At 48.8% G+C, this 57,671-nt stretch carries 56 protein-coding genes and 1 tRNA gene (1 of these 57 running past the window's edge); 35 read left to right on the top strand and 22 right to left on the bottom strand.

Going from position 1 to position 57,671, the window contains the following annotated elements; translation table 11 throughout:
- Together O9X78_RS10855 and O9X78_RS10850 are read left to right on the top strand one after the other, a co-directional pair.
- Nucleotides 1-792: the 3' portion of a 3-oxoacyl-ACP reductase gene (locus tag O9X78_RS10855; protein WP_269619705.1), read on the top strand. 594 nt of this gene lie to the left of the window's left edge; the window shows 792 of its 1,386 coding nt (coding positions 595-1,386); the start codon falls outside the window, past its left edge; it ends in the stop codon at nt 790-792.
- Between the two features lie 123 nt (nt 793-915).
- Complete coding sequence (locus tag O9X78_RS10850; RefSeq protein WP_269619704.1) at nt 916-1,815, top strand: DNA ligase; 900 nt, start codon at nt 916-918, stop codon at nt 1,813-1,815.
- Between the two features lie 13 nt (nt 1,816-1,828).
- Here the strand turns inward: O9X78_RS10850 and O9X78_RS10845 are convergent, their stop codons facing one another.
- A complete protein-coding gene (locus O9X78_RS10845) occupies nt 1,829-2,881 on the bottom strand; it encodes an AraC family transcriptional regulator (RefSeq protein WP_269619703.1) in 1,053 nt (350 codons plus the stop codon).
- Between the two features lie 172 nt (nt 2,882-3,053).
- Between O9X78_RS10845 and O9X78_RS10840 the strand changes: the two genes are divergently transcribed.
- Nucleotides 3,054-3,923, top strand: coding sequence for a MaoC family dehydratase (locus O9X78_RS10840; protein ID WP_269619702.1), 870 nt, complete (start codon nt 3,054-3,056; stop codon nt 3,921-3,923).
- A gap of 33 nt (nt 3,924-3,956) precedes the next feature.
- Here O9X78_RS10840 and O9X78_RS10835 read toward each other — a convergent pair whose 3' ends face one another.
- The 4 genes from O9X78_RS10835 to sthA all read right to left on the bottom strand — a co-directional run bounded on the left by O9X78_RS10835 (nt 3,957) and on the right by sthA (nt 7,837).
- A complete protein-coding gene (locus O9X78_RS10835; RefSeq protein WP_269619701.1) occupies nt 3,957-4,880 on the bottom strand; it encodes an NAD-dependent epimerase/dehydratase family protein in 924 nt (307 codons plus the stop codon).
- Between the two features lie 157 nt (nt 4,881-5,037).
- Nucleotides 5,038-5,814 carry a DUF3014 domain-containing protein gene (locus O9X78_RS10830; RefSeq protein ID WP_269619700.1) on the bottom strand — a complete coding sequence of 259 codons (777 nt, stop codon included), beginning with the start codon at nt 5,812-5,814 and terminating at the stop codon, nt 5,038-5,040.
- A 242-nt stretch (nt 5,815-6,056) separates the two neighbouring features.
- Complete coding sequence (locus tag O9X78_RS10825; RefSeq protein WP_269619699.1) at nt 6,057-6,239, bottom strand: hypothetical protein; 183 nt, start codon at nt 6,237-6,239, stop codon at nt 6,057-6,059.
- Nucleotides 6,240-6,445: 206 nt separating this feature from the next.
- Nucleotides 6,446-7,837: a Si-specific NAD(P)(+) transhydrogenase gene (gene sthA, locus O9X78_RS10820; protein WP_269619698.1), complete on the bottom strand. Its 1,392-nt coding sequence runs from the start codon at nt 7,835-7,837 to the stop codon at nt 6,446-6,448.
- A gap of 168 nt (nt 7,838-8,005) precedes the next feature.
- Here sthA and O9X78_RS10815 point away from each other — a divergent pair, with 168 nt between their 5' ends.
- The 5 genes from O9X78_RS10815 (at nt 8,006) to O9X78_RS10795 (ending at nt 12,366) form a co-directional block, all read left to right on the top strand.
- Entirely contained in the window at nt 8,006-8,629 is a 624-nt protein-coding gene (locus O9X78_RS10815; RefSeq protein WP_269619697.1) for a class I SAM-dependent methyltransferase, read from the top strand.
- 92 nt (nt 8,630-8,721) lie between these two features.
- Nucleotides 8,722-9,252: a phosphatase PAP2 family protein gene (locus tag O9X78_RS10810; protein ID WP_269619696.1), complete on the top strand. Its 531-nt coding sequence runs from the start codon at nt 8,722-8,724 to the stop codon at nt 9,250-9,252.
- Between the two features lie 122 nt (nt 9,253-9,374).
- Nucleotides 9,375-10,436 (top strand): MJ1255/VC2487 family glycosyltransferase, encoded by a 1,062-nt coding sequence (locus O9X78_RS10805; RefSeq protein WP_269619695.1) that lies wholly within the window; start codon nt 9,375-9,377, stop codon nt 10,434-10,436.
- Nucleotides 10,437-10,444: 8 nt separating this feature from the next.
- Nucleotides 10,445-11,575: a DUF2817 domain-containing protein gene (locus tag O9X78_RS10800; protein WP_269619694.1), complete on the top strand. Its 1,131-nt coding sequence runs from the start codon at nt 10,445-10,447 to the stop codon at nt 11,573-11,575.
- Nucleotides 11,572-12,366 carry an alpha/beta fold hydrolase gene (locus tag O9X78_RS10795; RefSeq protein ID WP_269619693.1) on the top strand — a complete coding sequence of 265 codons (795 nt, stop codon included), beginning with the start codon at nt 11,572-11,574 and terminating at the stop codon, nt 12,364-12,366. Before O9X78_RS10800 ends, O9X78_RS10795 begins: the two co-directional genes overlap by 4 nt.
- Before the next feature lie 181 nt (nt 12,367-12,547).
- Here O9X78_RS10795 and olsF read toward each other — a convergent pair whose 3' ends face one another.
- Both olsF and O9X78_RS10785 read right to left on the bottom strand, forming a co-directional pair.
- Entirely contained in the window at nt 12,548-14,287 is a 1,740-nt protein-coding gene (gene olsF, locus O9X78_RS10790) for a bifunctional ornithine lipid synthase OlsF (protein ID WP_269619692.1), read from the bottom strand.
- 18 nt (nt 14,288-14,305) lie between these two features.
- Nucleotides 14,306-15,130, bottom strand: coding sequence for a UDP-2,3-diacylglucosamine diphosphatase (locus tag O9X78_RS10785; protein WP_269619691.1), 825 nt, complete (start codon nt 15,128-15,130; stop codon nt 14,306-14,308).
- A gap of 192 nt (nt 15,131-15,322) precedes the next feature.
- Between O9X78_RS10785 and O9X78_RS10780 the strand changes: the two genes are divergently transcribed.
- On the top strand, nt 15,323-15,799 hold the full coding sequence (locus O9X78_RS10780) for a hypothetical protein (protein ID WP_269619690.1): 477 nt from the start codon (nt 15,323-15,325) through the stop codon (nt 15,797-15,799).
- Nucleotides 15,800-15,825: 26 nt separating this feature from the next.
- Here O9X78_RS10780 and O9X78_RS10775 read toward each other — a convergent pair whose 3' ends face one another.
- From O9X78_RS10775 to O9X78_RS10745, 7 genes are all read right to left on the bottom strand, one after another.
- Entirely contained in the window at nt 15,826-17,148 is a 1,323-nt protein-coding gene (locus O9X78_RS10775; protein ID WP_269619689.1) for a cobyrinic acid a,c-diamide synthase CobB, read from the bottom strand.
- Between the two features lie 121 nt (nt 17,149-17,269).
- Nucleotides 17,270-17,695 (bottom strand): response regulator, encoded by a 426-nt coding sequence (locus O9X78_RS10770; RefSeq protein ID WP_269619688.1) that lies wholly within the window; start codon nt 17,693-17,695, stop codon nt 17,270-17,272.
- Nucleotides 17,688-19,682, bottom strand: a complete 1,995-nt coding sequence (locus tag O9X78_RS10765) for a sensor histidine kinase (protein ID WP_269619687.1) — start codon at nt 19,680-19,682, stop codon at nt 17,688-17,690. Before O9X78_RS10765 ends, O9X78_RS10770 begins: the two co-directional genes overlap by 8 nt.
- Nucleotides 19,683-19,871: 189 nt before the next feature.
- Entirely contained in the window at nt 19,872-20,567 is a 696-nt protein-coding gene (locus tag O9X78_RS10760) for a phosphoglycolate phosphatase (RefSeq protein ID WP_269619686.1), read from the bottom strand.
- Nucleotides 20,564-21,232: a ribulose-phosphate 3-epimerase gene (gene rpe / locus O9X78_RS10755; protein ID WP_269619685.1), complete on the bottom strand. Its 669-nt coding sequence runs from the start codon at nt 21,230-21,232 to the stop codon at nt 20,564-20,566. The genes O9X78_RS10760 and rpe overlap by 4 nt, the downstream gene beginning before the upstream one ends.
- Nucleotides 21,233-21,332: 100 nt before the next feature.
- Complete coding sequence (murU, locus tag O9X78_RS10750; protein ID WP_435056057.1) at nt 21,333-22,025, bottom strand: N-acetylmuramate alpha-1-phosphate uridylyltransferase MurU; 693 nt, start codon at nt 22,023-22,025, stop codon at nt 21,333-21,335.
- Between the two features lie 5 nt (nt 22,026-22,030).
- Nucleotides 22,031-23,065: an aminoglycoside phosphotransferase family protein gene (locus tag O9X78_RS10745; RefSeq protein ID WP_269619683.1), complete on the bottom strand. Its 1,035-nt coding sequence runs from the start codon at nt 23,063-23,065 to the stop codon at nt 22,031-22,033.
- A 212-nt stretch (nt 23,066-23,277) separates the two neighbouring features.
- Between O9X78_RS10745 and O9X78_RS10740 the strand changes: the two genes are divergently transcribed.
- The 7 genes from O9X78_RS10740 to O9X78_RS10710 all read left to right on the top strand — a co-directional run bounded on the left by O9X78_RS10740 (nt 23,278) and on the right by O9X78_RS10710 (nt 31,096).
- Nucleotides 23,278-25,617 (top strand): LPS-assembly protein LptD, encoded by a 2,340-nt coding sequence (locus tag O9X78_RS10740; RefSeq protein WP_269619682.1) that lies wholly within the window; start codon nt 23,278-23,280, stop codon nt 25,615-25,617.
- Nucleotides 25,595-26,875: a peptidylprolyl isomerase gene (locus tag O9X78_RS10735; RefSeq protein WP_269619681.1), complete on the top strand. Its 1,281-nt coding sequence runs from the start codon at nt 25,595-25,597 to the stop codon at nt 26,873-26,875. Before O9X78_RS10740 ends, O9X78_RS10735 begins: the two co-directional genes overlap by 23 nt.
- Nucleotides 26,875-27,870 (top strand): 4-hydroxythreonine-4-phosphate dehydrogenase PdxA, encoded by a 996-nt coding sequence (gene pdxA / locus O9X78_RS10730; RefSeq protein ID WP_269619680.1) that lies wholly within the window; start codon nt 26,875-26,877, stop codon nt 27,868-27,870. Before O9X78_RS10735 ends, pdxA begins: the two co-directional genes overlap by 1 nt.
- Nucleotides 27,870-28,667 (top strand): 16S rRNA (adenine(1518)-N(6)/adenine(1519)-N(6))-dimethyltransferase RsmA, encoded by a 798-nt coding sequence (gene rsmA / locus O9X78_RS10725; RefSeq protein ID WP_269619679.1) that lies wholly within the window; start codon nt 27,870-27,872, stop codon nt 28,665-28,667. The genes pdxA and rsmA overlap by 1 nt, the downstream gene beginning before the upstream one ends.
- 15 nt (nt 28,668-28,682) lie before the next feature.
- Nucleotides 28,683-29,060, top strand: coding sequence for a Co2+/Mg2+ efflux protein ApaG (gene apaG, locus O9X78_RS10720; protein ID WP_269619678.1), 378 nt, complete (start codon nt 28,683-28,685; stop codon nt 29,058-29,060).
- 11 nt (nt 29,061-29,071) lie between these two features.
- Entirely contained in the window at nt 29,072-29,884 is an 813-nt protein-coding gene (locus O9X78_RS10715) for a symmetrical bis(5'-nucleosyl)-tetraphosphatase (RefSeq protein ID WP_269619677.1), read from the top strand.
- Between the two features lie 114 nt (nt 29,885-29,998).
- Nucleotides 29,999-31,096, top strand: coding sequence for a tRNA nucleotidyltransferase/poly(A) polymerase-related protein (locus tag O9X78_RS10710; RefSeq protein WP_269619676.1), 1,098 nt, complete (start codon nt 29,999-30,001; stop codon nt 31,094-31,096).
- Here the strand turns inward: O9X78_RS10710 and folK are convergent.
- The 3 genes from folK to tsaD are packed head-to-tail and all read right to left on the bottom strand — an operon-like array spanning nt 31,093 to nt 33,014.
- Nucleotides 31,093-31,602: a 2-amino-4-hydroxy-6-hydroxymethyldihydropteridine diphosphokinase gene (folK, locus tag O9X78_RS10705; RefSeq protein WP_269619675.1), complete on the bottom strand. Its 510-nt coding sequence runs from the start codon at nt 31,600-31,602 to the stop codon at nt 31,093-31,095. The genes O9X78_RS10710 and folK overlap by 4 nt on opposite strands.
- Before the next feature lie 2 nt (nt 31,603-31,604).
- Nucleotides 31,605-31,958 carry a dihydroneopterin aldolase gene (gene folB / locus O9X78_RS10700; protein ID WP_269619674.1) on the bottom strand — a complete coding sequence of 118 codons (354 nt, stop codon included), beginning with the start codon at nt 31,956-31,958 and terminating at the stop codon, nt 31,605-31,607.
- Nucleotides 31,959-31,988: 30 nt separating this feature from the next.
- On the bottom strand, nt 31,989-33,014 hold the full coding sequence (tsaD, locus tag O9X78_RS10695; protein ID WP_269619673.1) for a tRNA (adenosine(37)-N6)-threonylcarbamoyltransferase complex transferase subunit TsaD: 1,026 nt from the start codon (nt 33,012-33,014) through the stop codon (nt 31,989-31,991).
- A gap of 186 nt (nt 33,015-33,200) precedes the next feature.
- Between tsaD and rpsU the strand changes: the two genes are divergently transcribed.
- From rpsU to O9X78_RS10670, 5 genes are all read left to right on the top strand, one after another.
- Complete coding sequence (gene rpsU, locus O9X78_RS10690) at nt 33,201-33,416, top strand: 30S ribosomal protein S21 (RefSeq protein ID WP_103682796.1); 216 nt, start codon at nt 33,201-33,203, stop codon at nt 33,414-33,416.
- A gap of 79 nt (nt 33,417-33,495) precedes the next feature.
- Nucleotides 33,496-33,948 (top strand): GatB/YqeY domain-containing protein, encoded by a 453-nt coding sequence (locus O9X78_RS10685; RefSeq protein ID WP_269619672.1) that lies wholly within the window; start codon nt 33,496-33,498, stop codon nt 33,946-33,948.
- A gap of 79 nt (nt 33,949-34,027) precedes the next feature.
- Nucleotides 34,028-35,890 carry a DNA primase gene (gene dnaG, locus O9X78_RS10680; RefSeq protein WP_269619671.1) on the top strand — a complete coding sequence of 621 codons (1,863 nt, stop codon included), beginning with the start codon at nt 34,028-34,030 and terminating at the stop codon, nt 35,888-35,890.
- Between the two features lie 182 nt (nt 35,891-36,072).
- Complete coding sequence (rpoD, locus tag O9X78_RS10675) at nt 36,073-37,860, top strand: RNA polymerase sigma factor RpoD (protein ID WP_269619670.1); 1,788 nt, start codon at nt 36,073-36,075, stop codon at nt 37,858-37,860.
- Nucleotides 37,861-37,937: 77 nt separating this feature from the next.
- Nucleotides 37,938-38,480, top strand: a complete 543-nt coding sequence (locus tag O9X78_RS10670) for a hypothetical protein (protein ID WP_269619669.1) — start codon at nt 37,938-37,940, stop codon at nt 38,478-38,480.
- A gap of 15 nt (nt 38,481-38,495) precedes the next feature.
- On the opposite strand, the gene O9X78_RS10665 is transcribed toward O9X78_RS10670, so the two are convergent.
- The 3 genes from O9X78_RS10665 to O9X78_RS10655 are packed head-to-tail and all read right to left on the bottom strand — an operon-like array spanning nt 38,496 to nt 42,955.
- A complete protein-coding gene (locus O9X78_RS10665) occupies nt 38,496-40,697 on the bottom strand; it encodes an ATP-binding protein (protein ID WP_269619668.1) in 2,202 nt (733 codons plus the stop codon).
- Nucleotides 40,694-41,065, bottom strand: a complete 372-nt coding sequence (locus O9X78_RS10660; RefSeq protein ID WP_269619667.1) for a response regulator — start codon at nt 41,063-41,065, stop codon at nt 40,694-40,696. Before O9X78_RS10660 ends, O9X78_RS10665 begins: the two co-directional genes overlap by 4 nt.
- 15 nt (nt 41,066-41,080) lie before the next feature.
- Nucleotides 41,081-42,955: a response regulator gene (locus O9X78_RS10655; protein WP_269619666.1), complete on the bottom strand. Its 1,875-nt coding sequence runs from the start codon at nt 42,953-42,955 to the stop codon at nt 41,081-41,083.
- 298 nt (nt 42,956-43,253) lie between these two features.
- Between O9X78_RS10655 and O9X78_RS10650 the strand changes: the two genes are divergently transcribed.
- The 3 genes from O9X78_RS10650 (at nt 43,254) to O9X78_RS10640 (ending at nt 44,326) form a co-directional block, all read left to right on the top strand.
- Nucleotides 43,254-43,330: transfer RNA gene (locus O9X78_RS10650), tRNA-Ile, on the top strand.
- Nucleotides 43,331-43,577: 247 nt separating this feature from the next.
- A complete protein-coding gene (locus tag O9X78_RS10645) occupies nt 43,578-43,865 on the top strand; it encodes a cytochrome C oxidase subunit IV family protein (protein WP_269619665.1) in 288 nt (95 codons plus the stop codon).
- Nucleotides 43,866-43,939: 74 nt separating this feature from the next.
- Nucleotides 43,940-44,326 (top strand): cytochrome c oxidase subunit 3 family protein, encoded by a 387-nt coding sequence (locus O9X78_RS10640; protein ID WP_269619664.1) that lies wholly within the window; start codon nt 43,940-43,942, stop codon nt 44,324-44,326.
- A gap of 69 nt (nt 44,327-44,395) precedes the next feature.
- Here the strand turns inward: O9X78_RS10640 and O9X78_RS10635 are convergent, their stop codons facing one another.
- Nucleotides 44,396-45,439: an MDR family NADP-dependent oxidoreductase gene (locus tag O9X78_RS10635; RefSeq protein WP_269619663.1), complete on the bottom strand. Its 1,044-nt coding sequence runs from the start codon at nt 45,437-45,439 to the stop codon at nt 44,396-44,398.
- A 70-nt stretch (nt 45,440-45,509) separates the two neighbouring features.
- On the opposite strand from O9X78_RS10635, the gene O9X78_RS10630 reads away from it, so the two are divergent.
- Complete coding sequence (locus tag O9X78_RS10630; RefSeq protein ID WP_269619662.1) at nt 45,510-46,481, top strand: IS481 family transposase; 972 nt, start codon at nt 45,510-45,512, stop codon at nt 46,479-46,481.
- 816 nt (nt 46,482-47,297) lie between these two features.
- On the opposite strand, the gene O9X78_RS10625 is transcribed toward O9X78_RS10630, so the two are convergent.
- On the bottom strand, nt 47,298-48,707 hold the full coding sequence (locus O9X78_RS10625; protein WP_269619661.1) for an MFS transporter: 1,410 nt from the start codon (nt 48,705-48,707) through the stop codon (nt 47,298-47,300).
- Nucleotides 48,708-48,773: 66 nt separating this feature from the next.
- On the opposite strand from O9X78_RS10625, the gene cyoA reads away from it, so the two are divergent.
- From cyoA to O9X78_RS10575, 10 genes are all read left to right on the top strand, one after another.
- Nucleotides 48,774-49,736, top strand: coding sequence for a ubiquinol oxidase subunit II (gene cyoA / locus O9X78_RS10620; protein ID WP_269619660.1), 963 nt, complete (start codon nt 48,774-48,776; stop codon nt 49,734-49,736).
- 78 nt (nt 49,737-49,814) lie between these two features.
- Nucleotides 49,815-51,821 carry a cytochrome o ubiquinol oxidase subunit I gene (cyoB, locus tag O9X78_RS10615; RefSeq protein WP_269619658.1) on the top strand — a complete coding sequence of 669 codons (2,007 nt, stop codon included), beginning with the start codon at nt 49,815-49,817 and terminating at the stop codon, nt 51,819-51,821.
- A 1-nt stretch (nt 51,822) separates the two neighbouring features.
- Entirely contained in the window at nt 51,823-52,449 is a 627-nt protein-coding gene (gene cyoC, locus O9X78_RS10610; protein ID WP_269619657.1) for a cytochrome o ubiquinol oxidase subunit III, read from the top strand.
- Nucleotides 52,446-52,814: a cytochrome o ubiquinol oxidase subunit IV gene (cyoD, locus tag O9X78_RS10605; protein ID WP_269619656.1), complete on the top strand. Its 369-nt coding sequence runs from the start codon at nt 52,446-52,448 to the stop codon at nt 52,812-52,814. The genes cyoC and cyoD overlap by 4 nt, the downstream gene beginning before the upstream one ends.
- A gap of 6 nt (nt 52,815-52,820) precedes the next feature.
- Entirely contained in the window at nt 52,821-53,567 is a 747-nt protein-coding gene (locus O9X78_RS10600; RefSeq protein ID WP_269619655.1) for an SURF1 family protein, read from the top strand.
- A 73-nt stretch (nt 53,568-53,640) separates the two neighbouring features.
- A complete protein-coding gene (locus O9X78_RS10595; RefSeq protein WP_269619654.1) occupies nt 53,641-54,948 on the top strand; it encodes an ATP-binding protein in 1,308 nt (435 codons plus the stop codon).
- A 4-nt stretch (nt 54,949-54,952) separates the two neighbouring features.
- Nucleotides 54,953-55,504, top strand: a complete 552-nt coding sequence (locus tag O9X78_RS10590; RefSeq protein ID WP_269619653.1) for a response regulator transcription factor — start codon at nt 54,953-54,955, stop codon at nt 55,502-55,504.
- A gap of 169 nt (nt 55,505-55,673) precedes the next feature.
- Nucleotides 55,674-56,843 carry a sensor histidine kinase gene (locus O9X78_RS10585; protein WP_269619652.1) on the top strand — a complete coding sequence of 390 codons (1,170 nt, stop codon included), beginning with the start codon at nt 55,674-55,676 and terminating at the stop codon, nt 56,841-56,843.
- Complete coding sequence (locus tag O9X78_RS10580) at nt 56,843-57,247, top strand: response regulator (protein ID WP_269619651.1); 405 nt, start codon at nt 56,843-56,845, stop codon at nt 57,245-57,247. The genes O9X78_RS10585 and O9X78_RS10580 overlap by 1 nt, the downstream gene beginning before the upstream one ends.
- Nucleotides 57,231-57,548 carry an Hpt domain-containing protein gene (locus O9X78_RS10575; protein WP_269619650.1) on the top strand — a complete coding sequence of 106 codons (318 nt, stop codon included), beginning with the start codon at nt 57,231-57,233 and terminating at the stop codon, nt 57,546-57,548. The genes O9X78_RS10580 and O9X78_RS10575 overlap by 17 nt, the downstream gene beginning before the upstream one ends.
- The last annotated feature ends 123 nt before the right edge of the window (nt 57,549-57,671 follow it).

The raw sequence follows: 57,671 nt of genomic DNA, 5'->3' as shown, positions 1-57,671 counted from the left end.
CAGGTTATCAAAGTACGCGCTGCCGACACAGCCACTGTCGCGGACTGGCACAAACCACTAGCTGGTAAAATAGCCCTCGTGACGGGAGCATCACGTGGCATTGGCGAAGCTATCGCCGATACCTTAGCTCGCGATGGCGCCACCGTAGTGGGTGTTGATGTTGCCCCAATGGAAGCTGACCTAAGCAAAGTAATGGCGCGTCTAAACGGCAAAGCTGTTATTGCGGACATTACCAGCGCGGATGCACCCGCTGTTATTGCTAAAGCACTCAGCGAGCTTGGTGGTGCAGACATTATCGTTCACAACGCCGGTGTTACCCGCGACAAAACCATCGCTAATATGAGCGAGCAGCAGTGGCAGATGACGTTGGATATTAACTTAGCAGCGGCGCAGCGCATTACCGCAGAACTACTAAAAACAAACACGATCAATGAAGGCGGCAGCATCATTGGCGTTTCATCTATGAATGGTATCGGTGGTCAACGAGGACAAACCAACTACGCCGCGTCTAAAGCTGGTGTAATTGGCTATGTTGATTTCATGGCGCAATCAAAAGAGTTGGCGAAGAAAAACATCACCGTGAACGCCGTTGCCCCCGGCTTTATCGAAACCGCCATGACAGCTGCCATTCCCTTGTTTACACGTATGTTTGGTCGCCGCCTCAACTCACTATCACAAGGTGGTTTACCGGTGGATGTGGCAGAGACTATTTCCTTCTTTGGCAACCCTGCGTCGCGCGGCGTGAGTGGTAATACCGTGAGAGTATGCGGTCAGTCTTGGTTTGGCGCATAACGCAAGCCTATAGATCATCCGCTTAAAAAAGCCTCGCCGACATCGGCGGGGCTTTTTTTATTCTGCCACCGCGCAAGACTATGTATGATAACTAGGCACTCATTGAATCAAGGAGGATTCACGATGCCCCGCTATGACTTGCACAACGCATGCCTCAGCCCCTCGACTAATAGAAAAAGAAAAAGCATTTTTCTGCTCTTACTTTTATTAGTTAGTACATCCCCACAAGCCATCCTCGCAGATCCGAATCCAACACCAGCACTGATGTTGGCCAATATTTATCATCCGGATATTCCATTAACAGAATATTGGGTAAGCGAGAAGTTTGATGGTGTTCGCGCTTATTGGAACGGTAAACAATTAGTTTCTCGACTGGGAAATATTTATCACGCGCCAGATTGGTTTATTGCGGATTTCCCCAGCACGCCATTAGATGGTGAATTGTGGCTAGGTCGGCAGCGCTTTGATGAACTTTCTGGCGCCGTGCGCAAAAACCTGCCCGTCGACTCTGAGTGGAAGGCGATACGCTTTATGGTGTTCGACTTACCGACGGCGCAGGGAGAGTTCGATCAGCGCCTAGCGACACTTAGAAATCTCATTGCAAATAACGCATCGCCTTACGTAATCTTGGTTGAACAACAAAAGTTTCGCGACGAAGCATCGCTAATGCAGTACCTCGACGCAGTCATTGCCAAGGGTGGCGAAGGCCTGATGCTACATTTAGGCAGCGCACCCTACCGATCTAACCGCAGCGATGATTTGCTGAAGCTAAAACGCTATCAAGATGCCGAGGCAAAGGTGATCAAACACATCGAGGGCAAAGGGAAATATACAGGGATGCTTGGCGCTATCTTGGTGGAAACCGGCGAGGGACTGAGATTCAAAATTGGCAGTGGTTTTTCAGATGCGGATCGCAATAATCCACCGCCTATTGGCTCGCTGATCACTTACAAATATTACGGCCTCAGCGGCAATGGCATACCGCGATTCGCGAGCTTTCTGCGAATTAGAAACGACAACTAAGCCAGCACACTAATTATTCGCTTTCGCTGGCCTGTGCCGCCTTCTTTTGCTGGCGATATTCTATGGGAGTAAGTTCAGTCCAGCGTTTAAACGCGCGGTAAAAGGTACTGGGTTCAGAAAAACCAGTTAGGTAGACCACATCGGCAATACTTTCATCTGTACGAGCCAGCAAGCGCTTAGCCAGCACGCAGCGATAGTCTGCCAATACTTGATTAAAACTGGTTCCAGCTTCGGTTAAGCGCGCTCGTAAAATTCGCTCGTTCATCTTCAAGCGTGCCGCGACATTTTCAAGACTGGGCTGCCCGAGCTCCAACATCTCCGCAATAATTTGCCGAACATCGCCGACCACGTCTTGGCGCGATAAACGCTCCAATTGCTTACTGGCGAGTTTTTCATGCAGTTTTAGCAAATCGGGTTCAGCATGTGTGGAAGGTGTTGCAAGAATAGAGGTAGCAAAGACAAGCGCCGATTCAGAGCTGTTGAAATGAACCGGGCAACCAAATACTTTTTCGTATTCAGCAACATCGCCTACCGCCGAATGGGTCAAATGCACCGCATCGGCAATAAAGGCACCATCGGTGACCGCTTGAAAATAACGTATTAAGAAACGCGCGAAACATTCATTGCGATGCCGAAAGCTTGGATCATCGTCACCGGCAAATTCCAACACCATCCGCGACTGCTGCTCGCCAGTTTGCAATTCAAATTGCATCGCGTCGGTCACTAAACGCTGATAATTTTGTGAACGCTTTAAGCCCTCACCAAAATTTGGACTACTGAGGAACAAATATTCCAATACCTGACCGCGATAAACTTGCACCGCATCGGCCAAATGCAAACCAATATTTTGATCACCGCTGACTTCTTCAAGTACTCGCCAAAACTGCAATTGGGCGGTATGAGGAAAGCGCGCACTGCGATCCTGTAAAAGGGTAGGCGAAATCCTGCATTCACTCACGATGCGGTCAACATCCAAACCCATACTTTGCATGGCCGGATAGACCAGCTGGATCAGGAAACTGGAATCACTAAGATCGGAAAAATTTTTAGAATTTGATGCTGTCATTCAAGCTGGTATCTGTTGTACAAAATATCAACACTGGCAAGCATTGACCGAACTGCCGTAAACGACACTGAGGCTGGGCAAATTCTTAATGCCGCGTGTTTCATTATACTCTATGGTTTGTATACATATGTAGCAAACCACTGCGCCACGCTCAGTATGGAGATAGAGTCGAATGACCGCAAGCAATGAGTTAACGCTAAAAACGTTGCCAAGCACGCCCCCCATGTTACTACAGGCCGCCATAACACGGAAAAAGCCCGGTAAAACACCGCGCTTTCCCGCTCAAATTCTAGAAGTCGCCAATATTCGCACCAATAGCAGCCAACTACGTCGCTACAATCAAGCCTGCGGTTTCAGTGACGATAACGCAGCGCTTTCCGTTAGCTTTCTACATGTACAGGCCTTCCGCTTGCACATGAAGATGATGCTGAGCAAAGACTTTCCGCTAGCCCCTATGGGCTGCGTACATCTGAGCAATACCATTATTCAACACCGCCCTGTACTCACGAATGAAGTCATACGACTACGTTGCAGCATTGCCGACAACAAAGTCACTGACAAGGGCTATGAGTTCACCTTTCACTGCGAGGCTTTTTGCGGTGATGAGCTAGTTTGGGAAGACGACAGCCGCTACCTTTCTCGGGCTAAGACAGGTGTTGCAAGCGCGCCCAAAGGCGAGCGTGCCGAGCCTAGGCGCTATGCCAATACTCGTGACATCGATATAAGTCGCAGCGATGCCCGCAAATACGCCCGCGCCTCTGGCGATTTCAATCCCATTCATTTACACGACATTAGTGCCAAAATACTCGGCTTTAAACGTATGGTGATCCACGGCATGTGGAGCAAGGCCGCGTGCTTGGCTGCATTGAGTGGCGATATAGCGGGCACGGCCTATCGCTGTCATGTTGAGTTTAAAACACCGATTTTTTTACCTGCACGGGTTCGCCTAGAATATGAGGCAGTGGGCAGCAATCTCGACTTTGAATTGCGGAACAAAAGCGGCGTTAAACCCCATTTGATCGGTAGCATTCAGCCGCTATAAAATAGCGGCTAATCTACTAAAGAGCGGTAATAGCTAGCGCAGCAATTGCGGCGAGAGATTTTCCACCATGGCGCGAATGCCTTCGCGCCAGTCCATTCGGGTTTCACCAATTAAGTCGTGCATCCGTGTGGTATCAATAGACAGACTTCCAAACGCGGTCGACTTCTCTCTAAAGTTAGGCGCAAAGCCAGTGAGCTCGGTTAAGTACGCACACCACTCTTCAATACTGACCGCCTGCGAACCACCAAAATTAGTCGTGGTTACCTCGGTACTTGCTGCGCCCAATAAATACGGAATTTTTTCGATATAATCATCAGCATGCAGTAAGTTGTAGCTATTTGGCCCCTCTGGATGAATATCTATCGCCATATTTTCTTTCATCATTAACAGATGAAAATACGGCCAGCCGCCGTTGTTGCCATAGGGCACGCTTAGACGTGCGATAGTGGTGGGAATGCCAAACTGATGCGCAGCAAATTTACACACTGTTTCAGCGGCTATTTTCGCAATGCTATACGTCGGAAACATGGACCGGTGATTGTCACCTAGTGGGTCAGTTTCTTTGCGCGGTGAATGTCCCGCGTATTCGTATACCGCGGTTGATGAAAAATGCACAAAGGCCTTTGCACTGCGGCAGCGGGCCATTAAGTTACCGACACCTTCGCCATTGGCGGCGAGGTCATAATCGAAATTTCCCGATTTCACTACGGCCAAATTCAACACATAATCGAAATCATCGGGGCAGGCATCAAGGCTGCGTTTATCAGCCAAATCTGCACGAATCACCCTAATGCCTCGTTGTTCAAGCGCGTCTTTGTCACTGTCTTTACTAAAACGCGCCAAGGCGGTCACATTGGCAATTTTACTGAGCGCATCAACAATGGGGGCGGCCACCTGTCCGGTTGGACCGGTTATAAGAATATTGGCGTCATTTAGATCAACGGGGGTTACGGGCATTGTATTCACCTGTCTTCATCGAATTATTATCGGACGATTATGTAGCGCCTTTACCGGCAGGCATTATCGCCAGCAAGAAAGCACTAAAGACAGAAGTGTAGCGAAGGGGAAGACAATTATCGCCATTCAAACGGATGGCGATAATAGAGGGGCCAAATCAGAGGAAACTTTCTAACTCGCGCAACCAATCTTGCAGCTTTTTCATGTTCTCTGGCCCAAGACGCCACATCCACTTGCTTAGCGGGTCAGCATTTTCTAAAACCGGATCAACATATTCGTAGAGTACTTTAGGCCGCTTTAGTGCAGCGTCGACGGGAATTGGCTCTACCATCAGCAAGTGCTCAATCATCGTCCTCAACTGATTATCGAAGGACTGGGGATTGCCTAATTCGTTATACGTGCCTTCTAAAAACGGTGACCATTTCTTGTAATAAATGGCGACGTTCTTTGGCTCGATAGAGGTCACAGTGCTTACCATGCCATTCCAACGCGCGTAATTACCTGGGTCGTTTACAAAACCAGTCTCAGTCTCCACTGCCAAAAAGGGTTCTTTGTTATAAACGATGGGCAAATGCTTGGTTGGAAAGCGGTATGTGGCCAATTGATCAACTACCGATACCCATTTACGTATCTGTTCAGCAGGCTGCAACCAAGCTGCCAAGGGCTTAGACAGCGTGCCGGATGCGTCACGCAGCTGCTCGTCACTGCCATCAATGGCCGCTGGTGGCGCAGGCACTTTGGCAGCCTTCTCGCTGTAGTCTGCTTCAGATTCAACAGCAAGAGTCTCTTTAACCATTTTTTTAGCCGCAGAATCGTCGACTGTCTCGACAACCGCGTCGTTATAGTCACTGTTAGCCGAGCGATCTAAGACATACCAGACAAACCCAGCAATCCCGACAATCACTACCACCGCAGACAAGGCTTTCCAATTCATTACTCAATCCCGTTTTAATTATGATGCAGGTGTGTTCTCTGCTGTCGTCCATAGCGTGCAGAGATGTTTACCCTAACGCCAGCAGCTAATACATGCAAATAGTGCCGACATGTTATAACCGCCACTCAGAATCAGCAATACAGACTGCCACAAGACGCGAGTAAGAAGGGAAATAAATGAGAAAACGCCACAGAACGTGGCGTTGGCATGAATATATCGCAACTTACTGCGATATAACGCCCCTATAGATCAAAGTCGTCCAGTAAATCCAACTCATCCATCAGGCGCTTGCGCTCAAGGCGCTCTTCGATTTTCCGACGAATACTGCTATCGCCCCCCCCCATAAGACGCCGCTCCTCAAAATCTGCGGCCGCGTCATCATCAAGGATATCGTCGATATCATCATCGGCTAGGTCATTTGCCATTACTTGCCCACTCCAGTACATCGTAGATACAGAATGAACCCCTCGGCTAACCGTGGTTGTTCAGGGCACTATTTATGATGATCTCGAATTTCTGTCAATAAAAATTTATACGTATACTGAAAATAATTTAATGACCTCCGGGACTTCCGCACCTAACTCAGACCTTACTTTAGCGACAGAACCCCCGTAAACCGTCATGGATAGTGCTATAAACGATTCAAACCGTTGAGTGCAGCCGTTCGGTAGGCCTCCGCCATGGTTGGGTAATTAAATGTTGTGGTGACAAAGTAGCGCAGGGTATTGCCGCCGTTTTTCTGCTTCATAATGGCCTGACCGATATGAATAATTTCCGCTGCCTCGGCACCAAAACAGTGAATGCCGAAAATTTCCAGAGTCTCGGGATGAAATAGCAACTTAAGCATGCCGACGGTTTCGCCACTTATTTGGCCTCTAGCGGTGTCTTTAAAGAAGGCACGCCCTACTTCGTAGGGAATCTTTGCCTCTGTCAGTTCGCGCTCTGTCTGCCCTATCGAGCTGATTTCCGGCAGGGTATAAATTCCTGTGGGTACATCGTCAACAAAGCGACAGTGATCTTTACCACGCGCTGACGCCGCGGCCGAACGACCTTGGTCATAGGCAGCGCTCGCCAAACTAGGCCAGCCAATGACGTCACCCGCCGCAAAAATACCCGGCACCGAAGTTTGATAGTGTTCATCGACCACTAGTTGGCCCCGATGATCGGTTTCCAAACCAATATTATCTAAACCCAGCTGGTCGGTATTCCCGCTGCGGCCATTACACCAAAGCAATGCGTCGGCGTGTATACGCTTACCGGATTCGAGCACAACTTCTACACCCTTATCCGTCGCCAAAACGGATTTATAAACTTCGCGATGTCGAATCATCACACCCATATTGCGGAGCTGATAACTCAATGCATCGGAAATTTCGTCGTCCAAAAACTCCAGCAGGCGATCACGGCTGTTAATCAGTTCAATTTTGATTCCGATGCCAGAGAAAATTGACGCGTACTCACAGCCAATGACGCCTGCACCGTAGACAATGATTTTACCTGGGGTATTGGTCATCTTAAGAATCGTGTCGCTGTCATAAACACGGGGATGAGCAAAATCAATATTCGCTGGGCGGTATGGGCGTGAGCCAGTAGCAATCACGACACTAGTCGCGGTGAGGGATTCAACTTGGCCTTCTCCAGACACAACTTCAACCGTGTTTTTATCTACAAAACGCCCCTGACCAAATATCAATTTAATTTGGTTGCGGTAGTAAAAGCGGCTGCGCATATCCACCTGCCGAGCAATAACCTCGTTGGCATGACTAAGTAGTCGTGGATAAGTCAGTGTGCGCGGATCGCCAATATCTCGAAACGCCGGAGTATTATTGTAGCGGATGGCCTGCCGCACCATGTGTCGCAGCGCTTTTGAGGGAATCGTACCCTGATGCGTACACGCTCCGCCTACGGAGTCCTGCGCCTCTACGACCGCTACGCGATGGCCGTGCTTCATTGCATTCAGGGCCGCACTTTCACCCGCCGGGCCGCTTCCCAATACCAAAACATCGTAATCAAATTTTGTCACAAATACCGTCCCTTAAATCAATAAAACAATAGCGCCGCCCCACTAGCTTACACCTCAATTCATGATGGTTATGGTAATACTTTATTTTCACAATTAAGATCGCCATTTTAACTATTTCTACAACGCACATTCACAAACTAACCGTTCAAATTTCAGCAGGAATTTCCAATGCCTAGTTCAGCAGCTAAGCACGTTCGAGACTATTTTGGTGTGCGCACACTGCTCGCTGCACACCCGGATATGCGGCGCCTAAAACGCGCCACCAACGCTACCCATTTGCACGGTAACAAGCTCTGGGGCAGCGCCTATCTGCTCATCGACTACCTGCAAGATAACCCCCTGCCTAACAACTGCAAAGTGCTAGATTTAGGCTGCGGATGGGGACTAGCGAGCATATATTGCGCCAAGGCTCTTCGCGCCGAAGTGACGGCAATGGATGCCGACCCCGCTGTATTTTCCTATTTGTCGCTACTTGCCGAACACAATGACGTCGAGATAAGTACGCGCACAGCGCGCTTTGACGAATTAAGTACCGACGAATTAGGCCAATACGATGCCATCATTGCCAGCGACATCTGCTTTTGGGACGAGATGAGTAAAGAGGTCTTCGATTTAATTGAGCGCGCGGTTGATGCCGGCGTTAAAAAAATCATTATTGCTGATCCGCACCGCCCGCCATTCCTAGCAGTAGCTGAAGCCTGTATTGATGACTACTTTGCTGAGCTCACGCCCCGAGAGGTCATCACCAGCCGCCATCATCGCGGCAGTATATTGTTGATTGAAAACGCCTAGGAAAAACACCGCACACTGTCTTTAAACTGCAACGTAGTCGTCACATTACTGAAAACACATCAGCGTATGGTTTCCAATATGAGGATAAAACTATGCGCTTAATACAGTCGATAAATCAGTTCGATGTGCGAATGTTTCTGGCCTGCGTTAATACGCGTCACCAGCAACAATTGTCTCGTGTAGCCCGCAGTGTATCAAAAACCGGCGATGGCTACGCCCAACTAGGCCTCCCCCTTTGTGTTTACATAATGGGAGCAAGCCAAGGCCTAGCCTATTTCACTGCGGTTATCCTGAGCTTTGCGGCGTGGTTGCCGACCTATTGGGTGTTAAAAAACACCTGCCGTAGAAAACGTCCACCACAGGCCATACCCGCCTTCAGTGCGGCCATTATTGCCTCTGACGAATTCAGCTTTCCCTCTGGACACACCGCCGCCGCGTTTTTACTAGCGACCATGACGGTACTGTTCTTTGGCGCGGTCGGCATCCCCCTGTTTTTGTGGGCCATCGCCGTGGGCGCATCGCGGATTATTCTCGGCGTGCATTTCCCCACCGATACGCTCGCCGGCGCTAGTTTGGGCATGGGCATCGCCTACCTTGGACACTCTATTGTCTCGGCAGCCTAAGCTCACCTCGCTCGCCCATATCGTCGATCACGACGATACCCCCAGTCCATTATTCACCCCAGCCACGAAGCCGCGATTTACTGCGATATTGGCTGGCTTAATGTCAAGGTACGAGAATTTATATGAAACTGCTTTATGGCGTGCAGGGAACCGGTAACGGGCATATATCTAGGGCCCGCATGATGGCCATGCATTTCGCCGAAAAAAATATTGATGTCCAATTTCTATTTTCTGGCCGTGCGCCAGAGCAGTATTTTGATATGGACGTTTTCGGCGACTACCAGCTCCGTGCCGGACTGAGTTTCGCGACGGACAAAGGCAGCATCAGTGCGATTAAAACCCTAGCCCAAGTAAAACCGTTTACATTTATTCACGATGTTCGCGCCCTCGATCTTAGTCACTATGACGCCGTGGTTACCGATTTTGAACCCGTCACTGCGTGGGCTGGCCGCCTGCAAAAAAAGCCGGTGATCGGCGTAGGCCACCAATACGCCTTCGGTTACCCAGACGTTCCGCAAAGTGGTGTCGACCTACGTAATCGTCTAATAATGAAGTTCTTTGCGCCCGCTCAGTATCGCCTCGGATTACATTGGGATCACTTCAATGCGAATATCGCGCCGCCGATAATCAATCCAGACGAAATCCGCCAGCCCTGCACCACTCCACCGCATATCGTGGTCTACTTGCCCTTTGAAGATCAGGAGCAGGTCAGCGAGGCCTTAGCGACATTCCCACAGCAAAAATTCATTCAGTACGCGCCTCAATTACAACGTGAGGAGCGTGGCAATGTTCTGCGCCAAGCAACCAGCTTACACAGCTTTAAACACGATCTTTGCCACGCCAAGGGCGTTATTTGCAATGCCGGCTTTGAGTTGATCAGTGAATGTCTGCACATGGGTATTCCCGCGCTGGCAAAACCCGTCGCGGGTCAATCCGAGCAATTAGGCAACGCCGCGGCACTTCAACAACTCGGTGTCGCCACAGTAATGCATGATTTTTCATCGACAAATATCGAAAAGTGGCTAACCGACATTCCGGCACAACAGCCTTGTCACTACCCTGATGTTGCCGCAGCTATTTGCGACTGGCTGCTGCGGGGAGAATGGCATGACAGCGCCAAATTGGTGTCTGATCTCTGGGAGCAAACCGGTCGCCCCGCTAACACTATGGCGGCGACAGGCTAAAACAAAAAATGACCTATCATGAACAGCTCCGTACTCAGGAGACGCCAGAACTCGCGGAAGCCGAGCTGCAAGGCCCTGAGCTACCAGACTTCACAACTGTCATGGACGTCTGCCGTGGGCGGCTTCGCCACCGCTTGTCTGAACTTATCTCGATGGAGCAGTTGTGTCGTCAGGCGGGAGAGTTAATTTCCACCCGCACGGAGGCCCTTATCGAAGTGAACGAATTCACTTTGCCACTTATCTCACTAACCATTGGCAATCCTGACACCGCAAAACACTGCCTATTGCTTACCGCTGGCATTCACGGTGTAGAGCGTATCGGCACCCAAGTTCTACTTGCCTGGTTAGAAACAGTTATCGAGCGCTGCCGCTGGGATACACGCTGGCGCGCGCAATTCGAACATGACATCGCCATCGTCGCCGTGCCCATCGTCAATCCAGGCGGCATGTTGCTAGATTCCCGCTGCAATCCGAATGGCATTGATCTCAATCGTCATGCCCCCATCGACGCGGAAGACAAGGTGCCATTTCTCGTTGGCGGCCAGCGCATCTCAAAATCTATTCCATGGTATAGAGGAAAACGTGACGCCGATTTTGAAAATGAGTTTGTCGCTCTTCAAAACATTATCGGCCGCTACTGTCAGGTTGGGCGCCCCAGTATCCTTGTTGATTTCCATTCGGGCTTTGGTTTTCAAGACCACCTATGGATTCCCTATGCCTACCGCCGCCAGCCCATAGACGATATCGGCAGTTACGTCGCATTAAAATTACTATGGGAACGAAACTTCCCTCATCACAATTATGTTTTTGGCCCACAGTCCATGCACTACCTTAGTCACGGCGATATCTGGGATTACTTTCATCGAGAATGCCGAGCGGAAGGGATTACCCTTCTGCCGCTAACCCTCGAAATGGGCTCTTGGCTGTGGGTAAAAAAACATCCCCAACAGCTATTCAGTTTTGCAGGACTATTCAACCCCACCGTGCCCCACCGCCATGCCCGTGTATTACGTGGGCACCTTCTCCTGATAGACTTCCTGCTAGCCGCAGCAAGAAATATCAATCATTGGCAACCGAAAGGTGAACAGGAGCGGGAAATGCAACAAATGGCGCAAAGCCTCTGGTATCGGCAACTATGACGACAATGAACTCGGAAGGCGGAAGGCCTGAGATTGAACACTGGGTATTTCTTCGCGGACTCAGCCGCGAACACGCGCACTGGGGTGACTTTATCCAGCGCTGTGAAGCCGAACTCGGCTGGCAATGTTACTGCATAGATTTACCGGGATTCGGCAGTGAGCATCAGCGAACGTCCCCCACGTCTATTCCAGACGTTCGCCGCGACGTTCAACAACGGTTACCCGCAGAGATCATTGCCAGCAAGAAACCCTTCGGCATCGTCGCCTTGTCATTAGGCGGCATGGTAACCCTAGACTGGCTAGCGAGCTCTCCGCACGATATCGCCAAAGCCATATTCATTAGCACCAGTAGTGCAGATTGCGGACTGTTTAAACGTCTAAAGCCCAGCGCTATACCTGCCACTTTGCGCGCTTTGTTTTCCCTGTCAGTCAGGCAACAGGAAAGCGCAGCACTCGGCATGGTAAGCAATAACAATAGCAGGCATAGCGAATTACTTGAGCAGTGGTGCAATATTCGCGAACGTCGTCCCGTCAGAAAAAGAAATGTTATATACCAACTGATCGCGGCATCGCGCTTTCACTCGCCGCCAGCGGATAGTCTGATTAACACTAAGTGCCATGTCATTAGCAGCCGCGCAGACCGTATGGTTTCGTATCAGTGCAGCGAGTATTTAGCGAGCAAGTATCACTGGCCACTCACCTTGCATGACACAGCGGGACATGATTTGCCGATAGATGATGCGGATTGGGTAATAAAGAGCTTAGCAAGTGCCACTCAGGCAAATCGATAGCAGGGCATTTCAAACTGCGCGATTACTGCGCCCCGTCTTTGTGCTTCTATTGCGGTGCTCAACCAAGTCCAGGCCCACGCATTAGAACTTAACGAGTTCTAGACACCGTCTCCAAAATTAAAAAAGGGGTAATACTCTTGGTAGTACCCCTTCACTTTTTCCACCACGCCCCAAGTAGTTTCTAAGCCGCTTTTGACTCACTACCGCCTGCAGACTCTTCGCCGAGATAACGCTTGCGCCGCGCTGGCTTCATCTTATCCAGATCTACCAACACTAAGCCGTCTATACAGTCAGCAAAGTCAGGGTCTACGTTAAAGGCCGTAAAGCTCACGCCACCCTCGTCACACAGCTCCGTGTATTGCTTGTACAAGGTCGGCACTGAACACCCCATTTCTGCCAATTGTTCTTTAAGAACCGCAAACTCCGCGCGATAATCTTGACCAGAAAACAGCGTTTCTGTTAACTCACTTTTATAGGGACTGTTTGCAACGGCCCAGGGCTGGCTTACCGGAAAGTGACTTTGGTAGAACTGAATTATTAGGTCTTTAGCGCCGCGAGGTAAGCTGTCGCTGAGACTTACCGGCCCAAATAAGTAGCGGACCTCGGGGTGGCGACGCAGATAGGTACCCAAACCCTGCCAGAGGTAATCTAAACCATTACGCCCCCAGTAGCGCGGCTGAATGAAGCTACGTCCCAACTCTGCACCGCATTCAAAATACTCTTCTGCGTAGGGAATTTGGTATTCAAATAACGACTCACTGTAGAGCGTTTGTCCGTCGCCTAAATCGTTAACACGCTTTAAACGATAGGCCCCAACCAACTCCAATTGATTTTCATCCCAGAGCACAATGTGATCGTAATATGCATCAAAAGCATCTACATCACGACGGCGACCGGTACCTTCACCAACAGCCCTAAAGCTAACTTCGCGCAATCGACCGATTTCACGCATTACTGTGCAATCGCCGTTGTACTGATAACAGTAGATTTCCATACCATCTCTAGTACTGCCAAGATGGTCGCACTGACGAATAGCGCGGCGCAGTTCCTGACGATCCTCTGGGTGAGCAACGGCTTGCGCTACCGGCATAAAGCATGGCTCACCGCCGCGCTTACGACGACCCAATTTATAAATATGCTTTTTAAACAGACGAACTTTTGCCGGTGCAGTTAGCGGCAGCTTTTCGTAAACATCCGCCTCAATGGCTGGGCCAATAGTAACCCGCACGGTACGGTTACTCTGTTTAAACATCTCACGAATAAGCCATAGCGTTGATAGTGGTTTGGCCAGTAAGGACAGCGCATAGAAAAAAACCGAGTTACGGGCATTAATATGCACTGGCAAAATAGGTGCTTTAGCTTTCGTCGCGAACTTAATAAACCCGTTGCGCCAGCGGCCGTCGCGAATACCTGCAGGACTAAAACGAGACACTTCGCCGGCTGGAAATATGATAACGGCACCTTCATTACTCAGATGACTGTGTATCGCCTGCAGGTTTTCTTTACGATTGCGCTTACCACTCATATTGTCTACCGGCAGTAGCAATGAACGCAGGGGTTTGATGGCATAAAGTAACTCATTAGCAATAACTTTAACGTCACTTCGCACTTCAGAAACAAGCTTCAACAACGCTAGGCCATCAAGGCTGCCAATAGGGTGGTTTGAAATAATCACCACTCGACCACTCACCGGAATGCGTTCTTTATCAAGTGCGCTAACCGCGTAGCCAAAGTCGAAATAGTCCAAGCCTTTCTCTACAAAATCCAGACCTTGAACATAGGGGTAGTCGTTCTCGAACTGCTTAAATTCTGCTTCGTGAAACAAGTACTTCAGCAAAGCTGACAAGGTTCGCTTTAGCCTAGGATTGCCCTTGGAAATTTTTGGAAACTGCTCATCAATTACGGAATCTACTGAAATCATGACATTTACTCCTGATTATTATCCGGCGCGACGCAGTGGGAGAACGTCTGCCTTAGCTGGGCCGCCATTGCCAGCCATGCTTTGCAACAAGGTTTGGTGCTCGGTCCATTGCACTAGCTCTAAATTTCCGTCATGGGTTTCACCTAATAAAGTACAGTTCTCAATCCAGTCGCCATCATTGCAATACACCAAGCCTTTAATTTTCTTTAGGGCTGGCTGGTGAATATGTCCGCAAATCACACCATCTAATCCGCGTCGCGAGGCTTCCTTTACTGCCGCTTCTTCAAACACGGTGATTACCTGCCTAGCATTTGGAATTCGCTGTTTGATATACGTCGCCAAAGACCAGTAATTACGACCAAAGCGACGGCGAAAAAAGTTAGCCCAACGATTCAAGAACAACAAAAAATCATAGGCTGCGTCGCCGATCAGGTTTTCCCATTTACTTAAGCGGATATGTTCGTCTAGGCAGTCGCCATGAAACATGAGTAGACGCTTACCCTTCACCGTGGTGTGAATTGCCTCTCGCTTAATTTCGATTGGACCGAGGATATGCCCTACATAGTCACGTAGTGGCTCGTCGTGGTTACCGGGGATATAAACAACGCGAGTACCTGCACTAGCTTTGGCGAATAGCGCCCTCACAACATCGTAGTGGGCTGCGGGCCAGAAGAATGTTCGCTTTAAAGCCCAAAGATCGACAACATCACCAACGAGATACAGCGTCTCGCATTCCACGCTGTTCAAAAAGTCGAGAAGATAGTCAGCACGGCAATCTTTAAAGCCAAGATGAATATCAGATAACCAAATTGTTTTATATCTATTCCTTGTTTCCACGTTCATGCATCCTCTTTATGCATTTGTGGCAAGGTTAGGACTTTAAAGTGACAAACAGAGGGCTATTTGAAGACAGATTTATGACAATTTAATTGAAATCACCTTCCAAATATCGCGTATTAATCTATGATTCAGAATACTAAGGATATGATCCTGCCGTGACAGGCAAACCACTAAACATCACTGTAGGAAAAAATAATGAATACCACTAAAAAACTAGCAATCGGCATGGCCTTAGGTATCACAATTGCGGGCACTGTTATTGCAGCAGACATTTCTGGTACGAGGGAAGACGATCTGCAGAAGCAAATCATTCAGCTCCGCAAGGAAATCAACGAACTGAAGAGCATAGTGCAAAAGGAGCCTGACGGGAGCTTGCGAATACCATCAGACATGCAAGTCGATCGCGGTATATCAACAACAAGCATTCAAAATATTAGCACCAATTTAGATATATCCTCGCGACGAGATCTCAACATCGAAACGAGTAAAAAAATGCTCATAGATGCAGGCGACGAACTTACTCTAAAAAGCGGTAAGGCATTTATCACCCTGAAAAAGAATGGCAACATCACAATCTCCGGTGCCGTTTTGGATATTAGAGGTTCTTCCGACGTGAAAATAAAAGGGGCCTCAGACACCACTATAAAAGGCAGTAAAGTGCAGCAGAACTAGCCTAGCTTTATAGGGATCTACTCATCTCATTCGAAGCTAGTGCCGCTATTAGTGCCGCCCCTAAAAAGCGAACCGATGGCAACAGGGTTAGAGGGGAAAAATAGATGTAAGTACGACGCCGTCAGTCCTCTACTGCGATAAATAGCTTCGCCGGGTGCGGTATGACGTTGGCGGCGTCCATAAGCTATAGGCAAGGAGGTATTTTCGGTCGCCGAACGATGGTGTGAATGCCCACGTAGCTCGCCCTCCGGCAGCTCCGCGTACTGCATACCTTGGCATCCGCCCCGCTCACGCATTACGGCTTCACCGGTTAATAAACCCAACATCCCATGGCTGTGTCCCTCAAGATCTTTAATATTTTCTAAGCAATACATAAAGCCACCGCACTCAGCCAAGATCACTTTATTTGCCAGATAAAAATCGCGAACCTGCGAGCGCATCTTACTATTTTCTACCAACGCTTTTACATGCAATTCTGGATAACCACCGGGCAGCCACAAGGCATCCACATCCGGTAATTGCGTATCATGAAGCGGAGAGAAATAGCGCAACTCTGCCCCCATATTTGCAAGCAACTCTAGATTAGCGGCATAGATAAAACTGAACGCTTCGTCACGCGCGACCCCTATTCTTAAACCACGAAGGCAAGGCGGAACAAGCGGCAATTCGCGAGGGCTAAATTCAACTAACGCAGGTAATTCAGCCAGGGCACTATATTCAATCATATTCGCCGCAGCATTAAAGCGTGCCTCCAACATGTCACTGACTTCACTAGCTTGAACTAAACCCAGATGTCGCTCTGGCAGACTAATAGCTGGATCACGACTTATGGCGGCCAGCAATGGCAAATCGTCGGGAAGTGCATCAGCAATAAGCTGCCTATGCCTATCAGATGCGCAATTATTGGCAATTAAACCCGCTACGCAAACATCGCTCCTATAATTTGCGAGCCCCGTGGCAAGTGCCGCCGTCGTCTGCGCCATACCCTTAACATCCATAACCAAAGCAATTGGAATATTAAATGTAGTTGCCAAATCGGCGCTAGAGGGTTCGCCATCAAACATGCCCATTGCGCCTTCAACCAAGATCAAATCAGCAGTTTGGGCAGCGGTATAAAACTGATAGCGGCAATAATCCTCGCCAGCCATCCATAAGTCTAACTGTACTACGGGATTGCCAGAAGCCTGTTCTAGAATCTGTGGATCAAGATAATCGGGGCCCATTTTAAAGATACGAACATCGCGACCGCGCAAGCGATGAAAACGCGCTATAGCTGCGGTAATAGTGGTTTTACCCTGACCAGAGGAAGGCGCGGCTAGAAACAATGCCGGACAAAAAATACTACTCATAACAAGAATGCACTAAACCTTAGTCGATTATATCAGCGTATTAAAATGGAAAGCGGCAGGAATAGCACTGTTTTCATCTAATATAGGGCACATTACCTAGCGATTGTATACTGATCACATACTAGGATTGGCTGCGCACACTGCCGGGATAATACTCGGCTAACACTCTATCTAACTTTTCCAGTGTGAGCGGCTTGCAGGAAAATGACTTAACATCGCATATACCACCTGCTTCCATTTCATCGTCAGGATTGAGCGATGTTGTCAGCATAACAACAACCACCCCCGCTTTTTGCTCATCTGGCAAGAGCTTGTATCGTTCTAAAAACTCCCAGCCGTTCATAACGGGCATATTGAGATCTAAAAATACTAATCCCGGCTGCGGGTATTTTCCGTCTTGCGCAGTAGACAAATATGTTATTGCTTCAAGACCATTCATAACTTCAATTATTTCTTCTGCAAAACCATACTTCTCGATAATCAGACGACTTATATAGTTGGTCGCCTTGCAATCATCGACGAGCATAACTTGTTGTATCTTATTCATCAGCACCATCTCTCAAGCTAAAATAGAACTCGGAACCTTCTCCAGGCGTCGATTCCAGCCAAATTAGGCCTTTATGCATTTCCACTATTTTTTTACAATGTGCCAACCCAATTCCTGCGCCTTCAAAATCATCTCGATTATTCAAGCGCTGAAATATCTTAAAGATTTTACTAAAATACTCACTTTTAATACCTACGCCATTGTCACGCACACAAAAAATCCACTCATCATTGCCACGCTTAGCACTAATCTCAACAACAGGGGATATGCCTTTGCGCGAAAATTTAATACTATTAGAGATCAAATTTTGAAATAACAAACGAATTTCCGTGCGTTTCCCAATAACTTTCGGCAGATCAGAGTACAGAATATCGGCATGCCGTTCTTCAATGCTCACCTGTAAATCTTCACATACAACATCGATCAGTTGCTGGCAGTCAATTTCTTCGGCAACTGATCCTTCTCCCAAACGACTATAGTCCAACAAGCCTTTGACTAGTTCCCGCATCCGCGAGGTTGACTCTTGAATAAATGCATAAAATACTTTTACTTGTTCATCTTGCTGCTCCGGCTTATGTTCAATAAGCAAATCAACAAAACTTGTTACGGTGCGCAGCGGCTCTTGCAAATCATGCGAAGCAATATAAGCAAACTGTTCCAGTTCCTGATTTAATAGCATTAATTTATGATTATTGCTCTCTAGCTCCGCCTGTGCCTCCTCTCTTACGACAATCTCAGCATTAAGTATCTTTTGTCGACGCGACAGTTCGGAAAGAAAGTTATCAAACACACGCGCAAGATCACCCACTTCACCTCGAGAATTAAGTGGCAGATCCTCCTTAGTAGTCTCTAAACCTCGACTAGCTAAGGCATTACGCATCCTAACGATGGGGCTGGCTATACTACTTGAAACAAAAATTGCAAGAACAAAAGCAATTACTCCGACCACAATCAAAAACAAATAGATCTTATTCAGTAGTACGGATTTTAACTTGAGCGCCGATGAAAAATCATAATTGGCCGCAACGATCAAGCGATCAGCAATATTACCGGGGTTATACTCTATGGCACTTAAAAAATAGATACGCTGATCGTCACCTGAACCAATGCTACCAAACTTAAACTTTTCTTTTTTTTCAGCAAGCAAGGTATTTGCTAGGGGAAAGTCGGCAACAATATTGGCGCTTCGCCCATATTCAAATTGAAAGCGTTTATTCTCGTTAGTATGAAAAATGTATTCGCCATCGCTATTTGCTATAAAAATCTTAACATCGTCCCCAGCCAAGTCTTGAAATTCTTCAAAATTTTCTTGGAGATTCTGATTAAACACCATGACGCCAAACACATCGCCGCTACTCGAATATAGCGGGATTGAGGCACGAATAACCGCTTCTTTGGGTATAGATATCTCCCCATACTCCCGATTAAGTTCTATATCTGAGAGATAGACAGATCCTTCGGGCATTCCTATCGCTGCATGAAAATAGAAGCTATTGTATTTATTCTGCAGCTCAGCGTCCTGAACCACGCGAATACCACCTCCCGCTCCGTACCGATCAACACGTAACCATTCACTACCATCGGCTAATATCAAGCGAATCTGCGTGTATCTATTTTCGAAATGCATAATTTCGGCAAAAATAGTTTCTAATTGTCGCTTCCACGCGGACACGCTTACACCCTCATCGGAATGAGCGCCCCCTATTACACCCGTTTTAAGAATCGCCTTTATCGGCGCGGTACGCGATACGATACGGATATCATTTATGAGATTATCAATGTCTGCAGTAAACTTAATTGATTGCAATTCTGAGATTTGAGTGAGTTTTTGCTCGGCGGCCAACAATAACTGGTCGTCAAGCTGCCGCATTATGATTGAGATAACCGCGATATTACTTGCAATAATAAGTAGCACTACGGGAAACAGTATTTGACGCGCAATACTTCCCCTACCGCCAATACCCAATGTATGCGATTTACTCAGCATCAGACCTTCTTAATGAGAACAATAATTCCAGTTAATAACTATAGAAGGCAATACGAGCAATAGCCATTGCAATAATCGAGAAGCCGATAGGTGAAACTCCTCATAGCAGAAAATCGACAATAGCGAAAAACGATTATTAATTTCGACGTTTAGGCGAGAGTATTTGTAAACAGAATATTTGCAGAGTTACTAGGGGACAATAAAATCCATGAAGTGGTCAACCAATAAATCCGGATTCTCATCAGCTACCGGCGCGCCGTGATTATAGCCATAACTTACACAGGCCACAGGCATACCAGCGGCTCTTGCCGCCCTGATATCGTTTACAGAATCACCAACCATAACGGTATTCGCCACCTCCACACCGAGCTGTTCACATGCTAGCAGCAGGGGCGCCGGATCTGGTTTACGAACGCTGAGCGTATCTCCGCCAACCAACACTGGCATATACACTTGCATACCAAAATGAGCCAAGATTGGCTCGCTGAAACGCGCAGGCTTATTAGTGACACACGCCATTTTTATGCCCCGCTCGTGCCAGTCTGACAGTGCCTCAAGGACACCATGATACAATACTGTTTGCTCGCAGGTTTGCTCGCCATAGTGCGTAAAGAAAACCGCTAGCAATTGATCAGTCAGCGCCGCATCTACAGATTTTTCTGGAATTTCTAAGGCAAACGCCAAGGCTCGCTGTACTAATTTTCTCGCACCATTCCCAACCCAAGATCGGGTACGCGCAATCCCTGCCGGTAAATAATTTAGTTGCTCTAGACTTGCATCAAGCGCAGCAGCTAAGTCCGGCACACTATCAATTAACGTGCCGTCTAAATCGAATAAAATCGCTTTTAGCTCACGACCGCCGAGCAGGTTTTGCAGCCTTGTCATACGCCAGCCAACTCACTGCGCATCTTTTCAATAACATCGGCGTAATCACCACCGTTGAAAATTGCCGACCCCGCAACAAAGGTATCTGCGCCCGCAGCGGCTACGTCGGCAATATTTTTAGCAGAAATCCCGCCATCAACTTCTAAGCGGATGTCTCGACCCGAGGCATCGATTATTGCCCGCACTTCTTTTATTTTATCGATAGTGGATGGAATAAAGCTCTGACCACCGAAACCTGGATTAACCGACATTAATAAAACCATGTCGAGCTTGTCCATGACGTATTTCAATACATCGGGGCCGACTGCGGGGTTCAATACTAAACCTGCTTTACAACCGGCATCGCGAATCATCTGTAATGAGCGATCCACATGGGTGGAGGCATCTGGGTGAAAGGTGATGATGCTCGCACCAGCTTCAGCAAAATCACCAATCATACGGTCAACCGGCGAAACCATTAAATGCACGTCTATCGGTGCCTTAACGCCGTGCTTACGCAGGGCTTTGCAGACCATCGGCCCTATAGTGAGGTTCGGTACGTAGTGATTATCCATCACATCAAAATGCACAATGTCGGCGCCCGCTTCTAGCACCGCGTCAACTTCCGCGCCCAAACAAGCAAAATTTGCCGACAATATTGAGGGGGCTATCCAGTAATTTGCCATAGTGATGTCCGATTAATTTGATCTTTAAATTTTGCCCAGTGTCGATGAACACAAGACAATGAAATTGCGACCCGCATTTTACGGCAATATGCCGCTATATTCAGCTACCAGTCTTTATACTTAAAAATTCATGCAATGCCGCTAAGCGCTCTGGAGTGCCGATATCCCACCAATGACCTTCGTACAATTCACCGGATAAAGAGCGTTTGCTAATAGCGTTAAGCATAACCGGCTTCAAGGCGCGCTTTCCCGCGCTGAAATGACTAAACACCGAGGGCCGCCAAACACTGATGCCAGAAAATGTATAACTTTCAGCGACTGAATGACCGTCTTTTTCGGCCAGCAAGCCATCGCTGGCCAACACAAAATCACCGTGAGGGTTATGCGCCGGATTTTTGATCATCACTAAATGACCGGCATCAGGCTTACAGCTAATGAGATTTTTAAAATCAAAATCCGTCCAAATATCGCCATTAATCAATAGAAATGGCTCATCACTTAAATTGCCCTCACAGAGAAATGGCAGCGCCTGAACAATACCGCCGCAGGTTTCCAAGGGCTGATCTTCTCTGGAAACGACGATATTTACGCCGAAGCGATGACCATCCCCCAGATAAGCTTCTAGCTGCTCAGCCAGCCAAGAGCAGTTCACAATCAGATCGGTAATACCCGCGGCGACAAGCTTTTCAATATGATAGTCAATTAATGTTTTGCCGCCAGCGCGCAACAATGGCTTTGGCGTATGGTCAGTCAAAGGACGCATACGGGTGCCTAAGCCAGCCGCCAGAATCATCGCTTTCACCGATCGAGATCCTTGTACCAGGACTGCTTTACGATAATAGGCATTAGTTTTTCTTCAAACCAAGCACAGAAATCAACAAACTCAGGGTATTGGCTTGCGACATCTAGCGTGTAGGCAATGACCAAGGGCAAGTCAGCCAAATAGCCAGATTTGCCGTCTCGGAGATGTAAGCGCGCAAAAATGCCCAGCACTTTTATATGTCGCTGCAAACCCATCCAGTCGACGTCTTGCAGAAACGCAGCTTCGCTAAGCGTGGGGAGAAGCCCAGCCCGCATTGCCATTTGTCGATAAACACCAATCCAATCGTCAACCTGTTCTGGCGACCAGCTGACATAACAATCGCGCACCAAGGAAACCAAATCGTAGGTGATGGGACCAAGCACGGCATCTTGAAAATCAATCATGCCTAAACGTTCGTCAACCAACACCATTAAGTTGCGGCTATGGAAGTCGCGATGCACCACTACCTGCGTTTGCTGCAGCGCCCTCTCGCTTAGGAGTTCAAAAACGCCATCGAGCAAGCCTCGCTCCTCAGGACTTAATTGATACTTTAACAATCCCTCAACAAACCACTCGGGAAATAGCGCCATTTCTGTGAGCAAACGGGCACTATCGTAATGTGGCAGTGTGTGGGCATCCTGCGGGATAGCCTGCATGGCGAGCAAAGCGCGAAAGGCTTGGCGATAGTAATGGTCCGCTGCAGCACTGTTAACTAGCAGAGGACAGAGCAATTGATCGCCGAAGTCTTCTTGCAGTAAAAAACCTCGGCGTTCGTCCCACGCCAGCAGCTTGGGTACTCTCGCGCCATGGCGATACAAAAGATCCTGAACCGTCGAAAAAGCGAGATTATCTTCTTTTTCTGGCGGGGCATGAACCGCAATGACGCTGCCACCGGTGGCTAATGGCAGACGATAATAGTGTCGAAAACTGGCATCTCCCGATACCACATCTAACTGCTTTGCCGCTTCATCGGCGGATAAAGACAATTGCTGCAAGCACCAGCCATGTAGCTCGCTTAAAATCTGATCCATATATTATTCCGTTGAAGACCTACAGTAGTGCATTTTTTGATCGCATTTTCGCCTTTTATGCACTCAGACGGGCATCCTAGCAGAGAATGCTTTATTATCCACCTTCGCCAATCCGGGCTCCATAGTCAGAATAAAATCACTTACCGATGCCAGTGTTTCGCCGACTCCTTTTATCACTGCTCACCGCCACATCCGGCCTGGTGTTTGCGCAGGTGGATACCTCCGCAGATTGCGGCAGTACCGACGCATCGGCGCTCAAAACTGACACCAGTGATTTGCCCGCGTATTTCCAACATTGGCACTGGGTGCCGAACTCCCATTTAAGCGAAGCCTCGAAATGCGGCTTAAGCCCAGGTTGCCAAGGCCGATTTATTGAGCCCGTACGAGACTGGGATGGCGCCGACCAAACCCCGCTGCGCGCTCCGCTTAACGTATCTGCGGACACCATCGAGTCAGTGGGCGCAAAAGCGACAATGACCGGTGATGTTCAGCTTCGCAAAGGTGATCTCAGTCTTGATGCGGGCTATGCCCAATACAATCGCAGCAATAGCACCGTTATGTTGCGGGACAATGTGGTTTTACGTCAGCCAGGTATCATGTTGCGCGGTCAATTCGCCCAAATTGACACAAATAAAGGACTGGGAGAGTTACAGCAAGCAGAAATTCTGAGCTTCGACACCGGCGCTCGCGGTACCGCTGGCCGTATCGCACGCCCAGACTACAGTCGCTTTGAACTCGAAGAAGCAAGCTACACCCAATGCACGCCGGACAACGAAACGTGGTCGATGCACGCGGACAGTATCGTGCTGGATTACAATAGCGGTCGCGGTGTAGCCCGAGGAACCAGTATTCGTGTTTACGACATACCGGTATTTTATACCCCCTACTTAAACTTTCCGGTCGATGATCGCCGGGCAACGGGCTTTTTATTCCCCTCGATTGGCATAGCAGATAGCAGCCTCGACATTTCGACACCCTATTACCTGAACCTAGCCCCCAACTACGATGCGATTATCACCCCTCGCTTTATCGAACAGCGCGGTGAAGCACTAGAAACAGAGCTGCGCTACTTAAATAAGTATAGCGAATGGGCTGTCAGCACCAGCTACTTGCCTAATGACAGCAAAGAAGATATCGACCGCTGGTTGCTCGGAATAAGTGAAGCGGGCTTTATGGGTGACCGCTGGGGCACCGAGATAGACTTCACCAAAGTCAGTGATGACGACTATTTTAGCGACTTAGGTCTCGCAAATTTAGCAGTAAAACGCAGCACCCATCTCAACCAACAAGCGGCGCTGAATTACAATTCAGACGACTGGACAGGACGAATAGAAGTGCAGCGCTACCAAACCATCGCTGCGGTCGAAGATCCCTACCAAAAACTGCCGCAGATGCGTTTAAACTACCAATCTCCAGCGAAAAATTTCCAGCTTGAACCCAGCATGGAATTTGAATACACCCAATTTGATCACCGCGACAAACTCCGCGACGGTGGCACTAAAGTGACTGGCCAGCGCTTATTCGGCACCGCCGGGGCGAGCCTGCCCATGCGCTGGCGCTGGGGCTTTATTGAGCCGGCCATAAAAAGCCGCCACGTCCGCTATGAACTCGAAGACTCTGATCTCGCGGGCATTGATGGCAGCCCGAGCGCCAGCAGCGGCCAATTCAGCCTTGATAGCGGTCTTTATTTTGAACGCGACTTGATCATCAGCGATCAAGACTGGACTCAAACCCTTGAGCCACGTCTATTTTATCGCTATTCCGAATATGAAGATCAAAGGGATCAGCCCGACTTTGACAGCTCCGCCCTCACATTCACCTATCAGCAATTATTTCGAGATACTCGATTTACCGGCCACGACAGACTAGATGACGCCAATCAACTTGCTATCGGTATCAGCAGCCGCTTTATTAACAACGAAGCTGGCAGAGAAGTCTTAACCGCCAGTCTCGGTCAGTTACAGTACTTTGACGATGGTCGAGTGCAACTCCCCGGCGATGCAGAAAGAAAAAGCAGCAACTCCGACCTAGCGGGCCAAATTCGTATTTTGCCTGACGACAATCGCTGGTTAAGCGTGGATGTTCTGTATGATGCCCGCCAAGGGGTGCTTAATCAGACCAATCTAAGCTACCATCAGCGCAGCGACAACGGCGCCCTATTTAATGCCGGTTATACCTTCCGCCGCGAGGGCAATACCCTCGGCGGTTTAGATAACGACGTTAAGCAAGGTGATATTTCGCTGAGTCTGCCGATAAGCGACCAGTGGAAACTGTTTGCGAAAACCCAATATGACTTCGAAGATAATCGCCCTGTCGAGAACCTCATTGGGGCGGAATACCAGAATTGCTGTTGGTTAACTCGCATTGTTTATCAACGGGCTTTGGAACCAGACGACAACAATGGGTCTAACGTCAGTGGTGTCAGCAATACCGGAACCAAAAACAATTCCGCTGTGTTGATCGAATTTCAGTTAAAAGGGCTGGGGGGCTTAGGCACCGCGGTCACTAGTGTTTTAAAGGACAGTATTTTTGGCTACTTATCTGATGAATAATATGCGTTTATTGAAAGTTTTAACCACCGCGCTACTGATTTTAATCGCGCCGCTTACCCAAGCTGAAACAAAGTGGCTAGACAAAGTAGTGGCCATCGTTGATGACGACATCATTCTTGCTAGTGAACTCGACGAGCGCCTCGACTCCATCAAGGCCAATATTGCTCGCACCGGCAAGCAAGCGCCTCCCGAAGACGAGCTTCGCAAAGAAGTACTCGATTTACTAGTGCTCGAGAACATCCAAATGCAAATGGCAAATCGCTACGGCCTGCGCATTGATGACGAAGAGCTCAACGGAGCGGTAGCCCGTATCGCGGCCAACAACAATATGACGCTGTCACAGTTTCAACAAGCCCTGACATCCAGCGGCGCGTCTTACCTCGCAGTCCGGGAACAAATTAGCCGCGAAATGATTCTTCAGCGCGTGCAAATGGGTAATGTAAACCAGCGTATTCAAGTTACGGATCAGGAAATTCAAAATTACCTACAATCTTCAGAAGGTAAAGAAGTCACCTCGCCGGAATTTCATTTTTCGCACATACTCATTCCAGTTAGCTCTGACGCCACTGACGCAGAGCGCAAGCAAGCCGAAACCCAAGCCAAATCACTTAGCGCGCAATTGCGTGCTGGCAAAAATATCGATAATGCCCGCGATGATATCAGCATTAGCGACCTAGGCTGGCGCAAAGGAACCGAGCTGCCCGCGCTTTTTAAAGGTGTGGCGGCAAACATGAAGGATGGCGATGTATCGGACCCACTGCAAAGCGCCAGCGGTTTTCATATTATCAAACTACTTGAAAGCCGTGGCGTACAGCAGCTTGTTAAACAAACTCGCGCCAGCCATATCTTACTTAAGCCCTCGGCAATCCGTGACGAAGCACAAACCATCGCGCTGGCTAAAGAGCTTCGCCAACGCGCATTAAAGGGAGAAGATTTCCGAGAATTGGCCAAGGAATACTCAGAAGATATCGGCTCAGCACAAGAAGGTGGCGACTTAGGCTGGACCACCCCAGGCCAGCTCGTACCAGAATTCCAGAAGGCAATGGACGAGACCGCACCGGGCGAAATCCATGTGCCGGTGGCAAGCCAATTTGGCTGGCACGTCATTAAAGTTGTCGAGCGTCGCACAAAAGACGTTACCAATGATATGCGCAAGCAAATTGCCCGCAATGCGCTTCACGAACGGAAATACGCCGACGAACTTGATATCTGGCTACGCAAAATCCGCAGCGAAGCCTTCGTCGACATCAAAATTTGATGCCCATCCGCATTGCCATCACCCCCGGCGAACCTGCTGGGGTCGGGCCAGAGCTTTTGGTCAAGCTGGCACAACAAGACCATAGTGCTGAACTGATCGCATTCGCCGATCCGGCTTTATTAATGCAACGCGCCGAAGCGATCGGCCTCCCGCTTACCACAAGCGAAGTTGACTTTACCGCGCCGCCGCAATCGCACCGCAGCGGCCATCTGCGCGTGGTTAGCATTCCATGCCACAGTCCGGCTCTGGCGGGTAAACTCAATATTGATAATGCGCACTATGTGTTAGAAACCCTACGCCAGGCGACCGATGCCTGCATCAGCGGAACGTGTCAGGGGCTTGTCACTGGGCCGGTACAAAAATCTATTATTAACGACGCAGGCATTCCCTTTAGCGGTCACACCGAGTTTCTTGCCGAACGCTGTCATGTAGACAAAGTGGTGATGATGCTCGCCACCGAACAATTACGTGTCGCCCTAGTGACGACCCACCTGCCTCTCAGCGCAGTGCCCGCAGCGATTACTGAAGAGAATCTGCAACGTGTCACCGAAATTCTGCATCAGGCGCTGCTAAAGCAGTTTGGCTGCCAGCAACCACGTATTATGGTGCTGGGACTAAACCCCCACGCCGGTGAAGGCGGTCACATGGGCAGAGAGGAAATCGACACGATTATTCCTTGCCTAGAACACTTGCGGGCACGCGGCTGGCTGCTAGAAGGGCCGCTTCCTGCGGACACCGCATTTACTCCTCGCCACTTGGAACACTGCGATGCGGTACTAGCCATGTACCACGACCAAGGCCTGCCGGTGCTTAAATACCAAGGCTTTGGTAGAGCAGTAAATATCACTCTCGGCTTACCGATAGTTCGTACTTCGGTAGACCACGGCACCGCTCTGGATTTAGCTGGCAGCGGAAAAGCCGACAGCGGCAGCTTCGACGCCGCACTGGCCATGGCAATATCCATGGCAGAGCACAGTAGTAGGAATCAAATTTAATGCTGTCACCCACACCCCATAAAGCGCGCAAGCGTTTTGGCCAAAATTTCCTCCATGATCAAGGCATCATCCGGCATATAGTGCGCTCGGTATCACCGCTTGAGAATCAGCGGGTACTAGAAATTGGCCCTGGCCAAGGGGCCATTACTGAATCAATTCTCGCCACCGGTTGCCAACTCGACGTCATTGAGCTCGACCGCGACCTGATCCCTATTCTTGAGGGCAAATTTGGCGCAGAACATAATTTTCGTATTCATCAGGGCGACGCGCTCAAATTCGACATCACCGGCCTCGCCGCTGGTGAAAAGCTTCGTGTTGTTGGCAATTTGCCCTACAACATATCAACACCATTGATTTTCCACTTACTTACCGCCCATGACTGCATTGCCGATATGCATTTTATGCTGCAAAAAGAAGTGGTAGATCGCCTCGCAGCGCAGCCAGGAAGCAAAACCTATGGCCGCCTCGGCATCATGGCCCAGTACTATTGCGAGGTAGAATCACTATTCGACGTTCCACCGGAAGCTTTTACCCCTCGTCCCAAGGTACAATCCGCCATCGTCAGACTTACCCCTTACGAGAAGCCACCTTGCCCTGCAAACAATGTCGAAACGTTACAAATGGTTTTGCGCAGCGCGTTTAATCAGCGCCGAAAGACCTTGCGAAATACCCTAAAAGGGGTTATCGATAGCGAGGCAATAGCAGGCCTGAGTATCGACCCCAGTGTTCGTCCCGAACAATTGGGTTTAGCGGAATATGTTGCCATAGCCAATGCAGTGGACAACAGCAGCGAGTAAATTGCGGAGCACACCATGCAAGAATCAACACCAGTAGATATACAGGTAGAGAGCCAGTTCCTACCCGACCAGTCAGAGCCCACGCAACAACGCTTTGCTTTTGCCTACACCATCACTATTCGCAACACCAGCGAAGAGGCTGTGCGCCTTTTAAACCGCCACTGGATCATCACCGATGGTGATAACCAAGTTCAAGAAGTTCAGGGCGAAGGTGTGATTGGCAAACAGCCACTCATTCCGCCAGGAGAGTCCTTTAGCTATACCTCTGGCGCCGTCATCGACACCGCTGTCGGCACAATGGAAGGTAGCTACGAAATGATTAGCGCCTCTGGTCGTCCGTTTATCGCCCCTATCGGAATTTTCTCCCTCGCGCGACCCTCGGCACTGCATTAACGAGCGCTTCCGTGAGTCGATACGCCGTAGGTGACTTGCAGGGATGCTTAAAACCCCTGCTATGTTTATTAGAGCGGGTTAATTTTAATCCCGAACGCGACCAGCTCTGGCTGGTTGGCGATCTAGTTAACCGCGGGCCAGACTCTCTAGACACCCTGCGATACCTTTATGGCATTAAAGATAGCCTGCGGATCACCCTCGGTAACCACGACTTACACTGCATCGCACTAGCTCGCGGCACCACGACGCGCGGACGTCACCCTAGCCTCGACGCCCTCTTAAATGCGCCGGATTGCGCCGAGCTTATGCATTGGCTATTGCAACAAGCCTTGGTGCTAAGGTCTGAAGACAATCTCTATTTAATGAGTCACGCGGGGATTCCAAGCGCATGGAGCAGCGAACATGCTCTGGCGCTAAGCCAAGAAGTTGAAGCCGTGTTACAGGGGCCAAAAGTAGATGATTTTTTCCGCAATATGTACGGTGATGAGCCGCGAAAATGGGACGCTAACTTACAGGGTTATGAGCGCCTGCGCGCCATTACCAATCATCTAACTCGTATGCGTATTTGCGATGCCCAAGGCCAGCTTGAATTGGGCTTTAAGGGGGCCGCCGCCGATATTCCCGCACCCTATCGCCCTTGGTTTGAATGGCAGCCTGAGGACAGCCGCAGCGAGACCCTCATATTTGGACATTGGGCGGCCCTAGAATGCGCTACCCAACGGGAGGACATTATCGCGCTGGATAGCGGCTGCGTGTGGGGTCGTCATATGACCATGCTCAATATGGACAATCGCGAAATTTACCACTGCGATTGCGCAGACTAAATCAAACGCATCCACCGCTGCTCCGTCCACCTCACTAAAGCAAACCTTCGCAAACCAAAACAGGGCGAAATGCTATACTGCCCACGAACTTTAAAGCAGTCATTTCAAGCAACTATGAAAATCTATCTCGTCGGCGGCGCAGTGCGCGATAAATTATTAGGCTATCCGTTTCACGAACGGGATTGGGTAGTCGTCGGCGCGCGACCGGAGGAATTGCTCGACCAAGGCTTCCAACAGGTTGGTAAAGATTTTCCGGTTTTCCTGCACCCTAAAACCAAAGACGAATATGCCCTTGCCCGCACCGAAAGAAAATCCGGCGCGGGCTATCACGGTTTTATCTGTGATTTCAGCCCTGACATAACACTCGAAGAAGATCTGAGCCGCCGCGACCTTACCATCAATGCGATGGCAGAGGATTGCAACGGCAACATCATCGATCCCTACGGTGGCCAGAGCGACTTAAAAAACCGCGTATTGCGCCACGTATCTCCGGCGTTCAGCGAAGATCCGCTGCGTATTCTCAGAGTCGCACGCTTTGCCGCCCGCTATGCCCATCTCGGCTTTACTGTGGCCGACGATACCCAAGTCCTGATGCGTGAAATGAGTGACAACGGCGAATTGTCCACCATCGCCGCAGAGCGCGTATGGGTGGAATTGGTTAAGGCACTAAATGAAAAATCCCCCGCCGCGTTTTTTAATGTCTTATTGGATTGCCGAGCATTACATGCCCTTTTACCGGTCTGGCCAGCGGCACTAAATAAGAACGTACTCGACTCGCTGACAAGGGCAGCAGACTTGAATTTAGACACCGACAATCGCTTCGCCATTAGCTGCAGCCAGTTATCCGCTGATCAATGCAAAACCTTGTGCGGCGACCTACGCGCCAGTAATAGCGCCACGTGGCTGGCAGAACGCTGCGCGGCAAATATTCCGCTACCGAAGCTTGAAAAGGAAGAGGATTGGTTAAGCCTGCTAGAAAACTTCGATTACGCGCGACGACCGCAACTACTCGAGACATTTATAACAGCGGCAAAACTGCTATTGCCGACAGAAACTCGCCTAGTGCAATTGCAAGCTGCCGCCACACGCCTGCAAAGTATTCAAGCTGCCGAGTTAATTGCGCAGGGCTTTAGCGGCCCCGCATTAGGCAAGGCCCTTCGTGCGGAGCGTCTAAAAGCATTAGCTGAGATTATTGGCGATGATAAATGCTAATCCGCTGAGATATCGCGGCCCTGCCATCTAAAAGGCACCGGCCATAATTTTTGATCCGACTGATAAGCCTGCCACAGCTCTTGGTATTTACGACCATCAACAGGATGACAGCGATCAGGCGCGATCTCGCTCAGCGGTAATAAAACAAAGGCGTTATAGAGAATTTCGTCACGGGGAAGTTCAATACCATCGTGACAACCACACACTTCATCGTAACTTAAAATATCAATATCGAGGGTGCGCGGACTAAATTTCGGCGCGCCAACTTGGCGCCCGTTATTCAACTCTATCTGGCGTAATTGCAGTGCCAACGCTGGCAACGGGAGATCGGTCGTCAAACCCACAGCCATATTCAAAAATAAGCTACCGCGAAAACCCACTGATTCACTTTCGTAAACACGGGACAGCAGCAAATCACCAAACTGCTGCGCCAACGTATCTAGCGCAATGGTCATATGGCGATAGCGCGCGGTATTGCTACCAAGGCTGAGAAAGACTTCTGCCATAATTAGCGCTGACCACGCTCTATAATTATGCCTACATCATTAGCCTGCTTCATGGCGCCAGGCTTACTTAAACTCAGCCGCAACCACGGTACTGGAAATTCCGTCATAATCATTTCTGCACAGCACTGCGCAAGTGTTTCGACCAACTGAAACTCACTTTCTTTAACAAAGCGCTCTACGGTCTCGGTGATCGCCTTGTAGTTTAAAGTCAGGCTAACATCATCAGCTGCAGCTGCGGGTCGAATATCCGTGCCCAACTCCAGATCCAGCACCAAGGTTTGACGATGCGCACGCTCAAAATCATAGATACCAATCACCGTATCCACCTTTAAGCCACGTATATAAACTATATCCATAAATAGCGTCTTGTCCGGCAATGAATAAAATCAGATTGGGGTCAATTCAGTCATCGGCCAGCGGGGCCGAATTAAAACACCAAGGTCTTCGCTTTGTCCCGCCACTAACCGACAATGGCCCGCATAGGCGATCATGGCGCCATTGTCCGTACAAAATTCAGGTCGCGGATAAAATACTTTGCCGCCGGTCTTAGTTAATTTCTGCGCCAAACGCGCCCGCAATACGGTATTGGCGCTCACGCCACCCGCCATCACTAAAGTACTCAGATTTTCTTGGACCAAGGCGCGGGTGCATTTTATCACCAGCGTATCTACAACAGCCTCTTGAAACGCGGCGGCAATATCAGCCTGATCCTGCGAGTCATACGCTCCAACCTCGCGACTGGCAGCAACCGTATTCAAGGTGAACGTTTTCAAACCGCTGAAACTAAAATCCAGGCCTGGACGATTCACCATGGGCCGAGGAAATGTATATCGACCAATGTTTCCGCGCTCTGCCGCCTTGGCGACCTGTGGGCCACCGGGATAGCCTAAATCGAGCATTTTGGCCGCTTTATCAAAGGCCTCACCCGCAGCATCATCTAGCGATTCACCTAATATGCGGTACTGACCAATACCGTCAACGCGAACTAGTTGGGTATGACCACCAGACACCAACAAGGCAATAAACGGAAACGACGGCGCGTTTTCTTCTAGCATGGGCGCCAGTAAATGCCCTTCCATATGATGCACCGCAACCGCGGGAATACCCCAACCGTAGGCCATAGCGCGGCCAGCACAAGCACCTACCATCAAGGCGCCGGCAAGACCTGGGCCGTTGGTAAATGCGACACCGTCTAATTCGCTGCCCCGCATGCTGGCTTTATCCAAGACCTCACGCACTAGCGGAAGCAATTTCCGCACATGGTCACGCGACGCCAGCTCGGGCACCACACCACCAAATTCAGCGTGCAGCGCTACCTGGCTATATAAAGCCTCGGCAAGCAAACCCCGCTCAGAATCGTATATGGCCACACCTGTTTCATCACAGGAGGTTTCCAGTCCTAAAACACGCACGTTTAGACATCCCACATCATTTGAGGGCGCATGATACTGGCTCAATCGGATTCGCACCAGTTATCACCTTAATGGCTTTGCTTTTTGCCACAACAGAGTATAGAATTCAGCGCCCTTGGAGTGCCGCTTTTAATTTTGCGGTGCAGACAGCAAATTTTTGCACATTGATTAGGACAGGTTTAACGAATGCCTTCAGTCAAACTCAAAGAAAACGAACCATTTGATATCGCCCTACGCCGCTTTAAGCGTTCTTGCGAGAAAGCAGGCGTATTGGCAGAAGTTCGTCGTCGTGAATTCTACGAAAAACCAACTTCTGTTCGTAAGCGTCAAGCAGCAGCAGCTGTTAAACGTCATGCTAAAAAAGTATCACGCGACAACAAAAAGCAGCAACGCCTCTACTAAGCACTCTGTTTTACGAGTTTTTAGTAGCGCAATAGCGCTTTAGCTCCACCCTCCTTTATAAAGGAACCTTGGCGAGCCCATGGCAGATCAAACGCTAAAACAAACGCTCACAGACGCGATGAAAACCGCGATGCGAGCCAAAGAAAAAGCGACATTGAATGCCGTGCGACTGATACTCGCCGAGATAAAACGCATTGAAGTCGACGAGCGCATTGATATTGATGATGCGCGAGTTTTAGTTGTACTCGACAAAATGTGTAAGCAACGCCGCGACTCGATCAGCCAGTATGAGAATGCTGGCCGTGAAGAACTGGCCGAGCAGGAACGCTTTGAAATGGGCGTTATCCAGTCTTATATGCCCACCCCCTTAAGCGACGACGAATTGGAAGGCCTCATTAAAGAAGCCATTGCCACTAGCGGCGCGGAAGCGGTAAAAGATATGGGCAAAGTGGTCGCTATACTTAAGCCAAAAGTACAGGGCCGAGCAGATATGGGCGCCGTTAGTCAAAAGATCAAAGCACTACTGGCATAGCCAAATCTACACTCTGGGCAATTGCTAGCACCGACACCAACTGATACGCTCACTCAACTTCTGCTCCGGAAACGCTAACGTGGCCGCAAAAGGACGTATCCCCCAATACTTTATCGACGACCTGCTCTCTAGGGTTGATATTGTCGACGTCATTAATCGCCGTGTCTCCCTAAAAAAGACGGGTAAGAATTATAGCGCCCGCTGCCCATTCCACGACGAAAAAACGCCTTCATTTAGCGTTAATCCAGACAAACAATTTTACTACTGCTTTGGCTGCGGCGCCGGGGGCAATGCCATCGGCTTTCTTATGGACTACGAACGCCAAGATTTTCCTGGCGCCGTAGACAATCTTGCCCACATAGCAGGCTTAGAAGTTCCCCGCGAAGACCTCAGTCCGCAGCAGCAGGTAAAGCAAGAACGCCGCAAAACCATTTACGATCTGATGGAACAGGTTTCCGCTTACTACCAAAAGCAGCTGCGCAGCGATGCCCAATCCCAGCGCGCCGTGGACTACCTAAAACGGCGCGGCCTAAGCGGCCGCATTGCCAGAGATTTTAATATTGGCTTTGCCCCACCTGGCTGGGACAATTTATTAAAAACCTTCGGCGACACCGAAGAGCACAAACAGCAACTGATCGACGCGGGCATGCTGATCGAAAAAGAAGACGGTAAACTCTATGACCGCTTTCGCGACCGCATCATGTTCCCCATTCGCGATAATCGCGGAAGGGTAATCGCCTTCGGCGGTAGGGTCTTGGGCGACGACAAACCCAAATACCTCAATTCACCCGAAACCGACATATTCCACAAAGGCAAAGAACTATACGGCCTGTACCAAGCTCGGCAAAATAATCGCCACCTAGAACAACTACTCGTCGTCGAAGGGTATATGGACGTTGTCGCCCTCGCCCAACACGGCATTATGACCGGCATCGCCACCCTCGGCACCGCGAGCAATACTGAACATCTGCGCACCGCATTCCGCTACGCCAGCGAACTGATTTTTTGCTTTGACGGCGACGACGCCGGACGCAAAGCCGCGGAGCGCGCTCTAGAAAATGCCCTTCCCGTTATGGAAGATGGCCGCCGGATTCGATTTTTATTTCTGCCCGAAGGCGATGACCCAGATAGCGTGGTAAACCGCGACGGCCCTGCCGGGTTCCAAAAACTACTTGCCGGTGCCGCACCACTAGAGCGCTACTTTTTTGAATCACTTTACGATCAAACCGACCCGGACACACTGGAAGGCAAAGCGCGCCTGAGCAAACTCGCACTACCTCGCTTGCAGCTCCTGCCAGATGGCGTATTCCGCCAACTCATGCTGGATTCACTTGCCGAGCGCACGGGACTAAGCCGCCAATCGGTCGACACACTGCTAAGTCAGCAGCAACCCGTCGTAGAACCAGAAGATACTCCAGCCCCCAAAGTACCAGAACAGCGCCGCAGCACTCAGAAACTTACCGCAAAGCTGCCCGGTGGACGCAGAGATCCACTTTTATTCGCCCTCGCGATGTTATTGTTTAATCCAAAAGGCGCGGCAACCAGCCCAACAAGTATCGCCAACGAAGATGACTCAGCCGCCGCCAGCCTGCTAAATAGCACCATCGCATTATTGCGAAAGCGCCCAAACTCCAGCACCGCCATGCTCCTAGGCCACTGGTACGGTCAACCAGAATACGAGGTAATGACCGAGGCATTGAAAACTATTGAGCTACTCGGCACAGAATTGAACGACGAAAAAGCGGAAACTGCCTTTTTTGACACACTAGCACACCTCGACGCTCAGAAATCCACCGCAACACTGCGTAGTCATGTCGATAAATTAAGAGTAAGCAACGAGGTCGACAAACCAGAAAGCGCCAACTACGCTGAACTTAGTGAAGCTGATAAACAGCAATTACTGACGATTCAGCAGCTTTTAAAGCAAAAACATCGCCTGTAGCGCCAATATCTATCAGAACTAGATGTTAGCAACACATTACTAGAGAACACAGATAAGCCAGCCAATCGCACATTACACGCTTACTCCCTGAACAAGTCCGGATTTTACTGGTCGTACAGGGGGTGAATAGGGTATAATTTGCGGCTATTTTTTAACCTGCACCCAACGAGTAATTTGAAAGAATGAGTGACTCAAAGCATCAATCGCGCCTCAAACAACTCATTGCCAAAGGCAAGGAGCAGGGTTATCTGACGTACTCTGAGGTCAACGACCATTTGCCGGAGGATATTTCCGATCCGGATCAGGTCGAAGAAATCATCCAAATGATCAATGACATGGGTATTCAGGTGTTTGAACACGCACCTGACGAAGACACCCTGATCATGGCTGGCAGTGATTCGCCAGACGATATCGCCGCCGCTGAAGCTGCCGCTGCACTCGCCGCCGTTGAAACCGAAACTGGTCGTACCACCGACCCAGTGCGTATGTATATGCGTGAAATGGGCACGGTTGAGCTATTAACCCGCGAGGGCGAAATCGTTATTGCGAAACGGATCGAAGAAGGTATCCGTGAAGTGATGGCCGCGCTCGCCTTCTATCCCGGTGTTGTCACCGGCGTACTGAGTGAATACAACAAAGTCGTTGCTGAAGAACGCCGTCTTGGCGACATTATGAGCGGCTATTTAGATCCTGCCGACAACGTTCCCTCACCGCAGGCGCAAGCCGCTGCCGCTGCAGAAGCCAGTGATGACGACGAAGATGCGGTGTCTGGCCCAGATCCAGAAGAAGCAAAAATTCGTTTTGCTGCACTGCAAAAGCAATCTGACAAAGTGGAAAAGTCTATTGCTGAGCATGGTCGTTACAGCAAGCAAACAGCAAAAGAATTAAATGCCCTAGGCGAGCTGTTCAAATTCTTCAAACTTACTCCAAGTATGTTTGATCCGCTTATTGAAGAAGTTCGCACCACATTGAGCTCTATTCGCTCGATGGAACGCGAGATTATGACAATCTGCGTTAAAAATGTTGGCATAGATCGCAAAGAGTTTATTCGCAGCTTCCAAGGCAATGAAGCCAATCTGAAGTGGGCTGATGAGCTACTGAAAAAACACACCAAGCTCGCGGATTACAGCGACATTATCCGTCGCATCCAGAACAAAATTGCTTACATTGAAGAGCGCCAAGACCTGACGATTTCTGATATTAAAGAAATCAACCGTCGCGTTTCTATCGGCGAAGCACGCGCACGTCGCGCTAAGAAAGAAATGGTTGAAGCTAACCTTCGTTTGGTTATCTCAATCGCGAAAAAATACACCAACCGTGGTTTGCAATTCCTCGACTTAATTCAGGAAGGTAATATCGGCCTGATGAAAGCGGTAGATAAGTTTGAATACCGTCGTGGTTACAAATTCTCTACTTATGCGACATGGTGGATACGTCAGGCTATTACCCGCTCTATTGCTGACCAGGCGCGCACTATTCGTATTCCAGTACACATGATTGAAACGATCAACAAACTGAATCGTATTTCTCGTCAAATGCTTCAGGAAATGGGGCGCGAGCCTACACCAGAAGAACTTGGTGAGCGCATGGAAATGCCGGAAGACAAAGTTCGCAAAGTACTGAAAATCGCCAAAGAGCCAATCTCGATGGAAACGCCTATTGGCGACGACGAAGATTCGCATTTGGGTGACTTTATCGAAGACAGCACTATTTCGTCGCCCATTGAATCTGCCACTGGTGAAGGTTTACGTGAAGCGACGAAAGACGTCTTGGCTGGCCTGACCGCACGTGAAGCGAAAGTATTGCGGATGCGCTTTGGTATCGACATGAATACCGACCACACCCTTGAAGAGGTTGGTAAGCAGTTCGATGTAACCCGCGAACGTATTCGTCAGATTGAAGCAAAGGCGTTGCGCAAACTGCGTCACCCAACACGCTCAGATCATCTGCGCAGCTTCCTAGACGAATAAAGCAACACGACATAAACCGAGCTTGTGCACATCCGTGGCAAGCTCGGCTCCCACAGATTAAAAACGGACCTATTTCGATGCTAGCTAACGCCACTCGCCTGCTATGCACCGCCGGTATTTATTTTGCACTTACAAATCTGATGCTAGGCTGCCAAGCCACTCCTCAAGATTCAGACGCCGTAAGCCCTCCTCCGTTAAATACAGCCACCAAAATCAGCAAACTCTCAGAAGCGCAGCGGCAACTCAGCGCAATGCAATTTGCAATAGCCGAAGCTGATTTTCAGAGCATACTCAACACTAGTACCGACCAAATCACGCTTCAGCAAGCCCTAGCCGGTCTCACACTCGTTTACTTACACCCCAATAGCCCAGCATTTAATTTAAGCCTAGCTACGTCGACATTAGATCGCTTGTATCAGCAAATGATGCGCTGGCCTCAGAACGAACCCAGCTTAAACACGCTACTGTTTAGCCTGAAACTTTGCTTGGAGCAAAGGCTGAAGATAAACGAAGAAATTCACTTGCGAGAAATCGCGCAGGCAAAACAGCAGCAACTAATGAACGAAACTTTTACCCTACAAAGAGCGCTAGAAAAACTGCGCCAATTAACCCTGCAATAGCACGCGGGAAGTACCCTACTCACCTCGATTTAAATACGCCCCTAATTGACCGCGCAGACTTTGTATTTCCGCGTCGGTCTGCGCCATTAACATCGGCACTGTGCGCCAATGCTCTGTGCGTAAATGGGCCACCAAGCGACCTATTTGACCGCTATCATTGTGTGGCCCCAACACAATTAATTGCCAAGGTAGCTCAGTGAGCAATTCCGCCACACGAGCCAAATCACCAGTGTGATATATTTTCCAATGCTCAGCGCCCGGCAATAGCTCTATGACTTGTGCCAGAGCATCGCCCTCTTCAATCAACAACATATTACCCACCGCCGTCGCGGGTAAAAGATCACGCACGACCGCCGTTAGCTCCGCGCTTTCAACCGGTTTAACCAGATAGCCGCTGGCGCCAAGCAATAAACCCAGATCATGCTCATTTAACATCGACAACATCAGTACAGGCACACTTCCTAAAACAGGGTCGCCGCGTAAACTATGTAGTACCTGCCAGCCATCTAGCCCCGGCATCATCACATCCAGCACCACCAAATCAGGTCGATGTTGCCGCGCCATGACCAAGCCCTCGGCCCCAGATGAAGCAGTGCGAACATGGTAACCCTCGCGACTCAATGCCCGGTGACTTAAATCAAGCGCGGCAAGATCATCATCAATAACTAATATATCGCCACTGGCAGTCTTCTCAAGCCCTCCTATAGAATCACTTGCACCAACACCCACCGGTAGCCGCAACACAAACCGCGAGCCCCGTCCCAGTTCGCTGCTCGCCGTAATCGTACCACCCAGTAGTTCAGCAAATTTACGGGAAATGGTTAACCCTAAACCAGAACCACCATACTGTTTAGTGGTCGACAGATCGGCCTGCACAAAGGCATCAAATACGCGACCCAGTTGCTCTTCACTCATGCCAATGCCAGTGTCGCGCACCTCTGCAAGCAAATAATCGTGGCCATCCTCGGTAAGCTCAGAGACACTAAGAAACACATCGCCGGAGCGCGTAAACTTAGCGGCATTACTCAGCAGATTTAACAAAATCTGTCGCAGGCGTGTAACGTCGGTGCGAATACGCTCATTGCGTAAGTCAAAATCGCAATGCAGGATGTTGCGATTTTTTTCCATCAACGGCGCGACGGTAATTTCCACGTCGCGCAGCACCGCCTCTAAGGCAACGTCCTCCCAGAACACCGCCATGCGCCCAGATTCAATTTTGGAAATATCCAGCACGTCATTAATCAAGGTCAGCAGATGCTTGCCAGCTAATTGAATTTTTTCTAGGTCTGGCTGTAAATCGCTAACCGATAACTGCTCTTCTTCATCAATTTCTTCTAGCAGCATTTCGGAATAGCCGATGATGGCGTTCATAGGCGTACGCAGTTCATGGCTCATATTCGCCAAAAAGCCACTTTTCGCTTGGTTAGCGGCATCCGCGCGACGGCTTGCCTCGCGCGCACTTCCCATCGCCTGCCTGAGACTAGATGCCATGTCGTTGAAAGAATTGGCCAGCTGGCCAAACTCATCGCGCCCCATATCGCCAATACTGTAATCGAAGTTACCCTCGCCCCATTCAGAGGTACCTTTCTGAAGTTGGCGTATCGCGCGTCGCGTATAGCGCGTCATGTAGTACCCGAGTACGAAGGTCGTAATCAGCGCCAATAAAAATACCGCCAACGCTACCTTGTTGGTCATGCTAACCACTTCACGTAAGCCCACGTTTATTTCATCTGAGCGCGTTAATAAATACCATTCGTTGGCGCTAATACGCGAACTCAAGGCCTCGTACTCACGCTGCAGATCTTCACCGTGCGGCTCAAAATCAGACTCTAAAAACTGCCGCCAGTGCTGGAGCAAAAGAGCCGCATCCAATGGTTCATAACGCCCTTGTTCTAAATATTCTTGTAAGTCGTCGTTTAACTCCTCCTCTAACGCAACCAACGCATCAATACCACTAAGCAACTCTTTTCGCTCAGCAACGGTAATGCCATTTTGAGTACCTGACTCCGCCAAGGCATCGACCACGAGTATTTTTCTGTGGGTGCTGTACATGCGCTGGCTAAAATCGTTCAACTCTGACTGGGTGCGAATTACATGTTGAAGCAACCAGACATTCCTCCGTCGAGTATCGTTACCCCAAACCTGAATTAATACACTGCTTAAAGACAGTACCAGAATGGCAACGAACGAGAAGGTCAAACGGCGGGTAAAACTCATTGAGCAGCACCGAGAAGGTGTTCTATTTTCCCTAGTAATCTCGGCAAATCGACGGGCTTGGTATCGTAATCATCACAACCGGCCAGCAAGGCGCGCTGCCTATCGTCCGCCATGGCGTGGGCAGTCAAAGCAATAATCGGTATCGTTTGCAAAACCGCACTTGCCTTCATTTCTCTGGCAACCTGCCAGCCATCTTTAACCGGTAAACTCATATCTAATAGCATCAAATCCGGTTTAGCCTGCTCGCACATATCAATGCCTTGCTGGCCATCAACCGCTAGCAGTACCTCATAGCCTTTGCGTATTAGCCGCCGGCTTAGCATATCGCGGTTCATTTCATTATCTTCGACAAGTAATATCGTCGGCATTACAGCACCTTTACCTTATTCATCAAATGCACTTTGCAGCGCGCTTTGTAAATCTGAACTTGTCGATGTCAGCGTCAAAACATATTCGAACTCAGTACCTGCACTCTGGGCAGTCACTTTTGCATAACAGGCAACAACAAAGCCATCAATACTCACATCAACCAGCATGGGTAAAGGCTCAGCACTCCTAATACGCAATCTGTCGCCTGAGCGCGCCTCAACATCAACTGCATATTGCTTTGATGCAGTTTGTTTACCCGCCATCAGCGTAAGCTGCAGGCACATTTTATTTTTACTTAATTGCCAATCATCTAAAGGAGGTGAGAGCACTAAATCATAGGGCATGCCCACGCCCAAAATTTCAGTCAAGGCAACCGCATCACCCATACCCTTGAGCGAGACGGTGACCTTATCGCCAGACAAAACCTGCACCGAAGCGGCAGCCACGGTAGCCGGTGACGCAAGGATCTGTCCGCCCACCGTACACGATTCAATACGACCAGTCAGATTCACGTTATGGCCAACCACGCCGTACTTAGAGCGCAACTCAGAGCCCACATTTCCCGCCACCACATCGCCGGTATTCAAACCAATACCCATCGTTATTTCCGGCAGATTGTCCGCGCGGTTTAGCTTATTCACGTCCTGAATTGCTAACTGCATTGCCACTGCACAGGCTAGGGCTCGATCACAGTCGTCTTGATCACTCAGCGGCGCACCAAAAATCACCAAAATACCGTCACCGACAAACTCATCGACGGTACCTCTAAAGCGCTGAATCACTTCCGTCATCGCGCCAAAATAATTATTCAACAACTTCACGCACTGCTCGGGACCAAGCTGCTGACTCAAGGCGGAGAAGCCGCGAATATCCGCCATTAAAATCGTCACCTGACGCAGTTCGCCACCTAATTGCAAACCATCGTTATCATCAAGAAGGCGTTGAACAATCTCGTCAGAGAGGTAGCGACCAAATATCTTGCGGATAAAACGCTGACTTTTTTCCAGTTCAGCTAGATACTCACGCTCCCGATCACGCCAGCGCTTGGCCTCTAGCGAGGCGCCGATTCTAGCTCTTAGCAAAGTGCCGTTAACGGGCTTGAGCAGATAGTCGCTAGCGCCCGCATCAATACAGCGCACCGCGCCCTCTTCATCCTGCATACCACTGACTACCACAACAGGTATCCGGCGTAGGGCCTCGTCGTTACGAATAACCTGCAGAACTTCATAGCCATTCATATCCGGCATAACTAAGTCGAGCAAGACTAAATCTGGTTCGGCGCTGCGCATAATCTCTAAACAACGCTCGCCGCTTGCAGCCTCTATAACCATGAAATTCTGACGCTGCAACTGATGGGCTAATAGGTCACGCGTGCTGTCATTATCATCGACCACGAGGATACTGGCGGCCATATGCTCACGATCATCTCGGATAATACCGCGCTTAAAGCTTTTGAAAATGGCCGCGATGGGATCTGACGCCGACTTATCATCATCACCCAAGGTAAACTGCTCCAACCGCCCCTGGAATAGGCGAGATTGGTGCAGAATCTGACGGATGTATTCACAAGCCTCTTCGTCATCACAATCCTCTAGCAACATATCGCTATAGCCATCGATAAGACCAATGGCGTTCCTTAAGTCGTGTCGTAAGCGCGAGAGTTCGGTTTGTGAGTCCTTAGATAAACCTGAAATAGTGGCCAACATCTCGGCCATTGTCGCAGCGGCTGTGGCTATCTTGTTAACATCGGCCTTTAAACCACCAGTCTGAGAAACTGTGGCCAACTCCAGTAATGCCTCGGTAAATGCAAGCACAGACGCTAGCGGCGCCTGTAATGACTGACGCTGATCATCCAAATACGCTTTAAATATACGATCGCGATTACTCAAGAACCGTCTCCATCTGAAAAATCCACATGTAAGATTATTGCACTTCAACTACAAAATAGCATATCCCGCCGCGATATCTGCTAAGCAAATAGCCCCAAGCACTGGCCAACCCCGTCACTGCACACTATAATGCGCGCACGTTTTACGGTAACAGCCAGAAATTCTGCTAAGCCAAGCCCAAGTTAAGCCTCTCAGCTTTACGGAAACTGAGAATATCAGGCCACTAGGGGCAATAATTAAAACAACACCGCGAGTTCGGTTATAGCTTAATTAGAACAAGCGAACGTCGTTAAAATAAGGGCCCATAGCTCAGTTGGTTAGAGCATCCGACTCATAATCGGCAGGTCCCAGGTTCAAGTCCTGGTGGGCCCACCATTTTTAACAGCAACATGAACACCGCTAAATATCCCCTCAGAATACCTCGCCAGTTTAAGCTCTAGCCTCTTCCAGAAACGCCTACGTACATAAAATTCACGCTCTATCAGCCCAAAATAAACCTCTTACCATCCCTACTATTTAGACAACGCTATAAATTCGCCGATTACGACGATACCTACCTCAAGCTGAGCAGCGACTATTTCACAACAACAATAGATTTACATTCTTAATACAAGATACACCTATGAATGCGCTGTTGAAGACGCGTGAGACATTGGTTTGGCTAGCCCTAGTCCTAATGCTGCTGTCCATTAGCATTTGGGCGCTCAGTAGTCAAAGAAGCGCACTTGAAAGCGATAGTGGAGCGGCAATATTTGTTTTGCTCACTCTCACATTTTTCAAGGTCAGCCTAATCATGGGGTACTTTATGGAAGTACGTCATGCCAGCAATGATCTAAAAATACGCTACCAAATCTGGCTAATGACTATGTATATTTTGGTTACTGCCGCCAACGTGGGGGCCTTCAATTGAATACCAAGCCAAGTAAAAATAATGAAAATAAAATTACCGGTGACGCAATTATATGGGTCATAATTTGAGGTGAAATGACTAATTTTATGGTGGGCTTTGTCTACTACGGTTATATGCGTAACGACGCTGTTTCGCTTTTCCGGCAATCTCAAGAAGCGCTATGCATACCCACTGGCGCTAGCAATTCGTTAATTATGCTTTTCAGCTCATGGCTGATGGTTCGGGCCTTAAATAGTGTTAGAAGCGGAAAGTATAAGCTCGCATCTCCCTTTGTACTCGGGGCGATAGCCTGCGGCATTGCATGTACCACGCTAACTGGACTTCACTTTACCCACCTCGTCGTTGGAACCGGGCTACTCGCCTGCTACGTTTATATTTTACGATTTAAAACAATAACGCCCTTTGGAATAAAGGGCGCAACATTCAAGCCAGGAAATACGCCAAGCCTAAAACATCATTGATTCGATCATCAATTAAAAGAATCGCTAGGCCAACTTATATCCCAGTCACTAACAGGTATTGACGGTGCTTCAATCAAATTCGTTACCAACATATACCACCAGCTTGCCAATATTACCGCCGGTCATCAGTTTTGGCAGTGCCGCTTGAGCATTTTCTAAACCTTGAATAATATGATTTTTATTTATTAATTTTCCATCCAATAGCCATGTTTCCATGGTCGCTAGGACGTCATTGATTTGTTGCAAATAATCTAATATTAAAAACCCTTCCATACGCAGGCGCTTAGACGTAATTAAGGGCAAATTCTTTACACCATACTGTTCAGCATGGCCATATTGGGAAACACTACCTGACGCAACGATACGGCCGTTAATACACATATTGGGCAGAACCGCATCTAATATCTCACCGCCAACATTGTCAAAAAAGACTTGAACACCCTCAGGTATTACTTGAGAGATTGTCTGCTCTAAGTTTTCAGCCGCCTTGTAGTCTATGGCGTCATCGAGATGTAGGGTGTCCTTCAAAAACTGGCATTTCTTTGCACCACCAGCTAAGCCATACACTTCGGCACCGGCAGCTTTTGCAATTTGAGCCGCCATAATGCCCGTAGCCCCGGCTGCGCCACTAATGAGCACCCGTTCTCCCGCCTTTAGTTGACCCACCTTCATCAATCCAATAAAAGCAGACCAGCCTGTAATTCCCAATGTGCCTACATAAGCGTCCAAGGGTACATCTGCATGGGGCTTAATCTTCATTGTTATTCGATCGCCGAGCAAAGCATCTCCGTCGACTATCGTGTAATCAGCCCAACCTTGAATGGTCAGTACATAGTCACCTTCCGCAAAGGCTGGATGGCAAGAGGCGCCAACACGGGCAATGATATTGCCACGCATGATGTCGCCAATTTGCAATTGGGGTAAGTAATCTTCCCGCTCACTTAACCAAAGTAGGTTTGAGGCATCGAGGGAAAGCAAGCATGTACTAAGCAACACTTGCCCGTCTTTTAAAGACGGCAATGGTCGCGACTCCCAATGGAGTTCAGAGCCATCAAGGCCATCTTTTAGGTAATGGTCAATTACCCATGCGTGAAAATGATCAGGTTTAGACATTATTAAAACTCCTGCTAACGATAACTTACGTGTGTGATTCATAGACATCATTTCACTATTATGACTCCCTATGAACAGAGAATTTCAACAACGCCTACAGTGGATTCGCCTTTACGAACAGGTTGGTGATGCTGGCTATGTATGTCGCAGATGCGGTATATCAAGGCCTACTCTGCGGAAGTGGTGGCGCAGGTTTCAAGAACTTGGTGAGGCTGGCCTCGTTAGCCTCAGCACACGCCCAAAGTCATCGCCCGCACGAAAGGTAACTCCTAGTCATGAGCTACTTATTTTGGAGTTAAGGAAGACCCGCAACCTTGGCGCTAGACGAATTCAGAGTGAGTTACGACGGCTGCATAACACGTCATTTTCGCTCGCAACAATCCACAAAGTTTTAATCAAGCATCAAGTTAGTCCAGTTATAAAATACCGCACTAAAGCAGATTTTATACGCTATGAACGGCCAATTCCTGGCGACAGAGTCCAAATGGACACTTGTAAGATCAGCACCGGCCTTTACCAGTACACGTCTATTGATGACTGCACTAGGTACAGGGTTCTACGAATTTATAAGCGCCGTACAGCCGCGAATACACTTAATTTTATTGATTGTGTGGTGGAGGAAATGCCATTCCCAATTCAGCGGATTCAGACAGATAGAGGTCTTGAGTTTTTTGCCGAAAAAGTCCAAAAGAAATTAATGGGCTTGGGGATAAAGTTTCGCCCCAATAAGCCAGGTTCTCCTCACTTAAACGGGAAAGTAGAGCGATCACAAAAAACAGATAAAGCCGAGTTCTACGCAACCATCGATGTTCAGAGTGAAGACGTCCACAGCTTGCTCGCTGAGTGGCAACACTACTACAACTGGGACAGGCCACACAGCGCTCATGGTGGACGATCACCTATGGAGCGGTACTTTGATCTTAGCGCAGAAACCCCATTCTCCGATGAAGTCGCAGAGAGCTATAACCGATCTGATGAACGCATGCAAAATGCCAACTACAAGGTAGATTTGAAGTTGGCAAGATTGAAACGAGGTCTATGAATCACACAACTTACGCATAAAATGCGCCGAGACAAACGACCGTATTGTCAGGAGTATTTGCACTAGGGTCACTGTGATAAAGCGACAAAATCTGGGCTTTACTCGTTCATTTATAATAAGCGCGGCAGGAATGCCGAGGCGGACCAGCGGCTCGGTGCCCACTTCTCAATACCTAGGTCGACCGCAGCGCACACCTAAATCAGGCACTATTACTCATTTCTAGCCATTTTTATCTTAAATCAAAATTCAACACGATTTAACACTCTCGCGCTAGCGCCTCGTTTGCTAAATCGCTTTAATTGGAAACTTAACAACAAGTAAGCCGCTTTTGACATATGGATCACACACAACTGTGACAGCATATAGACGGGCGCCGCACTCCAAGGAGAGCGTAAATTAAAGCAAATCGACTCAAGAGAGCTAAACAATGCGTGATGAAAAGGACAAATTTGTCGGCAAAAGCGAGCATATAATGTCACTGGTAAAGAGCAGTAATTGTGAATCACAGAATTGCAGTACAGAGTCTAAAAGAATTAATAGTGGCTACCCTGAAATGGAACTCAACGCTAGCGACTTTCTAAAGTTGAGACACCAAATAGGCAGCGAAGCCACCCGCAAGATCAGCATTGACGAAAAAATAGAATATCTTAAGAAGGAGCTGGACTTCATAAGAAGAACATCGAGGAAACTATCTTAGTAACAAATATATAGCCACTCACGCCAATGCAACATTGAAACTGAATGAGCATTGACGCAGCTAAACTAGTAACAAGATGAAACTACCGATAGTAAGCCTTTCCCGTGGCTATAATCTGCCTAGTCAGTCGCTTCTAAATGCTTATTAATACGCAGTGCTAGGAGCGTACAAAGGGCACCAGAGATCAAATACAAGCTTACTGCCACCAGCCCAAAATGCACCGATAAACCCAGCGCAATAAGTGGCGCGAATGCGGCACCAAACAACCACGCTAAATCCGAGGTCAGTGCGGCACCAGAGTAGCGAAAACGGCGCTCAAAATTTGCGGTTACCGTGCCAGAAGCCTGTCCATAGGAAACACCCAGCAGTGCAAAGCCAATTAATATAAAGGCATCCTGCATGACGGGCGTACCGCTCATCAGCATCGGAGCGAATAGTGCGAAAATTCCGATTAAGACTGCCATTAGCGACACAGTAGTGCGCTTACCAATACGATCAGCGATGACTCCTGATGCAATGGTTGCCATAATTCCAATACAGGCGCCAAACACCTGAATAATAAGTACGTTGTCAATAAGCTGGGACTCGCCCAGCAAAATCCATGACAAGGGAAAGATGGTCACAATATGAAAAAGTGCATAACTTGCTAAGGCGGCGAACGCACCTAGAAAAATATTCGGGCCTTGTTTATCTAACATTTCACGGGTGCTAATAGGCTCAAGCTCGCTCTCTTCCAGAGCCTGCGTATACTCTTCTGTTAACACTAAGCGCAAACGAGCAAAGAGCGCGACAACATTTATCGCGAACGCCACAAAGAAGGGGTAACGCCAAGCCCATGCTTGGAAGTCTTCGCTACTCACGCTGTTAATTAGGTAAAAGAACAATAAATTAGCGATTAAAAAACCGATCGGCGCGCCAAGCTGGCCAATCATGGCGTACCAGCTGCGCTTGGCTTTAGGCGCATTCAGAACCAGAAGTGAAGGCAAACCATCCCAAGAACCGCCGAGTGCAAAGCCCTGTAATAGACGAAACATGGCTAGCAAAAATATAGATGCGCCACCCAAGGTATTATAACCGGGTAGAAAGGCGATACCGGCCGTTGCTGTGCCTAGTAGAAATAGCGAGGTAGTGAGTTTTACGCTGCGGCCCCAGCGGCGTTGAATATTCATAAACAAGGCCGTACCGAACGGTCTTGCTACAAAGGCCATCGAGAAAATAGCAAAGCCGTAGAGCATTCCCTCTAAGCTACTTACAAAGGGGAAAAACACACCTGGGAACACCAGTACGCAGGCGATACCGAACACGAAAAAGTCGAAATGCTCTGACGCTCGACCGATGACGACGCCAATGGCGATTTCGCCGGGCGCGACCGGAGAATGCCCCTCTGGGGTCTGCATTTCGGGTGCATTAGAATTGTCATTCGTCATGGGCTTAGCAGTACTGGACATGGCGTGGATATCATCCAAATTTAATAATTGGGCAAAGCCTACTCTTATTGCGTTGTGCCAACCATAGGACAAATTGTCCAATTCTATCGCCCAAGCAATTAGCTTAGAGTTCGCATCCTCACCTAATATCTGGACTTGCGAGTGGCGATGTCAATTCACAGAACTCTGCGCAATATTTTCTTTACGGCCATTATAGCGCTTCTCTCCGGCTGCGATACGGTAGTTATGTCTCCCTCTGGCGACATTGCTGCCCAGCAGGCAAACCTGATTGTATGGGCGACAATTCTTATGCTGATTGTTGTCGTGCCTGTCATCGTGCTCACGCTGCTCTTTGCATGGCGCTACCGTTCGAGTAACAAAGACGCCACTTACACCCCCAACTGGGATCACTCTACTAGTCTCGAATTGGTTATATGGGCCGCACCGCTAGCCATCATTATTGCTTTGGGCGCACTCACTTGGGTTAGCACTCACCAACTAGACCCCTACCGTCCGCTCGATCGTATCAGCAAGAACAAACCCGTTCCGGAAGGTGTTGAACCTTTAGTCGTGGAAGTGGTGGCCATGGACTGGAAATGGTTGTTCTTCTACCCGGAGCAAGGCATCGCGGTAGTAAATCAGCTGGCGGCGCCGGTTGATCGTCCGATTAAATTTAAGATCACCTCTACTACTATGATGAACTCGTTTTACATTCCCGCCTTAGCTGGACAAATCTACGCTATGGGCGGAATGGAAACCCAACTGAACGCGGTTATCAATGAAGTGGGGAGTTACGACGGTTTTTCTGCGAATTACTCTGGTGAAGGCTTTAGCCACATGCGCTTTAAGTTCCTTGGCATGACTGAGGCTAACTTTGATGACTGGGTCGCCAACGTTAAAACCAACGGCGATGAACTTTCCCGCACCGTTTACAAGGTGCTTGAAAAACCCAGCGAGAAAAATCCGGTGCATTACTACAGCAGCGTAGCGCCAGAACTTTACGACGCCATTCTCAACCGCTGTGTCGATGAGGGCTCCGTGTGCATGAAGGAATGGATGTCACCTCATCACAAAGGCCACGATTCATCGGCAAGCCCTAACGATCATCACGGGGGCCACCATGCTCAATAAATTTTTTGGCACTACGATTTCAATCGCCACGCGTTTGTCCCATTCACTGACAATGCCCCGTGGGCAGCGGTAATTTTCATGTCTGAACAGTTCGAACTAAGCAAGCTGATATTCGGTCGACTCAGCTGGGATTCAATCCCTCTACATGACCCAATTCTATTGGCGACGTTCATCGTCGTCGTGATAGGTGGCGGCGCGATTGTCGGTGCACTCACTTATTACAATGTCTGGGGTTATTTATGGCGCGAATGGATCACAAGCATCGATCATAAACGCATCGGTGTGATGTATATGATTTTAGGTATCGTGATGTTGCTGCGCGGCTTTGCCGATGCCATCATGATGCGAATCCATCAAGCCATGGCGTTTGGCGATGCGACTGGGTATTTACCTCCCCACCACTACGACCAGATCTTTACCGCCCACGGCGTAATCATGATTTTCTTCGTGGCCATGCCCTTCGTTGTTGGCTTAATGAACTACATTGTACCGCTGCAAATTGGCGCACGAGATGTCGCGTTTCCCTTCTTAAATAATTTAAGTTTTTGGATGACCGCAGCGGGCGCTGGCCTAGTAATGGCATCGCTATTTATCGGTGAATTCGCCAAATCTGGGTGGCTCGCTTATCCCCCTTTAACCGGCATATTGCAAAGCCCCGGCGTGGGGGTCGACTATTATATTTGGTCACTGCAGATAGCAGGGGTCGGCACATTACTGTCTGGCATCAACTTTGTAGTGACCATTGTTAAAATGCGCGCGCCCGGCATGACCATGATGAAAATGCCGGTGTTTGTGTGGACTGCGTTGTGTACCAACATTTTGATTGTCGCCGCCTTCCCGGTGCTGACTGCGGTGATGACATTACTGTCTCTTGATCGCTATCTGGGCATGAATTTCTTCACCAATGACCTTGGCGGCAACGCCATGATGTACGTCAACCTAATTTGGATCTGGGGTCATCCAGAGGTATACATACTCATTTTGCCTATCTTCGGCGTATTCTCCGAGATTGTGTCGACCTACAGCGGTAAACGTCTGTTCGGATACTCGTCGATGGTTTACGCCACACTAGTTATCACCATTCTGTCCTACTTAGTATGGCTACATCACTTCTTTACGATGGGCTCTGGGGCGACGGTGAATAGCTTCTTCGGCATCACCACGATGATTATCTCAATACCCACCGGTGCCAAGATATTTAACTGGTTATTCACTATGTACCGCGGCCGCATCGTATTTGATGTACCGATGTTGTGGACCGTCGGCTTTATGATTACCTTTGTTGTCGGCGGCATGACTGGGGTGTTATTAGCTGTACCACCTGCAGACTTTGTGCTGCATAACAGCCTGTTTCTGATTGCCCACTTCCATAATGTCATCATTGGTGGTGTGGTCTTTGGTACCTTCGCAGCGATTACTTACTGGTATCCAAAAGTAACCGGTTACAAACTCGATCCGTTCTGGGGTAAGGCGTCGTTCTGGTGCTGGTTCATCGGTTTCTACCTCGCCTTCATGCCGCTTTACCTGCTGGGCTTTATGGGTGTAACGCGACGAATGAGCCACTTCGACGATCCATCAATACAAATCTGGTTCCAAATAGCACTAGGGGGCGCGATACTCATTGGTATTGGCATTGCCTGCTTCTTAATTCAACTTTACGTCAGTTATAAAAAACGTGACTCACTGCGAGACGAAACCGGCGACCCTTGGAACGGCCGCACATTGGAGTGGTCTACCTCGTCACCACCACCCCAATATAACTTTGCATTTACACCACGAGTTTATGACAACGACGCCTGGTGGCAAATGAAAGCGAATGGTTTTGTGCGCCCAAGTACCGGCTTTATGCCGATCCACATGCCTAAAAATACTGCAGCCGGCATTGTCGTTGCTGGTATAAGCGCTGTGTTTGGCTTTGCGATGATTTGGCATATGTGGCTGCTAGGCGGACTGTCGTTTGCGGCATTATTGATCGCCATTATTGTTCATACCTTTAACTACAAGCGCGACTACTACATCCCCGTTGAAGAGGTAGAAAAAGTCGAGGCTGAATTTGAAGCCAAACGAAACGAGGTGCTTGCTTAAGATGTCTCATTCAACTGCATTACCCGCTGCGCCGGACAGTTTCGATTTTTTAGTGCGCGAAGAACATCACGTTGCCAACGGAACCTTGTTGGGTTTTTGGCTCTACCTAATGAGCGATTGCCTGATCTTCGCGGCACTATTTGCAACCTATAGCGTATTAAGCCAAAGCTACGCCGGAGGTCCAACTGGCGCGGAGTTGTTTGACCTACCACTGGTTGCCTTGAACACCAGCTTCCTTTTATTTTCGTCGATTACTTATGGTTTCGCCATGTTGCAAATGCAGCAGGGAAAACTGAAAGGAACAATGATTTGGCTAGCGATTACTGGTGTATTCGGTGCAGCCTTTTTGGGATTAGAGCTCTTTGAGTTTTATCATCTAATCCATGAAGGCGCGGGGCCACAGCGCAGCGCGTACTGGTCAGCCTTCTTTACACTGGTTGGCACACACGGTCTGCATGTGACGTTTGGCATCATTTGGCTCGCCACCCTACTAATCCAACTACGCAAGCACGGAATAACCGTCGCAAACCGTCGTCGTCTATTTTGCCTGTCCATGTTTTGGCATTTTCTGGACGTGGTTTGGATCGGCGTATTTACCATTGTCTATTTAATGGGGTCAATGTCATGAGCGAACACAATCAACACAGCCTAGACCACCATAACGATGAAGGGCCGCACAGCACATTTAGCGGCTATATGATTGGTTTTATGGCCTCGGTCATTCTTACCGCCATTCCCTTCTGGCTAGTGATGGCAGACGTGCTCAGCTCTCGCAATGCGACTGTCGTAGTCATTCTGGGTTTTGCCTTGGTGCAGATTCTTGTGCACATGGTTTATTTCCTCCACATGAATTTCCACTCTGAGGGCGGGTGGAATATGCTCTCACTGATTTTCACCCTCGTCTTATTATTCATTACCCTCGCAGGTTCGTTATGGGTGATGTACCACATGAACGCGAATATGATGCCCGGCATGATGACTGGCAGCAGCTAATAACGAATGCCCGCGCCGAAGCCATTAAGTCAGTTACTTAAACGATGGAGTCTTGCTGTCGTCGGCATTTTAGCCTTCTCGGGTTTCATCCTTCTTGGCAACTGGCAACTCGAACGCCGCGAGTGGAAACTGGATCTCATTCAACGCGTTAATGAGCGCGCTCACGCATCTCCACAAGCTGCACCATCTAAAGAACGCTGGCCTGTTATCAATAAGGCCAGCGATGAGTACCGGCGGGTATCAGTAAACGGACACTTTCTGCCAAACAATAACACCCTTGTTGTCGCCGCCAGCGAGCTGGGCAGTGGGTACTGGGTTATCACGCCCTTTAAACAGGAAGATGGCAGCATTGTCTTGATTAACCGGGGCTTTATTAACCAAGGCGTTGAAGCCACACCGGCATCAACAGAGTACCAACAGATAATTGGCCTACTGCGAATAAGTGAGCCCGATGGCAGTGCAGTGCGTGACAATGATCCTGATACAGGCCGTTGGTATTCACGAGACGTTGCCGCTATTGCGGCCAAACACAAACTAAGCGCCGCACCGTACTTCATAGATGCTGAGAAAAACGAGCTCAGCACAGAAATCTTTAGTCCCCAAGCAACCGTAGACCCAGTAGCTGGACTTACCGTCATTCGCTTTCATAACAGCCATCTCGTTTATGCCATTACTTGGTACAGCTTAGCACTTATGGTTGTCGGCGCAGCTGTCATTATTGTTCGTGAAGAAAAACGCGCAAACCTAGACTGACACGACTGCGACTTAAGCGCACAGATAAGTATACTGTAGCCAATACCCAGACATTATTGATGACAGATTCTGCATGATAAGCAAAGAGCTTCAAGCCTATAGTCAGTCCGAAACTACGGACACCGACACCCGCGGCAAACACATGCGCCAACTTGTCCAGCTTCGCTGGATGGCAGTTTTGGGTCAATTCCTAACAATCTTGGTGACGCATTACGGCTTTGGTGTAGAACTGCCAATGAACGTCATGTTGGCCGTATTAGCTGGACTTATTGTTTTTAACGCACTGAATGAGCTGGGGCTAAAATTTCGTCATAGAGTCGGAACTGCTGAGCTATTTGTGGGTTTGCTCGTAGACATGGGCACGCTTACCATCCAGCTTTATCTAAGCGGTGGCGCAACAAACCCTTTCGTTTTCCTCTACCTTTTGCAGGTCGGACTCGCTGCGGTTCTCATGGCGCCATCGTATGCTTGGGCCTTGCTTGGCGTAGCCACGGGGTGTTTTCTATGGCTCGCCGAAGCGGGCCGACCTCTTGATTTACCCCAGGACTATCATCTAGGTATACGCAGCTACTATGTCGAAGGGATGCTCATTTGCTTAGTACTTAATGCCGCCTTACTCGTCGTTTTTATCAACCGGATAAACCAAACCCACCGCGAACACGACGCGCGTTTAGCGGAATTACGCCAGCGAGCCGCCGAAGAAGAGCATATTCTGCGAATGGGCTTGCTGGCATCGGGTGCGGCCCACGAATTGGGTACCCCCTTATCTACTATCGCGGTTATCCTCGGCGACTGGCGCCATATGCCAATTCTGAATTCAGATCCCGATCTCAGTGAAGAAATCACTGAAATGCAAACTCAGGTGCAACGCTGCAAATCCATTGTTAGCGGTATATTAATGTCAGCAGGCGAAACACGCGGAGAATCTTCCGAAGAAACCAGTGTTTGCGAATTCTTTGACGAACTTGTGGCGGAATGGCAGAGCACGCGCAAAGTGGGCGAATTCAGTTTTCAAAACCAATTTGGCGAAGATCTAGATATAGCCTCAGATACCGTGTTAAAACAAACCGTCTGCAATCTTCTGGATAACGCATTAGAAGCCTCTCCAAATTGGGTTCGTCTTGAGGTTTTTAGGCAGGAAGATACATTACTCATTCGCGTCCTTGATCGTGGCCCAGGTTTTGCCAAAGAAATTTTCGACCGCCTAGGGCAGCCCTATCAATCTACAAAGGGTAAACCTGGCAGCGGGCTTGGCCTATTTCTGGTTTTCAACGTAGCACGTATATTGGGTGGCCAAGTTAAGGCATGGAATCGTCCAGAAGGCGGCGCCGAAATAAATCTGCGTTTGCCACTAGACGTACTTCAATTAAAAGAGCGATAAGCGAATGCAAGATGACACCAGCGCCAGCCCCCGCAAATTAATTATCATTGAAGACGATGCTGCGTTCGCTAGAACCCTAGGGCGCTCTTTCGAGCGGCGAGGCTACACAGTCATAAGTACCAATGGCTTAGAGGGCGCCCTAGTCCTGTTGGAAGATCATTCACCGAGTTATGCCGTCGTCGATCTTAAGCTTGATGGCGAAGCGTCAGGACTCGCCTGCGTGCAAGCATTACATAAACACGACCCGGAAATGCTTATCGTGGTGCTAACTGGGTATGCCAGCATCGCCACTGCGGTGGAGGCGGTTAAACTCGGCGCCTGCCACTACTTAGCTAAGCCCTCGAATACCGACGACATAGAAGCCGCATTTAATAGCGCCGAAGGCAACGTAGCTATCGAAATTCGTGGCCGCGCCACATCAATAAAAACGCTAGAGTGGGAACGCATACATGAAACTTTAGCCGAAACTGGCTTTAATATTTCCGAGACCGCGAGAAGATTAGGTATGCACAGAAGAACATTGGCCCGAAAATTGGCAAAACAGCAGGTCAAATAAGTATATTTCGTCCGCTATCGCTCAAGAAACTAGACAGAATCCCACCTCACAATCGCTATTTACCTCTGTTTTTCATCTAGTTACAAAATATCTAAGTACTTCTCCCAGTTCACCATCGGAAATAGAAATCCTACAATCGGAGCATCGCTAATAAATCGCTGAAATAATGATGAGCAGCCCGCCAAATCATGACAATAAAACCAACGATACCGGCTCGGTCAGTGATCTTCTGGCCAGAACTAAGGCCATTGTAGATACCATTGTTGATGGCGTTATTACCATTAGCGACTGCGGGCTCATTGAAACCGTAAATCCCGCCGCAGAAAATATATTCGGCTACCGTCTCGATGAGTTGACCGGAAAAAATGTGTCAATGCTTATGCCCAATCCCTACAGAGCTGAACATGACCAATATTTAGACAACTACCTGAGTACTGGTGAGAAGAAGATCATCGGCATCGGCAGAGAAGTTACCGGCTTGCGTAAAAATGGCAGCACGTTCCCTCTTGAACTCGCCATTAGCGAAATGGAAGTCAATGGGCAGCGGATGTTTACCGGTATTGTGCGCGACATCTCTGAACGAAAAGAAACTGAAGAACAGCTGCGCAGTGCGATCCGGCGAGTGCATGAACAGCAAATCAAAGACGAATTCATCGCTACTGTTAGTCATGAACTCCGCACACCGCTAACATCAATTAAAGCCTCATTAGAACTCATTATTGGCGGTGCTATAAAGCCAAATTCTAGTCAAGGTGACATGTTAATTAACATCGCGCACAAGAACAGTGATCGTTTGCTCTTACTCATTAACGACATTCTAGATATATCAAAAATAGAATCTGAAAAGATGCAGTTCAACAAACAAGTTATACGAGTAAAACCATTTCTTGAAACCGCTATATTCGACAATCAAGCCTATGCTGAAAAGCACCATGTGAAATTTGCATTAATCTTCTGCCCAGATCCTATTTATATTGATGTGGATCCTGATCGACTAATGCAAGTTATGAGTAACTTGATGTCGAACGCTGCAAAATTCTCTAATCAAGATTCCATCATTGAAATAACTGCTAAATTGATGGATGACAAAATTCGTATTGCGGTATGTGATAAAGGCCGTGGTATTCCACTAGATTTCCAAAGCAGAGTTTTCGAAAAATTCACGCAGGCGGACACCTCAGACAAAAGAGCGATGAGCGGCACTGGACTTGGCCTCCATATTTCAAAAGCTATCGTTGAGCAACACCAAGGCACACTTTCTTTTAAGTCTGAACCCGACAAAGGCAGCGAATTTTACATCGACCTTCAGCGCGCCAACCCCACAAAAAGCAGCCCTTAATGAATACTTCAGTAGAATTTACCAAAATAATGTACGTTGAGGACGAACCCGATATTCGCCTTGTAGCTGAAATTGCACTTAAGCAAGTCGCAGGATTCGATCTAAAAATATGTTCCGATGGCTACGAAGGGCTGGATGAGATAGGTAACTTTAAACCACAACTCGTGCTTCTAGACGTAATGATGCCGGGCATGGACGGCCCACAGTTATTAAAACGAATTAAAGAAATGCCGGAATTTGCCGATATACCAATAGTATTTATGACCGCGAAAGCACAAGCCGATGAAGTCGAAAAGCTAAAGAAAATGGGTGCCGAAAATGTGATTACCAAGCCATTTAATCCGATGACATTAGGCAACGAGATTAGAACAATTTGGCAGAACTATCATGAATCAAAACAGTAAAAGTAGTTCAGACTCGGTAGACACTCAGCTAGCTGAGTTGCAAGAAAGTTACGTCTTAAAACTAGATCAAAAGCTTACTGAGATCATGGATCTTTGGCTTAACTGTAAAACATCAGGCCATTCCAAAGAATCTATGCATAAGCTATATCGTGCGGTCCATGCAGTTGCGGGAACCTCATCAATTTTAAACATTACTGCGGTAAGCCGAGTTTGTGTAGGGATACAGAACATCTTACTCCCAATGACAAATGGCAGTAGCGATATTGATCAAAGTATCCCCCTACTCGAAGCTCAATTGTAACCGTCCGGCGAACTCACCTTTCCATTCGATTTTAAGCTAGTAGCCTTGGTGTCCACCTCATTTTAAGTGGACACCTATTATGAATACTCAAGGATTACTTCCCTCTCCAAGCACGCCACCGCG

The sequence above is a fragment of the Zhongshania aquatica genome, assembly GCF_027257955.1.
Lineage (GTDB): Bacteria > Pseudomonadota > Gammaproteobacteria > Pseudomonadales > Spongiibacteraceae > Spongiibacter > Spongiibacter aquatica.
This window is presented reverse-complemented; position numbering and strand designations above follow the sequence as displayed.

Excerpts from the sequence above, each read along its gene's own strand:
- O9X78_RS10780 (WP_269619690.1), top strand. The coding sequence starts at position 15,323 with ATGAATACCACTAAAAAACTAGCAATCGGCATGGCCTTAGGTATCACA.
- O9X78_RS10805 (WP_269619695.1), top strand. The coding sequence starts at position 9,375 with ATGAAACTGCTTTATGGCGTGCAGGGAACCGGTAACGGGCATATATCT.
- O9X78_RS10770 (WP_269619688.1), bottom strand. The coding sequence starts at position 17,695 with ATGAATAAGATACAACAAGTTATGCTCGTCGATGATTGCAAGGCGACC.
- O9X78_RS10590 (WP_269619653.1), top strand. The coding sequence starts at position 54,953 with ATGCAAGATGACACCAGCGCCAGCCCCCGCAAATTAATTATCATTGAA.
- O9X78_RS10800 (WP_269619694.1), top strand. The coding sequence starts at position 10,445 with ATGACCTATCATGAACAGCTCCGTACTCAGGAGACGCCAGAACTCGCG.
- rpe (WP_269619685.1), bottom strand. The coding sequence starts at position 21,232 with ATGGCAAATTACTGGATAGCCCCCTCAATATTGTCGGCAAATTTTGCT.
- O9X78_RS10600 (WP_269619655.1), top strand. The coding sequence starts at position 52,821 with ATGCCCGCGCCGAAGCCATTAAGTCAGTTACTTAAACGATGGAGTCTT.
- rpsU (WP_103682796.1), top strand. The coding sequence starts at position 33,201 with ATGCCTTCAGTCAAACTCAAAGAAAACGAACCATTTGATATCGCCCTA.
- O9X78_RS10785 (WP_269619691.1), bottom strand. The coding sequence starts at position 15,130 with ATGAACGTGGAAACAAGGAATAGATATAAAACAATTTGGTTATCTGAT.
- O9X78_RS10810 (WP_269619696.1), top strand. The coding sequence starts at position 8,722 with ATGCGCTTAATACAGTCGATAAATCAGTTCGATGTGCGAATGTTTCTG.
- O9X78_RS10670 (WP_269619669.1), top strand. The coding sequence starts at position 37,938 with ATGCTAGCTAACGCCACTCGCCTGCTATGCACCGCCGGTATTTATTTT.
- folB (WP_269619674.1), bottom strand. The coding sequence starts at position 31,958 with ATGGATATAGTTTATATACGTGGCTTAAAGGTGGATACGGTGATTGGT.
- O9X78_RS10765 (WP_269619687.1), bottom strand. The coding sequence starts at position 19,682 with ATGCTGAGTAAATCGCATACATTGGGTATTGGCGGTAGGGGAAGTATT.
- olsF (WP_269619692.1), bottom strand. The coding sequence starts at position 14,287 with ATGATTTCAGTAGATTCCGTAATTGATGAGCAGTTTCCAAAAATTTCC.
- O9X78_RS10640 (WP_269619664.1), top strand. The coding sequence starts at position 43,940 with ATGACTAATTTTATGGTGGGCTTTGTCTACTACGGTTATATGCGTAAC.
- O9X78_RS10840 (WP_269619702.1), top strand. The coding sequence starts at position 3,054 with ATGACCGCAAGCAATGAGTTAACGCTAAAAACGTTGCCAAGCACGCCC.
- O9X78_RS10825 (WP_269619699.1), bottom strand. The coding sequence starts at position 6,239 with ATGGCAAATGACCTAGCCGATGATGATATCGACGATATCCTTGATGAT.
- O9X78_RS10595 (WP_269619654.1), top strand. The coding sequence starts at position 53,641 with ATGATAAGCAAAGAGCTTCAAGCCTATAGTCAGTCCGAAACTACGGAC.
- murU (WP_435056057.1), bottom strand. The coding sequence starts at position 22,025 with ATGATTCTGGCGGCTGGCTTAGGCACCCGTATGCGTCCTTTGACTGAC.
- O9X78_RS10635 (WP_269619663.1), bottom strand. The coding sequence starts at position 45,439 with ATGTCTAAACCTGATCATTTTCACGCATGGGTAATTGACCATTACCTA.
- O9X78_RS10665 (WP_269619668.1), bottom strand. The coding sequence starts at position 40,697 with ATGAGTTTTACCCGCCGTTTGACCTTCTCGTTCGTTGCCATTCTGGTA.
- O9X78_RS10835 (WP_269619701.1), bottom strand. The coding sequence starts at position 4,880 with ATGCCCGTAACCCCCGTTGATCTAAATGACGCCAATATTCTTATAACC.
- O9X78_RS10710 (WP_269619676.1), top strand. The coding sequence starts at position 29,999 with ATGAAAATCTATCTCGTCGGCGGCGCAGTGCGCGATAAATTATTAGGC.
- O9X78_RS10660 (WP_269619667.1), bottom strand. The coding sequence starts at position 41,065 with ATGCCGACGATATTACTTGTCGAAGATAATGAAATGAACCGCGATATG.
- rpoD (WP_269619670.1), top strand. The coding sequence starts at position 36,073 with ATGAGTGACTCAAAGCATCAATCGCGCCTCAAACAACTCATTGCCAAA.
- O9X78_RS10745 (WP_269619683.1), bottom strand. The coding sequence starts at position 23,065 with ATGGATCAGATTTTAAGCGAGCTACATGGCTGGTGCTTGCAGCAATTG.
- O9X78_RS10630 (WP_269619662.1), top strand. The coding sequence starts at position 45,510 with ATGAACAGAGAATTTCAACAACGCCTACAGTGGATTCGCCTTTACGAA.
- O9X78_RS10815 (WP_269619697.1), top strand. The coding sequence starts at position 8,006 with ATGCCTAGTTCAGCAGCTAAGCACGTTCGAGACTATTTTGGTGTGCGC.
- O9X78_RS10830 (WP_269619700.1), bottom strand. The coding sequence starts at position 5,814 with ATGAATTGGAAAGCCTTGTCTGCGGTGGTAGTGATTGTCGGGATTGCT.
- O9X78_RS10575 (WP_269619650.1), top strand. The coding sequence starts at position 57,231 with ATGAATCAAAACAGTAAAAGTAGTTCAGACTCGGTAGACACTCAGCTA.
- O9X78_RS10645 (WP_269619665.1), top strand. The coding sequence starts at position 43,578 with ATGAATGCGCTGTTGAAGACGCGTGAGACATTGGTTTGGCTAGCCCTA.
- O9X78_RS10585 (WP_269619652.1), top strand. The coding sequence starts at position 55,674 with ATGAGCAGCCCGCCAAATCATGACAATAAAACCAACGATACCGGCTCG.
- O9X78_RS10850 (WP_269619704.1), top strand. The coding sequence starts at position 916 with ATGCCCCGCTATGACTTGCACAACGCATGCCTCAGCCCCTCGACTAAT.
- O9X78_RS10580 (WP_269619651.1), top strand. The coding sequence starts at position 56,843 with ATGAATACTTCAGTAGAATTTACCAAAATAATGTACGTTGAGGACGAA.
- pdxA (WP_269619680.1), top strand. The coding sequence starts at position 26,875 with ATGCCCATCCGCATTGCCATCACCCCCGGCGAACCTGCTGGGGTCGGG.
- cyoA (WP_269619660.1), top strand. The coding sequence starts at position 48,774 with ATGTCAATTCACAGAACTCTGCGCAATATTTTCTTTACGGCCATTATA.
- O9X78_RS10760 (WP_269619686.1), bottom strand. The coding sequence starts at position 20,567 with ATGACAAGGCTGCAAAACCTGCTCGGCGGTCGTGAGCTAAAAGCGATT.
- cyoB (WP_269619658.1), top strand. The coding sequence starts at position 49,815 with ATGTCTGAACAGTTCGAACTAAGCAAGCTGATATTCGGTCGACTCAGC.
- apaG (WP_269619678.1), top strand. The coding sequence starts at position 28,683 with ATGCAAGAATCAACACCAGTAGATATACAGGTAGAGAGCCAGTTCCTA.
- O9X78_RS10775 (WP_269619689.1), bottom strand. The coding sequence starts at position 17,148 with ATGAGTAGTATTTTTTGTCCGGCATTGTTTCTAGCCGCGCCTTCCTCT.
- O9X78_RS10845 (WP_269619703.1), bottom strand. The coding sequence starts at position 2,881 with ATGACAGCATCAAATTCTAAAAATTTTTCCGATCTTAGTGATTCCAGT.
- rsmA (WP_269619679.1), top strand. The coding sequence starts at position 27,870 with ATGCTGTCACCCACACCCCATAAAGCGCGCAAGCGTTTTGGCCAAAAT.
- cyoD (WP_269619656.1), top strand. The coding sequence starts at position 52,446 with ATGAGCGAACACAATCAACACAGCCTAGACCACCATAACGATGAAGGG.
- O9X78_RS10685 (WP_269619672.1), top strand. The coding sequence starts at position 33,496 with ATGGCAGATCAAACGCTAAAACAAACGCTCACAGACGCGATGAAAACC.
- O9X78_RS10795 (WP_269619693.1), top strand. The coding sequence starts at position 11,572 with ATGACGACAATGAACTCGGAAGGCGGAAGGCCTGAGATTGAACACTGG.
- cyoC (WP_269619657.1), top strand. The coding sequence starts at position 51,823 with ATGTCTCATTCAACTGCATTACCCGCTGCGCCGGACAGTTTCGATTTT.
- folK (WP_269619675.1), bottom strand. The coding sequence starts at position 31,602 with ATGGCAGAAGTCTTTCTCAGCCTTGGTAGCAATACCGCGCGCTATCGC.